Genomic DNA, 56,937 nt, shown 5'->3' on the forward strand with positions numbered 1-56,937 from the left:
GGGGGGGGGGGCGGGGGGCGGGGGCCGGCCCCGGCGCCCGGGGGGGCCCCGCCCGGGGGGGGGGGGGGGGCGGGGGGGGCGGCGGGGGGGGGGGCGCCCCCCCCCCCCCCCCCACCCCTCAGGAACGTGCGATCAGGCCTTCAGCCAGCTCATCATCGGCCGCAGCTGAGCGCCCGTCTTCTCGATCGGGTGCTCGGCCAGCTCCTCGCGGTGCCGGGTGAACTCCTTCTGGCCGCTCTCGAACTCCTCGACCAGCTGCCGCGCGAAGGTGCCGTTCTGGATCTCTTCGAGGATGCGCTTCATCTCCTTCTTGGTCTCCTCGGTCACCACGCGCGAGCCGCGGGTGTAGCCGCCGTACTCGGCGGTGTCGGAGACCGACCAGTACATCTTGGAGATGCCGCCCTCATACATGAGGTCGACGATCAGCTTCATCTCGTGCAGGCACTCGAAGTAGGCCACCTCGGGCTGGTAGCCGGCCTCGATGAGCGTCTCGAAGCCCGCCTTGATCAGCTCGGAGACGCCGCCGCACAGCACGGCCTGCTCGCCGAACAGGTCGGTCTCGGTCTCCTCGGTGAAGGTGGTCTTCAGGGCGCCCGCGCGCGTGCCGCCGATGCCCTTGGCGTACGACAGGGCGAGGTCGAAGGCCTTGCCGGAGGCGTCCTTCTCGACCGCGACGAGACACGGCACGCCGCGCCCGGCCTGGTACTGGCGGCGCACGAGGTGGCCGGGGCCCTTCGGGGCGACCATGGCGACGTCGACGCCCTCGGGCGCCTCGATGAGGCCGTAGCGGATGTTGAGGCCGTGGCCGAAGAAGAGCGCGTCGCCCTCCTGCAGGTTCGGCTGGATGTCGTTCTCGTAGATGCCGCGCTGCAGGTGGTCCGGCGCGAGGATCATGATGAGGTCGGCCTCGGCCGCGGCCTCGGCCGGCGTGACGACGCGCAGGCCCTCGGCCTGGGCCAGCTCACGGCTCTTGGAGGTCTCGGGCAGCCCGACGCGAACGTCCACGCCGGAGTCGCGCAGGGACAGGGCGTGCGCGTGGCCCTGGGAGCCGTACCCGATGACGGCCACGACCCTGCCCTGGATGATGGACAGATCGGCGTGGTCGTCGTAGAAGATCTCGGTCACTTGCTGAAAACCTTTCAGGCGGTACGGTCCAGTGCCCTGAGGGACCGGTCGGTGATGGAACGGGCGCCGCGGCCGATGGCCACCATGCCCGACTGAACGAGCTCTTTGATGCCGAACGGCTCAAGCACCTTCACGAAGGCCTCAAGCTTGTCCGGCGTGCCGGTGACCTCGATGGTCACCGCGTCGGCCGCCACGTCGACGCAGCGGGCGCGGAAGAGCTGGACGAGTTCGAGCACGTGCGAGCGGCTGTCGGCGTCGGCCTTGACCTTGATGAGCATGAGCTCGCGCTGCACGGACAGCGAGGTGTCCAGCTCGACGATCTTCAGGACGTTCACCAGCTTGTTGAGCTGCTTGGTGACCTGCTCCAGCGGGAGTTCTTCCACGCTGACCACGATCGTCATACGGGAGATGTCGTCGTGCTCGGTGGGCCCGACGGCAAGTGAGTCGATGTTGAAGCCTCGCCTGCTGAACAGCGAGGAGACGCGTGCCAGCACGCCGGGCTTGTTCTCCACCAGCACGGAGAGCGTGTGTCTGCTCATCAGTCCTCGCTGTCCCAGACCGGGGCCATGTCCCGGGCGATCTTGATGTCGTCGTTGCTGGTGCCCGCGGCCACCATCGGCCAGACCATCGCGTCCTGGTGGACCACGAAGTCGACGACGACGGGCACGTCGTTGATCTCCATGGCCTTCTTGATGGTCGCGTCCACGTCCTCGGGGCGCTCGCACCGCAGGCCGACACAACCATAGGCCTCGGCGAGCTTCACGAAGTCGGGGATGCGGCGGGTGGTCTGCAGGTCGGTGTTGGAGTAACGCTTGTCGTAGAACAGGGTCTGCCACTGGCGGACCATGCCGAGGTTACCGTTGTTGATGACCGCGATCTTGATCGGCACACCCTCGATGGCGCAGGTGGCCAGCTCCTGGTTGGTCATCTGGAAGCAGCCGTCGCCGTCGATCGCCCACACGGTCGCCTCGGGCCGGCCCATCTTGGCGCCCATCGCGGCCGGGACGGCGAAGCCCATCGTGCCGAGCCCGCCGGAGTTGATGAACGTGCCCGGGTTCTCGTAGTCGATGAACTGCGACGCCCACATCTGGTGCTGCCCGACCCCGGCCACGTAGTACGTCTCCGGCCCGGCGATGGCGCTGAGCCGCTTCATCACGTACTGCGGGGCCAGCGAGCCGTCCTCGAACTCGTCGTAGCCCAGCGGATAGGTCTGCTTGTAGCCGTTGAGCAGCGTCCACCATTCGGCGTAGTCGCCCTTGCCCGCGGTCCCGACGGCGCCGATGAGGTCGGTGATGACCTCCTTGCAGTCGCCCACGATCGGGACGTCCGCGTGGCGGTTCTTGGAGATCTCGGCCGGGTCGATGTCCGCGTGCACGATCTTGGCGTACGGCGCGAACGTGGACAGCTGGCCGGTCACCCGGTCGTCGAAGCGGACGCCGAGGCCGACGATCAGGTCGGCTTTCTGCAGGGCGCCGACCGCGGAGACGCTGCCGTGCATGCCGGGCATGCCCATGTGCTGGGGATGGCCGTCGGGGAACGTGCCGCGCGCCATCAGCGTGGTGATGACCGGGATCTCGGTCAGCTCGGCCAGCTGCAGCAGCTCGGCGGAGGCGCCCGCCTTGTGCACGCCGCCGCCCACGTAGAGGACGGGGCGCCGCGCCTCGGCGATGAGCTTGGCGGCCTCGCGGATCTGCTTGGAGTGCGGCCGCGTCACCGGGCGGTAGCCCGGCAGCTGCATCGTCGGCGGCCAGTGGAACTCGGTCTGGGCCTGCAGCGCGTCCTTGGAGATGTCCACCAGGACCGGACCGGGACGGCCGGTGGAGGCGATGTGGAAGGCCTCCATGATCGTGCGCGGGATCTCCGCGGGATCGGTCACCAGGAAGTTGTGCTTGGTGATCGGCATGGTGATGCCGGAGATGTCGGCTTCCTGGAAGGCGTCCGTGCCGATGGCCGCGCTCGCCACCTGGCCGGTGATGGCCACGATCGGCACCGAGTCCATGTACGCGTCGGCGATCGGGGTCACCAGGTTGGTCGCGCCGGGGCCGCTGGTGGCCATGCACACGCCGACCTTGCCGGTCGCCTGCGCGTATCCCTCGGCCGCGTGGCCGGCGCCCTGCTCGTGGCGTACGAGCACGTGCCGGACCTTGACCGAGTCGTAGAGGGGATCGTAGGCGGGGAGGATCGCTCCGCCGGGAATCCCGAACACGGTGTCGACTCCCACGTGCTCCAAGGCCCTGACCAGGGCCTGTGCACCTGTCATCCGTTCGGTCATCGGCTCGTTCCTTAAAGGCCAGACACTTAAGGACATAAAAAAGGCCCCTCCCCACCGGGGGTGGGACTGGGGCGGCGCGCAGGTCGAAGTGCTTCGCTATCGGCCCGCGCGCCGGCGAAGTACTACGAGAATCTCACTGCGAAGCATGCTGCCACCTTAGCCGCTCAATGGCCCACAGTGTCAACTTGCTGGACAGCTATCTCATTATTTGGGATCAGAGGGCGGACTGGAGGCTGGTGCGCATCAGGGTGTCGACGCCCCGCGCCGCCATCGGCCGCGCCACCAGGAAGCCCTGGCCGCGCGTGCAGCCCATCTCCCGCAGCTTCTCCAGCTGCTCGGGACGCTCGATGCCCTCGGCCACCACGATCAGGCCCAGGTCGTGCCCCAGGCGGACGATCGTCCTGGTCAGCAGCGTCAGCGTCTCGTCGCGGCCCAGGCCGGAGACGAAGCTGGGGTCGATCTTGATCATGTCGACCGGGAGCTGCCGCAGGAACGCCAGTGAGGCGTAGCCGGTGCCGAAGTCGTCGATGGCCAGCCGTACCCCCAGAGCGCGCAGCTCCGACAGCCGGGAGATCGTCTCCTCGGCGTCCTCCACCAGCATCTCCTCGATCACCTCAAGGGTCAGCGCGGAGGCCGGCAGGCCGCTCTCCTCCAGGGCCTGCGAGACCGTCTCGACGAAGCGCGGCGCGGTGATCTGCCGGGCCGAGAGGTTGAGCGACAGGCCGATGTCCCAGGAGGACGCCCGCCAGGCTGCCACCTCGCGGCAGGCCTCGCGCAGGATCCACTCGCTCAGCGGCACGATCAGCCCGGTGTCCTCGGCGGGGCCGAGGAACTGCTCGGGCGGCACGAACGTCGAGCCGCGCCACCAGCGCACCAGCGCCTCCACCGCGGTCACCCGCGAGGTCGCCAGGTCCACCACGGGCTGGTACTCGATGGCGAACTGGTTCTCGATCAGCGCGCGCTGCAGGTCGGCGGCGAGTTCGAGGCGGCGCACGGCGTCGGCGTGCATCTGCGCGGCGAACACCTCCACCCGCCGTCCGCCCAGGTCCTTGGCCCTGGCCATGGCCACGTCGGCGTTGCGCAGCAGGTCGCCCGCGGGCATCTCCTCCTCGGCGAAGGCCACGCCCACGGACGCGGTCAGCGCCACGTCGCGGTCGGCCACGCGGAAGGGCTCCTGGGAGACCGCGCGCAGCAGGCGCTCGGCCACGTCCACGGCGAGCTGGGCCTCGCCACCGGTCTCCACCAGCACCGCGAACTCGTCGCCGCCCCAGCGGGCGAGCGTGTCCTCGGGGCGTACGACGCCGCGCAGCCGCCTGGCCGCCTGGCCGAGCAGGGTGTCGCCGCTGGCGTGGCCCACCGAGTCGTTGACCGAGGTGAAGCCGTCGAGGTCGAGGAAGATCGCGGCCTGTCCGTAGACGCGCCCCGCCACCACCTCGCGGGTGCGCTCCTCGAAGTAGGAGCGGTTGGGCAGCCCGGTCACGCCGTCGTGGAAGGTCAGGTGGACGACCTGGTTGCGCAGGGCCTCTTCGTCGCTGATGTCGCGGGTGGTGATCAGCAACACGTCCTCGCCGCCCACGTGGCGGGTGGCCACCGACTCGGTGGGCCGCCAGGTGCCGTCGGCGGCGCGTACCCGGCAGGCGATCAGGCAGGCGCCGGGTTCCGCCGTGTCCTCGTCGAGGCCCATGGCGCGCAGCGCGATCTGGATGCCGGGCAGGTCCTCGGGGTGGATGTAGTCGAAGATCGAGCCGCCGACGATCTCGTCGGGGCGGTAGCCGTACGTGACCTCGACGCCCGCGCCGATCTCGCGCACGGTGCCGTCGTAGTCGCACAGCAGCACCACGTCGCCCGAGCTCTCGGCCAGCTCGCGCAACTGCCGGTCGCCGAGCGCGACCAGCCCGCGCAGGCGGGCGTGCGAGGTGGCCAGCACGAACAGGCGCAGCACGAGGATCAGCACCACCGAGGCGGCGACCACCACCACGCCCGTGACCGGACGGTCGCGGCTGCCTGCCAGGTGGACGGCGAGCACGACGACCGAGACGGCCACCAGGGCGAGCGGGACCAGCGCGAGCAGGTCGGCCACGGCGGGACCGCTCGCGGGCCGCTCGTCGCCGCCACGGCGCACGCCCCAGGGCGCCGCCGCCAGCAGCAGGAACGCCACCGGCGCCAGCACGAGGCTCCAGGTGGGCGGGGCGCCCTCGCCGAGCCTGGCCACGGCGGAGGCGGTCTCGGCGATCGTGGTCGTGGCCAGGACGCCGATCCCGGCCAGGCCCAGCGGCAGGCCGGAGACGGTCCCCTTGACCACGACGGGAATGGTGGCGCAGGTCACCAGCAGGCAGACCATGGCCGGCAACAGCATGAAGGTGAAGCCGGGCGAGCTTTCCGCGTAGACCTGGCGCAGAGCGACGACCCAGCCGATGAGGAAGAGCGCGGCCGTGCACAGGTAGGCGTCGATCAGGTAGCGCAGCGCCGCCTTGGCGGTGGTCCTGCGCCCCGAGGCGATGATCGCGCCGCCCGCCATGAGGACGGCGCCGACCAGCACGAGCAGGTCGGCGAAGCTGAGGATGAAGCCGGAGGCGATCGGGCGCACGCCGACGCCGGCCGACCACACCACCGCGCCGGCGCCCAGCCAGCGCGCCCCGGCCGCGTGCCGTGGGTCGCCCGACCTGAACGCGCTCACCAGCAGCGAGACCGCCGCCAGCAGCGCCGCCGTCAGTCCCGCGATCGCACCGGTCGCCAGCGCGGGCCCGCCCACCGCCAGCGCCATGGCGAAACCGGCCGCGCCTATGGCGGCGGCGGCCGTAATCGGCGCCCGTGGGTCACGCCAGCGGATCACAGTCCTTGCCCTCACATCGACAGTGTGTGCGGTGCCGGGTACGCGAGTGGTGACAACGCCGATGTCGTCACCGATCTGATAACCACACAGACCGAATAGCTCCCGAGCCCTCCTTGACTGGGAGTCAAGGGGCCCCAGTAGACGACAACCGTACGCACCGAAGGTCACGGACCAGCCACGTTCCGGATTCCTCTCAATACGTGTCGGAAATGACGTTGTTCAGCGGCTCGCCCGCCAGATAGCGCAGCAGTTGCGAGCGCACCAGGCGCAGCATGCGCCGGCCGGAGGCGGGGGTGCTGCCCGCGACGTGCGGGGTGATGAGCAGGCCGGGAGCCGACCAGAGCGGGTGCCCATCGGGCAGCGGCTCGGGTGCGGTGACGTCCAAGGCCGCCTTGAGCCGGCCGGACTTCAGCTCGGCCACCAGCGCGTCGGTGTCGACCACGCCGCCTCTGGCCGCGTTGACGAGCAGCGCGCCGTCCTTCATCCGGGCCAGGAACGCCGTGTCGACCATGCCCACGGTGTCGGCGGTGGCCGGCACGAGCAGCACGACCACGTCGGCCCGCGGCAGCAGTCCGGGCAGTTCGTCCATGCCGTGCACGCCCTCGCGCGCGGTGCGTGCCACGCGGACGACGTCCACCTCGAACCCGTCGAGCCGCCGCTCCAGCGCGCCGCCGATGGACCCGTAGCCGACGATCAGCACCGTGGAGTCGGCCAGCACCCCGGTGTGGTGGTAGGTCCAGGCGCCCCTGCGCTGCGCGTCCACGAACTCGGGGAACTCGCGCAGCACCGCGATCATCGCGCCGACCGCCCACTCGGCGGTGCCCGCGTCGTGCACGCCGCGCGCGTTGCAGAGCATCGCGCCCTCGGGCATGTTCGGCCGGTACGGTTCCACGCCCGCGGTGACCGTCTGCACGAGGCGCAGCGAGGGCATCTTGGCCAGCGTCCCCTTGACGTCGGGCGGCGTGATCAGCGGCGGCACCCAGACCTCGACGTCCTCGATCCCGTCCGGCAAAGCCTCCTTTCCGTCATAGACCACGCATTGAACGCGAGGCAGGTCGGAAAGGACGTCAATCATGGCTTCTGACGGCACCCAGATCTTCATGCCGAGAACCTTACGACCCGGGGGTCAGTATGGAAGGCATGAGGAAGCTCTGGTTGATCGTCCTGCTCGCGCTGGCCGGGTGTTCCACCGGCGGCGCGGTGACGCCCGCGGCCAACGTGCCCGCCGCCCCGCCGCCGGACGAGCCGCGGGTCGTGGCCTCCGGCCTGAGCGTGCCGTGGGGCATCGCGTTCCTGCCCGGCGGGGACGCCCTGGTCACCGAGCGCGACAGCGCGCGGCTGCTGCGCGTGACGCGGCAGGGCAAGGTCACCGAGGTGGCGAAGATCTCCGAGGTCAGCCCCGGCGGCGAGGGCGGGCTCATGGGCGTCGCGGTCAAGGACGTCTTCGTCTTCCTGTACTACACCGCGGCCGAGGACAACAGGATCGTCCGCTACCGCCTGAACGGTGACACGCTCGCCGAGCCGAAGGTCCTGGTCGAGGGCATCCCCAAGGCCGGCATCCACAACGGCGGCCGGCTCGCGTTCGGCCCGGACGGCTTCCTGTACGCCTCGACCGGCGAGGCGGGAGAGCGCCCCCTGGCCCAGGACCCGGACTCACTGGGCGGCAAGATCCTGCGCGTGGGCGTGGACGGCGACGCCCGGATCTACACACTCGGACACCGCAACGTCCAGGGCTTGGCCTGGGACGAAGCGGGCCGCATGTACGCCTCCGAGTTCGGCGCCAGCTCCTTCGACGAGGTCAACCAGATCGTCGAGGGCCGCAACTACGGCTGGCCGCGGGAGGAGGGCCAGGGCGAGGACTCCGCCTTCGCCGACCCGATCGTCACCTGGGACACGGGCGAGGCCTCGCCGTCCGGCATGGCCTACGCGGAGGGCTCCCTGTGGGTGGGCGCGCTGCGCGGCGCCCGGCTGTGGCAGGTCCCGCTGGACGCCGAGGGCCGGCCGGGCAAGCCGGTCGCGCACTTCGCGGAGACCTACGGCCGGCTGCGCGCGGTAGCCGTGGCCCCCGACGGCACGCTGTGGGTGGGCACGAGCAACAAGGACGGCAGAGGCTCGCCCGCCCAGGACGACGACAGGATCCTCGCCGTCACTCCACGTCGTTCCTAGCGGCGCAGGTGACCTGGGCCTGCGGGCGGTACTCGGTGGTCATCTTCTTGTCCCGCTTGACTTCCTTGCCGTTGTCGTAGAAGACGCGGGTGACGTCTACGGTGAAACCCTGCTGGCCGACGGTCGGCAGGCAGCCTGCCTCGCTGCTGCTCTGGCGGCGGAACGGGGTGACCTCGCGGCGGTCGGACACGACGGCCTCGACCTTGTCGTAGCGCCGGGTGCTCCACAGCGTGACCGTGACCGAGGTGGGTGAGGAGGCGGTCTTGATCAGCACGCCGTACTGGGAGTTGTTGACCCAGGTGAAGTCGCGGCGGGGGTAGAGGACGGCCACGTCGCGGCCCTCGGGGTAGCGGGGGGCGTGGTAGTCCATGGGCGTGTGCTCGCCGTTCTCGAAGCCGCCGAGGAAGACCGCGTTGTAGAGCGTGGTGGCGAACTGCGAGCCGCCGCCGCCCACGACGTTCACCATCCGGCCGCCGACGACCTGCGGGGCTTCGAGATAGCCGGCCTCCGCGGTCGGCTGGCCCATGGCCTCGTTGAAGGAGAAGGTCTTGCGCGGCAGCACCATCGCGCCGTCGAGCTGCTGGGCCATCTTCTGGATGTTGGTCGCGCGCGCCTGGCAGCAGTCGAACAGGGTGGTGAAGGTCGCGACGTTCTCCTTGATCCCGAGGCCGCTCACGTCCGCGGTGCTGAGCCGCGGCTTGACCGCGCCGAGCGAGACCGCCAGCGTACGGCCGCCGCCCTGCGTCAGCATGCGGTTCAGGTCCTCGGCCAGCTTGCCGGCGTCCACTCCCCTGCCCTGGCGGGCCGGGACGAGCACGGGCCTGTTGTCGATGATCTGGTACGTGGCGTCCGCCGGCCGCTGGGCCAGGTCGACCAGCTCGCCCTCGATGGGCTCCAGTGCCTTCTCCGCGTCGAACTGCGGCTTCAGCTCGCCCTTGCCGTCGGGGACGAAGGTGAGGTGGGCGGCGATGGCGGCGGGGGTGAGCTCGGCCCGCTTGCCGTCCTTGGTCAGGGTGACCGGGGCGGCGACCGCCCGCTTGGCGCGGGCCGCGGCCTGCCGTACCGCTTCCTCGGTGGTTTCCGGCTTGGCCGGGACCATGTTGAGCGCGACGTCGCCCTGGGAGCGCAGGAACGCGGTGCTGATGGCGCGCACGGCGGCGTCGCGGTCGAGGAGCAGTCCGTCCTGCGGCAGTACGGCGCGCGGACGCAGGCCGGAGAAGACGACGCGGCCCTCCTTGGGCGCCTTGTCCACGGCTTCCGCGAGGCCTTCGACGGTCCTGGCGAGCTGGGCGGCGTCGATGGAGATCTTCGGCTGGAGGTCGGTGGTGCCGGTCAGGGCCCGCCAGACCTCGGCGGGAGTGGGGAAGCCGCTGGGGGCCTCGCCGATGGTGGCGACCACGTCGAGTTCGAGCCCGGCCTCGTCGGGCTGGATGCTCTCCTCGCGCCCGCCCATGCTGACGGTGACGGGCCGGTCGAGCCGCGCGGCGAGCTCGGCGCGGAGCTTGTCGGCCGCCTGGGTGACGGTCAGCCCGCCGATGTCGATGCCGGCGACGCGGGTGCCGCGCAGCACGGAGCCGGACATGACGACCGCGGGCACGAGGTAGGCCAGCAGGCCCAGGACCACGAGGACGAGCAGGAGCGTGGGCAGGATACGGCGGCGGTGCGGCTCGGGGTCGAACCCGGGCGGCCTGGGCGGCGGCTCGGCGGGCCGGAAGGAGGCGGGCGGCTGGGGCTCCTGCATCGGCCAGGGCGTGGGCGGCGGGGCCACGGGCGGCAGTCCGCCGCCGGCGGCCGGTTCCGGCTTGGGCTCGGGCTGGCCGGTGGCGCCGAAAATATCCCGTGAGACGCCAGGTGGCAGTCCTTCGACCTTCGGTGGCTTCTTGCCGGGCATGGGCAAGGGCACCGAGGCGAACGGGTCGGTCGGTGAATCGATCGGTCCGGCGCGCCGCACGCCTCTATCTCCTCCTGCTCCGCAGCCTCTCCTCAGGCAACAGTAAGGCACGGGTATCCCGGTATGTCACGGGAAATGGGTTATCTCGGGTCAACCAATCCAGCGGTAGCGGTGTTCTGGGCGGCCGGCGGTGCCGTACCTCGGACGGAGTTCCGCTTTGCCCACCGCGCACAGGTGCTCCAGGTACCTGCGGGCGGAGACCCGTGACAGGCCGGCGAGCACGGCCGCCTCGGCGGCCGACAGGTCGCCGGCCGCGGTGCGCAGCGTGTCGGCGACCAGCTCGCACGTGGCCGACGACAGGCCCTTGGGCAGCGGCGTCTTCAGCGCGCCGAACAGCCGGTCGACCTCGTCCTGGCCGACCTCCGGGCCGAGCGCGGTCAGCCGCTTCCTGCTCGCGGCGTACTGCCGCAGGCGGTCGGCCAGCGCGGCGGCGGTGAACGGCTTGATCAGGTAGTTGACCGCGCCGCTGCGCATCGCCTCCCTGACCGTGGGCAGGTCGCGGGCGGCGCTGATCATGAGCACGTCCACGTCGTTCAGCGCCTTGAGCACGTCGAGGCCGGACAGATCGGGGAGATAGATGTCGAGCAGCACCAGATCCGGGCGGAAGCGGCGGACGGCCTCCAGCGCGTCGTTGCCCGTGTGGGCCGCGGCCACGACCTCGAAGCCCGGCATCCGCGCGACGTAGCCGCTGTGGATCCTGGCCACCATGAAGTCGTCGTCGACGACCAGCACCTTGATCATGGCAGCAGCGCGGTGAAGACCGCTCCTCCCTCGTTGCGTACGTTCACCCAGCCGCCCCTCCGCAAACACGCCTGCCTGGTCAGCGCCAGCCCGAGCCCGCGCTGGCCGGCGCGCGCGGCCTTGGTGGTGAAGCCCTCCCTGAAGACCTCCTCGACCAGGCCGGGGGTGATGCCGGGGCCCGAGTCGCCGACGCGCACGTGCAGGCCGTCGGCGGTGGCCCTGACCGACACCTCGATCGTGCCGGGCGCTCCGTCGAGCGCGTCGATGGCGTTGGCCACCAGGTTGCCGACGACCAGGACGGCGTCCTGCGGGTCGCCGAGCACGCCCTCGGGCACCTCGGAATCCTCGGCGAGCTCCAGCGTCGCGCCGCGCTCGGCGGCCTCGGCCGACTTGGCCAGCAGCAGGGCGGCCAGCGTGGGGTCCTGGACGCGTTCGCGGATGCCGACGGCGTAGGTGCTGCGGGTGGTTCTGGTGATGAAGGAGACCGCCGCCTCCTGCTCGCCCAGTTCCAGCAGGCCGACCACGGTGTGCATGCGGTTGGCGAACTCGTGGGCCTGCGCCCGGAGGGCCTCGGTGGCGCTGCTGGCGTCGTCGAGATCGCGGGCCAGCCGTACCAGCTCGGTCCGGTCGCGCAGGGTGACCACCCAGCCGCGGTGCTGGCCGCGCACCGAGACCGGCGTGCGGTTGAGCACCAGCACACGCTCGCCGTGCAGGACGATGCGATCCTCGCCCGGGTCGGCGCCGCCGAGCACGTCGCGCATGCGGTCGGAGACCGGCATGGCGGTGAGGTCCTCGCCGACCTCGCCGAGCAGCTCGCGGGCGGCGTCGTTGACGAGCGTGACGCGTCCGGTGAGGTCGAGGGCGAGCACACCCTCCTTCACGCCGTGCAGCACGCCCTCGCGCTGTTCCAGCAGCGCGGCGATCTCGCGCGGCTCCAGGCCGAAGGTCTGCCGGCGTACGCGCGCGGTGATCAGGGCGGCGGCGGCGGAACCGGCGAACAGTACGGCCAGCGCCGTCCACAGCAACGGCGGCAGGGTGTCGAACAACTGCTCGCTGACCGTCGCCTCCAGCACGCCGACCGAGGTCAGGCCGATCACGGTGCCGTACTCGTCGAAGACGGGCGCCTTGCCCCTGACGGTGGTGCCGATGGTGCCGGTCTCGGTGCCGACCCAGGTGCGGCCGGTCTCGATGACGCCGCTGCCGTCGGTGGACAGCTTCCGGCCGATCAGGGTGGTGTTGGGATGCGCGTAGCGCGTCTGCTCGCGGTTGGCGATCACGACGTAGTCGGCGCCGGTGGCCTGTTGGACGCTGACGGCGAGCGGCTGCAGCACCTTTTCCGGATTTTTCGCGTTGAATGCCTCGCGGACCTGCGGCATGCCCGCCACCGACTGGGCGATGGCCAGGGCACGCTGCTGGTAGCGCGAGTTCAGCTGGGTACGCGTGTGCCCGGCCCACACGACGGCCGTACCACCGACGGCGAGCAAAACGATCACCATCTGGAGCACGAACAGCTGAGTGCCGAGCGAGGCGTTTGTGACCCTCCTCACGCGCTTCATGGAAACAGGCCCAGGTCACGGGCGGGTAGCGACCAATACGAACAAAAAGACGGCAAGTGCGTAAAGGCTCGACCGGGAGGGGTTCTCGGCTCACGATCGCAGTTCACCGAACGTGAGAACCCCCCTTGGAGTGATCATGCGCCTGCGCATATTCGCCGCGCTCGCGGCCCTTTCCGTGGCCGCCCTGTCGGCCTGCGGCAACAGCGGCGGCACGAGCGCCTCCGGCAGCGGCACGCTGAAGATCATGGCGCCCGCCAACGCCGGCGGCGGCTGGGACCAGACCTCGCGCACCGCCGAGCAGGCGATCAAGCAGGCCGACCCCTCACGCAAGGTCGAGGTCTACAACGTGCCCGGCGCCGGCGGCACCATCGGCCTGGCCCAGCTCGCCGGCGAGAAGGGCAACGGCAACCTGCTCATGACGATGGGCCTGGTCATGGTCGGCGCCATCGAGCAGAACAAGTCCAAGGTCACGCTGTCGGACACCACGCCGATCGCCAAGCTGACCGAGGAGTACGAGATCATCGTCGTACCCGCCGAGTCCAAGCTCAAGACCGTCGCCGACCTGGTCGCGGCGTGGAAGGCCGACCCGAAGACCGTCTCCATCGCGGGCGGCTCGGCCGGCGGCACCGACCACATCCTGGCCGGGCTCATGGCCAAGGCCGCGGGCGTCGACCCCAAGCAGATCAACTACGTCGCCAACTCCGGCGGCGGCGAGGCGCTCAACCTCCTGCTGGGCAACAAGGCCACGATCGGCATCTCGGGCGTCGGCGAGTTCGCCGAGCAGGTGAAGGCCGGTAAGCTGCGCGCGCTGGCCGTCAGCTCCCCGCAGCGCCTGCCCGACCTCGACGCGCCCACGATCAAGGAGGGCGGCCTCGACGTCGAGATCGCCAACTGGCGCGGCATGGTCGCCCCCGGCGGCCTGTCCGACGCCGACAAGAAGGCGCTGACCGACCTGGTCACCAAGATGCACGCCTCGCAGGCGTGGAAGGACGCGGTCGCCAAGAACGGCTGGATCGACTCCTTCCAGACCGGCGACCAGTTCGCCACGTACCTCAACTCCGAGCAGACCCGGGTCAAGTCCATCATCGCCGAGATGGGCCTCGTCTCCTGATGGACCCCTCGTCCTCGTCCTCGCCGTCGTCCTCGCCCGAACCTTCGCCTGAGGCTTCGACCGAGCCCTCGACCGAGACTTCGCCTGAGGCTTCGACCGAGACTTCGACGGGCAAGAAGCGGGGCTGGTGGCGACCCGAACTCGGGCTGGCGCTGGCCCTGCTGGCCGTCGGCGTCTACGTGATCGTCGGCACCCTGAACGTGGAGGCGGCGACGTCCGTCGTCGGACTGGGGCCGAGGTTCTTCCCCATGCTGGTCGGCGGCGCCATCACCGTCGTGGGCGTGTTCTACGTGATCGACGTCGTGCGCGGCGGCCGCGGCGACCCCGAGGAGAGCGAGGACATCGACGCCGACGCCCCCGCCGACCTCAAGCAGGTCGGGCTGGTCGGCGGCGTCTTCCTCGCGTTCACCGCGCTGCTCGACACGCTCGGCTGGGTCATCGCGGGCAGCCTGCTGTTCTTCGGGCTGTCGCTGGCCCTCGGCGCCGAGCACCGCGTCCGCGCGGCGATCATCGGCGTGGCTCTGGGCCTCGGCACCTACCTCGCCTTCGTCAGGGGCCTCGGCGTGAACCTGCCCGCGGGCCTCCTGGAAGGGGTGATCTGAACCATGGACTCCCTCCAGCTCCTGCTCGACGGCTTCGCCTCCGCGCTGACGCCGGTCAACCTGCTCTACGCGCTCGTCGGCGTCACCCTCGGCACACTCGTCGGCGTCCTGCCCGGCATCGGCCCGGCCATGACGGTCGCGCTGCTGCTGCCCGTGACGTTCACCGTGCCGCCGGCCAGCGCGTTCATCATGTTCGCCGGCATCTACTACGGCGGCATGTACGGCGGCTCCACCACCTCCATCCTGCTCAACACCCCCGGCGAGTCCTCCTCCATGATCACCGCGCTGGAGGGCAACAAGATGGCCAAGCGGGGCCGCGCCGCCCAAGCGCTGGCCACGGCGGCCATCGGCTCGTTCGTCGCGGGCACGCTGGCCACCGGCCTGCTCGTGGTGGCCGCCCCGGCCGTGGTCGCGTTCGCGATCGCGTTCGGCCCCGAGGACTACTTCGCCCTGGCCATCCTGGCCTTCACCGCGGTCTCTTCGGTGCTGTCCCGTTCGGTCGTACGCGGCCTGGCCTCGCTCGGCTTCGGCCTGGCGATCGGGCTCGTCGGCATCGACCAGCAGACCGGCCAGGCCAGGCTCACGCTGGGCATTCCGCAGCTGTTCGACGGCATCGACGTGGTGATCGTCGCGGTGGGCCTGTTCGCGCTGGGCGAGGCTCTGTACGTGGCCTCCCGGCTGCGGCACGTGCCGCCGGAGGTCATCCCCGTCGGCCGCGCGTACCTGGGCCGCGCCGACTGGGCGCGCTCCTGGAAGCCGTGGCTGCGCGGCACCGCGCTGGGCTTCCCGTTCGGCGCGCTGCCGGGCGGCGGCGCCGAGATCCCCACCTTCCTGTCGTACGCGACCGAGAAGAAGCTGGCCCGCGGCGTGGCCCGCGAGGAGTACGGCAAAGGCGCCATCGAGGGCGTGGCGGGCCCGGAGGCTGCCAACAACGCCTCGGCGGCCGGCACCCTGGTCCCCCTGCTCAGCCTGGGCCTGCCCACGTCGGCGACCGCCGCGATCCTCCTGGCCGCCTTCCAGCAGTACGGCCTGCAACCCGGGCCCCAGCTCTTCGACCACAATCCGGCCCTGGTCTGGGGCATGATCGCATCCCTGTTCGTGGGCAACGCGATGCTGCTGGTGCTCAACCTGCCGCTGGCGCCGCTCTGGGCGAAGGTGCTGCATGTGCCGCGGCCGTACCTTTATGCGGGGATCGTGATGTTCGCCGCGCTCGGCGTCTACGCCCTGAACGCCTCGGCCGTGGACCTGATCGTGCTCTTCGTCCTCGGCCTGCTGGGCTGGGCGATGCGGCGCTTCGGCCTGCCGGTGGCGCCCGCGGTGATCGGCATGATCCTGGGCCCGATGGCCGAGATCCAGCTCCGCCGCGCACTGGCCATCGGGGCGGGCGAGGTGACCGTACTGGTCAAGAGCCCGATCGCGGTGGTGCTGCTCGTGTTGTCGGCACTGGCGCTGCTGACCCCGCTCTTCAGAAAGCTGATGGCACGCAGGCGCGGCAAAGCGGTCGACGCCCCGAGTAGAGGAAGGTGAAACGGGGCATCACCCGAGTGGTTCCTGGGGAAAGACGTTGTGGCCCCGCCGACCTTGTCCACCGGCGGGGCCACAAGCACGTTCTTTCCCTGCGGCGCGCTCCGCGCGTGCGGGGTTCCAGGCGTTTCTCCAGCCGAGCTGAAGTACGCCCCTTGAAGCTCCTCCCCCGACCGGCTGCCCTCTCAGGCCCGCCAGTGGCCCGGTCATGGGAACCCGTCCCGGTCAACCGTGCTCCGCACGGTCCGCCACCCGGAGCGTGGCCCCGACCCCACGACCGATGCGTAGACGCGCTGTCGACCCTCTGCACGAGCACGCGGGAATACTGCGGCACTGGAGAACGTGGACGGCTTGCAGGACGCCCTCGGCCGCCAACCGCTCGCGGTGACCGGTCCAACCAGCTCACGGCGCGGCGGCCGTACCCCTGACTCCGCGCCCGCGCCCCGCACGCGAGTCGGAGGCGAGGTGCGAGGCACCTGGCGCGTGGGGCGGGAGTGCGGCGGGGCGGGGGGACGTGGAGGAGCCGGGCGCCTGGGTGGGCGTCCGGCTCCGGGCTCAGCAAGGGTTAGGCGGCGGTGGCCACGGCTGTCTTCTGGTGGCCCGGGGTGGTCACGCCGAAGCGGGGGGCCACCCACAGGCCTGCCAGCGCCATCACCAGCGTCGCCGCGAACACGGTCCAGTAGCCCGAGGCCGCCGCCGTGAACAGGGCGCTGGTGACCGCGACCGCCACCACCGAGAAGACCGCCTCGCCCACCTGCAGCGACGAGCTGTTGGCCCCCTGCTCGCCGGGCGAGGACAGTTCGAGCGTCAGCACCGAGAGGGTCGGGTACACCAGCCCCATCCCGAAGCCGGCGATGATCCACGACGGGTACGCCAGCCAGATCGGCACCGGCTCGAAGGTGACCGCGCCCATCAGCAGGATGCCCAGGGCGATCAGGGCGGTGCCGCCACGGAGGTTCGTCATCCGGCTGAAGACCTCGCGGCCCTGCAGCCACGAGGCGAGTGACCAGGTCAGAGCGCCTCCGGTCAGGGCGACGCCGGCGACGAAGGTCGACAGCCCGCGCTGGCTGATCAGCATCAGCGGGATGATCACTTCGGCGGCGAAGAAGGCGCCGGTGGCCAGGCCGCGCAGGGCCACGACCGAGGGCAGGCCCCTGGCGGCGCGCAGCGTGCCGGCGGGCAGCAGCCTCGGCAGGGCCAGCGCCAGGACGACCAGGCCGGCGACGAGGAGGAGGACCTGGCCCTGGCTGCCGTACTGCATGAGGCCGGCGCCGACGGCGGTCACCGCGGCCCAGCCGAGCTTGCCGAGCATGCCGGGCGCGGTGTCGGCCTGCCCGCCGGAGACCGGCTGGCCCGCCAGGCCACGGAACAGGACGAGTGCCGCGATCGCGGTCAGGATCGGTACGCCCAGGAAGACCCAGCGCCATCCGGCCGTCTCCACGACGACTCCGACGATCGCCGGTCCCACCATGGACGGCACCACCCATGCCGTCGCGAACAACGAGAAGATCTTCGGGTGCATCGCCTCGGGGTAGGTCCTGGCCACCACGACGTACAGGGCGACCTGGACCAGCGCCCCGCCGAAGCCCTGCACGAGGCGTCCGGCGATCAGCATCTCCATGCTCTGCGCGAACCCGGCCAATCCCAGACCGCCGGCGAACGCCACCGCTCCCACCCAAAGCGGCGCCAGCGGCCCGCGGAGGTCGGCCCATCGGCCGCCCAGGACGGTTCCGATCACGCCGGCGGCCATGGCACCGCTGAAGGCCAGGCCGTACAGCTCAAGTCCGCCCAGTTCGCGGGCGACGACGGGCATGGCGACCGCGACCGCCATGTACTCGAAGGCGACGAGCGACACCATCGCCACCAGGCCAACTGTCAATGCTTTGCGCTTCATGCCCATGAAAGTACGGCGGCGCCGGGGACAGCACATCGTGCCGTGGTCCTAGGTCCCCATGGGTCCATAGTCCTAGACCTTCTATATCCAGAATAACCGGAATAAAGCGCGAGCAAGGGCCCCGCCGCGACGGCGGGGCCCTAGGAACTACTCGGAGACGCCCAGCTTCTCCAGGATCAGCTGCCGGGCGCGGCCGGCGTCGGCCTTGCCTCGGCTGGCCTTCATGACGCCGCCGACCAGCGCGCCCACCGCGGCGATCTTGCCGGAGCGAACCTTGTCGGCCACATCGGCGTTGCCGGCCAGGACCTCGTCGATGATGGCCGACAGCTCGCCCTCGTCGTTGACGATCTCCAGGCCGCGCGCGGCCACGACCGCGTCGGGCGTGCCCTCGCCGGCCAGAACGCCCTCCAGCACCTGGCGGGCCAGCTTGTCGTTGAGCGAACCCGAGGCGACCAGCACGGTCACGCGGGCGATGTCGGCCGGGGTGATGGGCAGGTCGGCCAGGGCGGTGGCGCTCTCGTTGGCGCGGCGGGCCAGTTCGCCCATCCACCACTTGCGCGCGTCGGCCGCCGGGGCGCCCGCCGCGACCGTCGCCTCGACCAGGTCGATGGCGTCGGCGTTGTGCATGGCCTGCATGTCGAGGTCGGACACGCCCCACTCGGCCTGCAGCCGCTTGCGCTTGACCAGCGGCAGCTCGGGCAGCTCCGCCTTCAGCCTGGCCACCCACGCCGCGTCGGGCGCGATGGGGACCAGGTCGGGCTCGGGGAAGTAGCGGTAGTCCTGCGCCTCTTCCTTGGAACGGCCGGGCGTGGTGGTGCCGGTGTCCTCGTGGAAGTGCCTGGTCTCCTGGATGATCTTGCCACCCTCGGCCAGGATGTGGGCCTGCCGTTCGATCTCGGAACGGACCGCCCGCTCGACGCTGCGCAGCGAGTTGACGTTCTTGGTCTCGGTGCGGGTGCCCCACTCGGAGGCGCCGCGCGGCATCAGCGAGACGTTCACGTCGCAGCGCATGGAACCTTCCTCCATGCGTACGTCGGAGACGCCCAGCGACCGCATGATCTCGCGCAGCTCGGTGGCGTAGGCCTTGGCCACCTCGGGCGCCATCCGGTCGGTGCCCGGGATCGGCTTGGTGACGATCTCGACCAGCGGGATGCCGGCGCGGTTGTAGTCGACGATCGAGTAGTCGGCGCCCTGGATGCGGCCGGTGGCGCCGCCCACGTGGGTGGACTTGCCGGTGTCCTCCTCCAGGTGCACGCGCTCGATCTCGACGCGCACGGTCGCGCCGTCGACCTCGACGTCGAGGTAGCCGTCGAAGCAGAGCGGCTCGTCGTACTGCGAGATCTGGTAGTTCTTCGGCATGTCCGGATAGAAGTAGTTCTTCCGGGCGAAGCGGCACCACTCGGCGATGGAGCAGTTGAGCGCCAGGCCGATGCGGATCGTGGACTCGATCGCCGCCTCGTTGGCCACCGGCAGCGCGCCGGGGAAGGCCAGGCAGGTCGGGCAGACCTGCGTGTTCGGCGCGGCGCCGAACGTCGTCTTGCAGCCGCAGAACATCTTGGAGGCGGTGCCGAGCTCGACATGGGTCTCAAGGCCGAGAACGGGCTCGAACCGGCCCAGCGCCTCGTCAAAAGCCATCACGGTCATAGCGCGGGCGCCTCCTTCAGCAGCGGGCCGCCCCAGCGGCTCTCCAGGGCCTTCTCGACCGCGGCGGCGACCCGGTAGCAGCGGTCGTCGCCCAGCACCGGGGCCATGATCTGCAGGCCGACCGGCAGGTCGTCCTCGTCGGCCAGGCCGCACGGCACCGAGATGGCCGCGTTGCCCGTCAGGTTCGACGGGATCGTGCACAGGTCGGCGAGGTACATCGCCATCGGGTCGCCGGTGCGCTCGCCGAGCTTGAACGCCGTGGTCGGCGTGGTCGGCGAGATCAGCACGTCCACCTGCTGGTAGGCGGCCTCGAAGTCGCGAGAGATCAGCGTGCGGACCTTCTGGGCCTGGCCGTAGTAGGCGTCGTAGTAGCCGCTCGACAGGGCGTAGGTGCCGAGCATGATGCGCCGCTTGACCTCGGGGCCGAAGCCGGCGGCCCTGGTCAGCGCCATGACCTCCTCGGCGCTTCTGGTGCCGTCGTCGCCGACGCGCAGGCCGTACCGCATGGCGTCGAAGCGCGCCAGGTTGGACGAGCACTCCGACGGCGCGATGAGGTAGTAGGCGGGCAGCGCGGTGGTGAAGGTCGGGCAGGAGACCTCGACGACCTTGGCGCCGAGCGACTCCAGCAGCTCGACGGCGTCGTGGAAGCGGTTGAGCACGCCCTGCTGGTAGCCCTCGCCGCCGAACTCCTTGACGACGCCGATGCGCATGCCCTGGACGTCGCCGTGGCGCGCGGCCTCGACGACGGCGGGCACCGGGGCGTCGATGGAGGTGGAGTCCATCGGGTCGTGCCCGGAGAAGACCTCGTGCAGCAGCGCCGTGTCGAGCACGTTGCGGGCGAACGGGCCCGGCGTGTCGAGCGAACTGGCGAAGGCGATGACGCCGTAGCGGGAGGAGCCACCGTAGGTGGGCTTCATGCCGACGATGCCGGTGACCGAGGCGGGCTGGCGGATGGAGCCGCCGGTGTCGGTGCCGGTGGACAGCGGCGCCTCGTAGGCCGCGACCGCCGCCGACGAGCCGCCGGAGGAGCCGCCCGGGGTGCGGGTGAGGTCCCACGGGTTGTGCGAGTCGCCGTAGGCGGAGTTCTCCGTGGAGGAGCCCATCGCGAACTCGTCGAGGTTGGTCTTGCCGAGGATGACCAGACCGGCCGCGCGCAGCCGCGCGGTCACGGTCGCGTCGTACGGCGGCCGCCACCCCTCCAGGATCTTGGACGCGGCGGTCGTCGGCATGTCATGCGTGGAGAAGATGTCCTTGTGCGCGATCGGCACGCCCGCCAGCGGCCCGAGCTTCTCCCCCGCGGCCAGCCGGGCGTCGACCGCCCGCGCCTGGGCCAGCGTGACCTCGCGGTCGACGTGGAGGAAGGCGTTGACCTTGGGCTCGACCTCGGCCATCCGGTCGAGGTGCGCCTCGGCCACCTCGGCGGAGGAGGTCTCGCCGGACGCGATGAGCGCGCCGAGCTCGGCGGCCGTCTTACGGATCAGACTCATGCTTCCTCCCCCAGGATGCGCGGAACCCGGAAGCGGTCGTCCTCGACGGCCGGCGCCCCGGCCAGGGCTTGCTCGGGCGTCAGGGACTGTCGCACCTCGTCGGCGCGGAAGACGTTGGTCAGCGGAAGCGCGTGCGACGAAGGCGGCACGTCCTCGGCGGCGACCTCGGCGACCTTCGCGACAGCTTCGATGATCGCATCGAGCTGCGTGGCGTAGTGGTCGAGCTCGTCGTCGGACAGCGCCATCCTGGACAGCCGGGCCAGGTGGGCGACCTCGTCGCGGGTTATGGCGGACATGAGTCGTTGAACCCGTTTCTGGATGGAGTTTGGACACTGTCATCCTAGGGGGCTCGGGCAACCGGGGCCGAACGGATAACGGGGCCCGCGGTTCATCCGTTTCCGCTGCGTAACTCCCCGGCGGCCGACGAGGAGCGGCACGCCTGGGTCCTGGACCTGCACGCCGCCGGTCCTGAAGGGCTGGGACGGCTCAGGCGGTTCTGGTGACCTCGGCGGGGCGGTAGCCGTAACCGAGCGCGGGTTCCGCGTCGAGGTGGTCGCGCAGCCAGAGGGTGGCGTCGGCGGCGACCATCGGCTCGCAGAACAGCCAGCCCTGGCCCACGTCGCACCCCATCTCGGCCAGCCGGTGCGCGGCCTCGTCCGACTCGACGCCCTCGGCCACCGAGCGCAGCCCGAGCGAGCGGACGAGGTCGACGATGGAGCGGACGATCCGCTCGTCGTCCTCGGACTCGGTGATCCGCCGCACGAACGACGAGTCGATCTTGACCTCGGCGACCGCGAGGCGCTGGAGGCGGATGAGCGAGGAGTAGCCGGTGCCGAAGTCGTCCAGGGAAAGGGGGACGCCGAGCGTGGCCAGCGCCTTGATCGTGTCGTGCGTGTACGCCTGGTCGCCCATGAGGATGCGCTCGGTGACCTCCAGCTGGATGGCGTCCGGCGGCAGGCTGTAGCGGGCCAGCCCGACCTCCAGTTGCTCGGGCAGCGCCGAGTCGAGCAGGTCACGGGCCGAGACGTTGACCGAGATCTGCACTTTGAGCCCCATGTGCCACCACCGGGCGGCCTGTTCCAGCGCCTCCTCGATGACGTACTCGGTGAGCTGCCGCATCAGGTACGACTGCTCGGCCAGCGGGATGAACTCGGCCGGAGGGATCGTCCCGTGCACCGGGTGCCGCCAGCGCACCAGCGCCTCCACCCCGTGGACGGCGCCGGTGGTGAGGCCGACCTTGGGCTGGTAGTGCAGGCGCAGCTCACGGTTGTCGACCGCGCGGCGCAGGTCGCCGAGCAGGTGGAGGCGCTCGGGCGAGTTGCGGTCCTTGTCCGGCTGGTAGAGCTCGACGCCGGTACGCGCCTCCTTGGCCATGTACATGGCGACGTCGGCGCGCTGCATGAGGAGCTCGAAGTCGGGCGCGTGGTCGGGGAAGAGCGCGATGCCGACCGATCCGTCGAGGTCGAACGTCATGCCTTCGAGCCGCACCGGCTCGGTGAGGGCGGCGCGCAGCCTGGCCGCCACCTCGCGGGCGGCGTGGGCGTCGCGGATGGACGGCAGCAGCACGGCGAACTCGTCGCCGCCGAGCCTGGCCACGACGTCGCCGGGCCGTACCGAATGGAGGAGGCGGTGGGCCACCATCTGCAGCAGGCGGTCGCCCACCGGGTGGCCCATGGTGTCGTTGACCTCTTTGAACCGGTCGAGGTCGAGGAGGAACAGGCCCACGCGCTCGCCTTCACGCGCCTCGGCCAGCGCCTCCTCGGTGCTGACGATGAGCATCTTGCGGTTGGGCAGGCCGGTGAGCTCGTCGTGCAGCGCCTGGTGGTCGCGGCGCATCGAGAGCGTGGCGGTGAAGTACACGGCCGCCAGCGGGGCGACGAAGAGCGGCACGAGGCCGGGCGAGTGGCTCATGACGACCACGACCAGGGGGGCCAGGCCCAGCAGCGCGGTGTAGACGAGGGCCTGCGGTCCGGCGGTGCCGCGCAGGACGCGGATCACCGAGCGGCGCTCGTGCAGGGCGACGGCGCCGCAGACGAGCGTGGCGCGGGTGATGAAGTAGGCGATGCCGGACAGCGCGATCGGCACGAGGTCGGCCCCGCTCGGCACCCAGGGCACCGCGGGGGTGGGCACGATCCCGAAGACGCCGAGCACGACGGCGGCGGCGGTGAGGGCGAGTGTGGACTGGCCCACGTTGAACACGACCCGGTGCCAGGCCTTGCGGGTGACGACCCCGTTCATGACGACGCCGACGACCTGCATGAGCACGGCCGTGGGCAGCCCGAAGTGCAGCAGCACCGCGAAGGTGAACATCGTCGAGGGGTAGGTGCCGCCCACGGAGGCCGCGGACGAGACCATGACGGGCCTGAGCTCGCCCAGCACGACCAGCACCGCGAGCACCCAGAACAGCGGGGTCCTGGCGAGCTCCGCCAGGCCGACGGGGTCGAGCCTGAGGAGGGCCGCGACCAGCGCGGTGCCGCCGATCGCGGAGATGGCCGCGAGGAAGGCCCACAGCGGAGTGCCCATGCGCGGGCCGGTGTCGCGGGTGTCGGTTGGGTCAGTCATGAGTAACAGAACCCCCATTAGGTCACTATGGGAGGGTACGACCTTAACCCCACTTCGCGAAACCAAGCGCGTACGTTCCGTCACTTCGCCTTTCCGACATTCCTTCACATTCTGACCTGGCCAGAACCTACTTCTAGAACCCCATACGGCCCCCGACCTCGCGCGATGCCCGCCGCGACCAAGGGCTCCAGGATCTTTTACGGCTCAGGCTCGACCGCGACCGCCGCGGCCGCCTCCGGCCCCTGCTCCAGCAGCACGCCGAAGCCCCGCTCGTCCAGGACGGGCACGCCGAGCGACACCGCCTTGTCGTACTTCGACCCGGCGTTCTCCCCCACCACCACGAACGCGGTCTTCTTGGAGACCGAACCGGCCACCTTGCCGCCGCGCGACTCGATCTCCCGCGCGGCCGAGTCGCGGGTGTGGCCCTCCAGCGTTCCGGTGACCACGAGCGTCAGCCCCTCCAGCGTCTGCGGGGCGGTCGCCCGCGCGGGCTCGTCGTCCTCCATGCGCACGCCCGCCGCCCGCCACCGCTCGACGATCTCGCGGTGCCAGCCGACCTCGAACCACTCCTTGATCGTGGCGGCCATGTTGGGCCCGATGTCCTTGATCGCGGCCAGCTCGTCCACCGAGGCGTTCATGATGGCGTCGATCGAGCGCATCGCCGAGGCCAGCGCGCGCGCCGTCGGCGGCCCCACGTGCCGGATCGACAACGCCACCAGCACCCGCCACAGCTCCTTGTCCTTGGCCGCCTCCAGCTGCTCGCGCAGGCTGAGCGCGGCCATCGACGGCTCACCGTTGGCGTTGGAGAACAGTGAGACGACCTTGGGCTCGCCGGTCTTCTCGTCGATCTTGGGCACGCCGGTGTCCTGGTCGCGGACGATCGAGCGGATCGGGATCAGCTTGTCGAGCGTCAGGTCGAACAGGTCGGCCTCGGTACGCAGCACCGGCTCCTGCCCGGCCACCGGCTGGGTGAGCGCCGTCGCGGCCACGTACCCCAGGCCGCCGATGTCGAGGGCGTTGCGGCGAGCGGCGAAGAAGACTCGCTCGCGCAGCTGCGCCGGGCAGTGCTGGGCGTTCGGGCAGCGCAGGTCGGCGTCGCCCTCCTTCTCGTAGGCCAGCGCGGTGCCGCAGGCCGGGCAGTGCGCCGGCATCGTGAACTCGCGCTCGCCGCCGTCGCGCAGGGCGAGCACCGGCCCGACGATCTCGGGGATGACGTCTCCGGCCTTGCGCAGCACCACGGTGTCGCCGATGAGCACGCCCTTGGCCTTCACCACCGCCGCGTTGTGCAGCGTGGCCCGTTCCACCGTCGATCCGGCCACCACGATCGGCTCCATGACCGCGAACGGCGTGACCCGCCCGGTCCTGCCGACGCCCACGTGGATGTCGAGCAGCTTGGTGTTGACCTCCTCGGGCGGATACTTGTAGGCGATCGCCCAGCGCGGCGCCCGCGAGGTCGAGCCCAGCTCACGCTGGGTGCGGAAGGCGTCGACCTTCACCACGACGCCGTCGATCTCGTACGCCGGGTCGTGCCGGTGCACCCGGTAGTGCTCGATGAAGGCGTTGACCTCGGTGAGACCGGCCACCACCTGGTACAGGTCGGAGACCGGCAGCCCGAAGGCCCGCAGCCGGTCGTAGACGTCCGACTGCGCCTTCGGCTCCTCGGCGCCCTCCCAGACCCCGATCCCGTGCACGATCATGCGCAGCGGGCGCTGGGCGGTGACGCGCGGGTCCTTCTGCCGCAGCGTGCCCGCCGCCGCGTTGCGCGGGTTGGCGAACAGCGGCTTGCCCTCCGCGCCCAGCTGCTCGTTGAGCTGGGCGAAGTCGGCCACCGGGATGTACACCTCGCCGCGTACCTCCACCAGCGACGGAATGTCGTCGCCCCGGAGCCGGTGCGGCACCCCCTGGATCGTGCGCACGTTCGGGGTCACGTCGTCACCCGTGCGCCCGTCGCCGCGGGTCGCTCCGCGCTCCAGCTTCCCGTCCCGGTAGACCAGCGCGATCGCCAGCCCGTCGATCTTCAGCTCGCACAGGTACGGCCCCGCGTCCCCCTCGGCCAGCCGTTCCGCCCGCGCGCTCCAAGCGGCCATGTCGGCCTCGTTGAAGGCGTTGTCCAGGCTCTCCATCCGCGCGATGTGCTGCACCTTGGCGAAATCGCCCGACGGCGGCGCGCCCACCTTCTGCGTGGGCGAGTCGGGCGTGCGCAGCGTGGGGTCGATCTCCTCCAGCGAGAGCAGTTCACGAAACCACTCGTCGAACTGGGCGTCGCTCACCGTCGGATCGTCGAGCACGTAATACCGCCAGCGAGCTTCTTCGACCAGTTCGCTCACTTCCGCGTGCCTCTTACGGGCATCGCCCGGCGCTTCGGCGGTCATCCCCGTACTCCCCTCGTTCAACGTTCAGAGAGAACGCTATCCAAGGGAGCGGCGGTCAGGAAAAGACATTGGGGTCCCTGCCGCGCACCCCTGTCTCGTGCGAATTGATCCGCTCGACTTTCGCGCCCATCTCGGTGATCTTCCGGCTGGTGTTGATGACGATCGTGCCGGTGTCCGTACCGGGCCCGGGATTGTAGATCTCACGACTGCCCCGGCCGCCGCCCTCGGTCCTGTAGTAGATGGTCAGCCGCGTGTCCCACCCGGGTCCGCCGTCCTCCAGGGAGTAGCGGACGCGGTACCTCTTGAACCCTTTTCTCCTGGGGCTGATCTTGAGTGTCGCGTCGGCCCGGTGAGAAGGCGACGGAAGGGGCACCGTTCTGCTGCTGCTCTCCACCATTTCCCGCCTCTCCTAACACGTGGTCAGTGCGCAGGCCGCGATCAACGGCTGGTCGATCACATCGGCCAAATAGCGGAAATCCCATTCGACAACCCCGCTTTGGACGCTACTTGCGACCATCGCGTACGTGCCAGGCCCAAAGGCGACCCCTTCCCCGGCCCTCGACAGCGTGTGCACGCGGCGGGGTCCGGAACGGTCCCGGATGAGCCAGACGGCGACCGTCTCGTCCAGGGCGGCCGTCGCGGCGATGCGGCCGTCGGGGCTGATCGCCACCTCGTGGACCGGGCCGCCGTGCCCGCCCATCGAGCCCGCCGCGTCCAGTCGCGTGCCCCCGCTCACCTCCCACAGCACCGCCTTCCTGTCCTCGCCGCCGCTCACCACCACGTCCCCGCGTACGGCCAGCGCCCGCACGTCACCGGAGTGCCCCGCACCGGTGGCGGTACGGCGGGGCCGTACGGGATCACGCAGATCCCACAGCGCCAGCCGCCCGTCCGTCCCGCCCACGACCCCGAACCCGTCGCCCAGCGCGACCACGGCGGCGGCGCCCGTCCCGGGCAGGCGGCTCTCCAGCCCGGTCGCCGCCGACCACAGGACCACCCCGCCGGGCCCGCTCATCAGGGCCAGGCGGCCGTCGGGGCTGAGCGCGACCGAGCGCAGCCGCATCCCCGCGGCCAGCGTCAGCGATCCGGCCGGACGGCGCAGCGTCGCGCCGGACTCGCCGCCGGCCAGAGCCGTGGTCCCGTCCGCGCTCAGCGCCACCGCCGTCGCCTCCGGAAACCTCGCCACCTCGCCCCCCGGGCCCCAGAGGGTGGCGCCTTCACGGTCGTGGGTCAGCTTCATCGGCCCGCCCACCGCGATCTGGTCCGCCGTGCCGGGCAGGACCTTCCTGCCGGGCGGGTCGGCGTAGCGCCAGAGGATGGCGCTGGTGTCGCCGCCGCCCGTGAGCAGCCGCCCGCCGGGTCCGAACCCGACCGCGGTCACCTCGGCGGTGTGCCCGGCCAGCCGGGTCCTGATCTGCGGGAAGCGCGGGTCGGCCAGGTCCCAGACGATGACCGAGTAGTCGTCGCCGGCGGTGGCCAGCATGGTGCCGTCCGGCGCGAAGGCCACGTCGCCGACGAAGCCCTCGTGCCCGGTCAGGTAGCCGACCAGCTCGGGCCGGCCGCGTACGTCCCAGACCCGCTCGCCCACCACGGCCAGGTCACCGTCCGCGCGCAACGCGACGCCGAGGCTCGGGTTGCTCTCCGTCTCCGGCACGGGCAGCGGCTCCGAGGTTCCGGTGCCCAGGCGCCAGACGCGCCCCGCGCCGGACCCGTCGGACGCCACCAGCACCTCACCGGCCACGGCCAGGTCGGTGACCGGAGGGCCGAAGTGGGAGAGCATCTCCGGCGTGCCGCGCACGTCCCACAACTGCACGCCCCGGTCCGTGGCCACGGCCACCCGGTCGCCGCCCGCGTAGAACTCCGCGTGGTGGCCGGGATCGCCCAGAACCGCCTCCAGCCGGGGCGACGGGCCGGTCAGGTCCCAGATCTCCGGCGCCGTCTCACGCCAGGACACCACCGCCCGGCCGTCCGGGCCGAAGCGGGCCGCGTAGACCGAGCCCTTGCCGGTGGCGGGCAGGGTGGCGAGCCTGGTGCGTTTGTCCAGGTCCCAGAGATGGAGTGCGCCCTGGAAGTCGCCGGTCAGGGCCCTGGCGCCGTCCGGGCTGACGGCGACCGCGTTGACCGAGGCGGTGAACCCGGTCAGGCGGGCGCGGTAGGCCATGCTGAGCGCGTCGGCGGCGAGGGCGGACTCCGTCACGGTTCCGGCGTCGGTTCTGACCGCCTCGATGCCGAGGCGGAGGGCGGCGGGTGGGTCGGCCTGCCGTACGACGTCGGCCTGGAAGACCTTCGCGCGCGCGGCCGCCGTGCGGCGCTCGCGCTCGGCGTCCTGATATTTGAGTACGGCCGCCGCGGAAGCGATCAGCGACACCACGAGCAGCCCGCTCAGCACGGACACCAGCGCCACCCGCAGCCGGGCCCGCCGCCTGGCCAGCGCCTGCGAGGCGGCCAGGAACCGGGCCACCAGCGGTCCGGGCCGCCGCCCCGCCGCCCATTCGCGGGCCAGCTCCAGCCGCGAGCCCCGATACAGTCCCGCCGCGTCGCCCTCCCACGCGCGGGCCGCCTCGACCAGGCGCTGCTCGACCAGGAGCGCGGCCCGGTCGTTCTCGATCCAGTCGCGCAGCGCCGGCCAGGCGGTCAGCAGCGCCTCGTGGGTGATCGTGACGTGCTCGCCGTCCAGCGTGAGCAGGCGGGCGTCGTCGGCGGCGAACGCGGCGATCGCCTCCTCGGCGGGCAGCTCAGCGGCGGGCAGTTCCAGGGCGAGCTGGTCGCGGGTGAGGCGGCGGCGGGTGTCGTCGGTGCCGTCGCCGACGTGCACCAGCCGCAGGAACAGCGCCTTCGCGCGGCCGGGGTCGGGCAGCGAGGCCAGCACGTCGTCGGCGGTGGCGGCGAGCGCGCCGTGGATGCCGCCGGTCTGGCGGTATCCGGCCACGGTCAGGACGGTTCTGCGCCGCTGCTGCCAGGTGGTCAGCAGCGCGTGGGAGAGCAGCGGCAGCCGTCCCGGCTCCTGGCCGAGGTCGCGCAGCAGCAGCTCGGCCAGACCCGGCTCCAACGTCAGCCCGGCCGCCGCGGCGGGGCGTTCGACGGCGGCGCGTAACTCGTCCTCGGTCATCGCGCCGACCACGACCTGGCCGCGTTCCAGCGCGGTGCGCAGGGCCGGGTGCTCGGCGCAGCGGCCGAGGAAGTCGGCGCGGACCGCCAGCACGGTCAGGCCGGGACGGGCGCAGACGCGCGCGGCGGCGTCCAGGTCCTCCTCGAACTGGTCGACGATCAGCACGTCCACGTCGCCCGGCAGGGGGTCGCCCGGCCTGATCACCGCGGCGGAGCGCGGGCCGCCCATCGCGCCCTGGCGCAGCGCCGGGACCAGGCCCGCGCGCAGCAGCGAGGACTTGCCCGACCCCGACGGCCCGGTGACGATCAGCGGCGCCGGGTCGGCCTCGCGTTCGGCCAGCCGCCTGACCAACTCGGCGACCAGGCGGTCCCGGCCGAAGAACAGCGCCGCGTCCGTCTCGCCGAACGCGGCCAGGCCCTTGTAGGGCGCGCCCTCCGGCAGGCTGGACGGCGACAGCCGTACACCGTCGGGAGAAAGCCCGTGGGCGGGGTTGCGGGCGAGCGCGAGCTCGCCCACGCGGCCGGTGGAGCGGGCGCGCGGGCGCGGAAACCCGGCCGCGGGCAGCGTGCGGCTCAGATGCCGGTGGACGTGCTGCAGCGTCAGGTACGGCGGGCCGCCCGGATCCCCCTCCCGCAGCAGGCGCAGCAAGGCCCCGGAGAAGGCCGTGTACCTGGCGCCCTCCGGGGCGAAGGAGGGCTCGCTGCGCCCGGCCGAGGTCAGCACGTACGCGCCGGTGATCTCGGTGAGCCCGGCCACCTCGTCGAGCGCGGACATGCCCTCGATGGCCCGGCCGGAGAAGCAGCAGTCGAGGACCACCGCGACCGGCGCGTCCACGTTGTCGAGGAGGTAGCGCCGCACGGTGTCATACGGCAGAGCCGTGTGTTCCAGGTGGAGCGGCCCGGAACGGGTGACACCGGCGGCCAGATGAAGCGAGCCACGACGGCTGACAAGGCCGTGGCCCACGTAATACACGATCAGCGGGCCGCCCGCGGCGGCCGCCGCCTGGGAGACGGCGGCGCCCAGCTCCAGCGGACTCGCCAGATCGAGCCCGACCCGGACGTCGGCCAGCCCGCACGTCTCCAGCAACACCGCACGCAGGTCGTGGAGGGTACGAGCGACCGCGGGGAGGTCCGGCAGGTCGGATTCTGGACGATGCGTGCCCGTGCCGATCAGCAGCGCGCTGGCGCCCGCGAAGTCACCGGCTCTCACGCATCGAGTTCAGCACAATCTCGCGATCGCGCCATGGGTAGGGCCCTACTCAGCCACCTGGGGTCTCAGCCTTGGGCCCCAGACTGGACATTGGGCCCCAGACTGGGCCCCGGGCCTCAGCCGCCTTGGGCCCAGACGCCGTCCCAGCCGGAGCACTTTCCGGTGATCTTGGTGGCGGTGCCGCGGCAGACCTTGCCCTCGATGGAGAGCATGTAGCCGGTGCTCAGGGAGAACGCCAGCGGCTTGGTGCCCGAGCAGTTCCTGTAGGTCTTCTTGCCCTGGCCGCCGCTCTCCTTGGTCCAGCGGAACTTCAGCCAGGAACATCCCTTCTTGCCGGGGAAGTCGTAGAGCTTGCCGGAGACGGTGAAGCCGGGCCGGTCGAGGACGACCTTGCCCTTGGCCTTGCCCGCGCGGTCAGCGGAATAGATGGAGCCCCAGCTCCAGGTCTCGGGGTTGGCCGAGGCCATGGCTGGCGCCGCCAGCGTCGCCGACGCGAAGAGGAGGGTCGCGCCGACGGCCATGGTGCGAAAAATCATGATTCCGAGGCTAGTCAGGCGCCTTGCATCCCGCTTGCAGGATCATCCCGCAGCACCTCCGCCGCCTTGTGGCAGGCACGCAGCGCCGCCCGCGCGTACCGGGGAGAAGCCCCGGCCAGCCCGCACGCGGGCGTGAGCGTGACCCGGTCGGCCAGATCACCCGGCGCGAACCCGAGCCGCCGCCACATCTCCACCGCCGGACCGGCCACCGCACCGACGTCCGGCAGCGGCGCGTCCGTGCCCGGCACCACGCCCAGCAGGAACACCAGCCCGGCCTCGACGGCCTCGCCGATCGCGTCGTCGTCGCGCCGCCGCAGCAGCGAGGCGTCCATGGAGACCCCGCGCACCCCGGCCCGCCGCAGCAGGCCGAAGGGCACACCGGGCGCGCAACAGTGCACCAGCGGCGCCTCGAACCCCTTCAGCGACTCCTCCACCCGCCACTCCTCGATCGCGGCCAGCCGCCCGAACCCCGAGGCCGTCGGCACCGTGCCCCTCAGCACGCCGGGCAGTCCGGGCTCGTCGAGCTGGAGCACCACCTCGCTCACCCCGGGCAGCCGCTTCCTGACCTCGGCCAGATGCTCCTGAACTCCCTGGGCGAGAGAAGCGGTCAGATCCCGCACCGCCCCGGCATCGGACAACATCTTGTCGCCGTGGCGCAGCTCGATCGTGGCGGCCAGCGTCCACGGCCCGCACACCTGTACCTTGAACGGCCCCTCGAACCCCTGCCCCAGCTCTTCCAGCCCGTCGAGGTCACGGCGCAGGTGGTCGGCCGCGCGGTGGTGATCACGTCCGGGCCGGTCCGTCAGCCGCCAGCCCGACGGCTGCACCTCGACCGCCAGATCGACGAGCATCGAGGCCGTCCGCCCGACCATGTCCGCGCCCACGCCCCTGCCCGGAAGCTCCGGCAGATAAGGCAACCCGGGCACCTCACCGAACACCACACGCAGCGCCTCCAGATGATCTTCACCCGGATGCGAACCAACCCCGGTAGCCTCCCACGCAGTCATGGCCCCCAGCCTAGTTATCGTGGGGACCATGGAGCTCACCAAGTACGGACACGCGTGCGTGCGGCTGGAGAAGGACGGAAAGGTCCTGATCATCGACCCGGGCGTCTTCACCGAGGACCCGGTCCTGGACGACGCCGACGCCGTCCTCATCACCCACGCCCACTTCGACCATCTCGACACCGAGCGCCTGAAGGCCGCCTCCCCCGACATCGAGGTCTGGACCTGCGCGGAAGTGGCCGCCGCCCTGACCGACGCGCCCATGAAGATCCAGACGGTGAAGCACGGCGACACCTTCACCACCGCCGGATTCACCGTGAGCGCCCACGGCGAATGGCACGCCGCCAACCACCCCGACATGCCGATCGCCAACAACGTCGGTTTCCTGGTGGACGAAGAGCTCTTCTACCCCGGGGACGCGCTGACGGTGCCCGAGGCGCGGGTGGGAACACTGCTGGTGCCTACCGGGGCGCCATGGTTGAAGCTGTCGGAGATGGTGGAGTACCTGCGCACGATCCGCCCGGCGCGCGCGTACTCGACGCACGACGCGCTGTACAGCGAGGTGGGCCTGACCTTGGTCGACAACTGGCTCAAAATGGAAGCCGACCGCCAGGGCGCCGACATCCGCCGCCTCCCCCTCCGCTCCCCAACGACCCTCTCCTGACCCGTCCCTGCCCGTCGCGTTGCCTTCTTACGGGCGCCTGCCCGTCGCGTTGCCTTCTCAAGGGCGCCTATCCGTCGCGTTGCCTTCTTAAGGGCGCCTATCCGTTACGGCAAGCCGCCCCACCGCCACCCGCCGTCGTGGGCTGACGCAGGTCGGGGGGATCGCTTCTCACGTCGGACGTGGTCCCCACCGCAACGGCCCCCTTGACCAGCTCCCGTGGTCAATCACCGGCTCGAAGGCACGCTTCCGGGGGCCCACCCCTCCTCACCCACACGATGGCCACGCGGCTGGGAGCGCAGACCGACGCGTACGTGAGCGGGGCAGGGTGAGGTGCGCGCCCGAATGCGCAGGGCGGAGGCGTGTGTTTGGGGTGAGGCGGGGGTGGGGTTAGGAGGAGGAGGTGATGGTGGCGGAGCCTATGACCGTGTCGCCCGTGTACAGGACGGCGGCCTGGCCGGCGGCCACGCCCGTGGCCGGGCGGGCCAGCGTGATGTGGAGGTCGTCGCCGGTCTGCTCGTAGTGGCAGTCGTAGACCTCGCCGTGGGCGCGTAGCTGGACCGTGACCGGGCCGGTGGCGGCGGGGCCGTTCCAGAGAGGCCGGACGCAGTGGATCCTCGTGACCTCGAGCGCCGCGCGCGGGCCCACCGTCACGGTGTTGGAGACCGGCTCGATCGACAACACGTAGCGGGGGCGGCCATCGGGGGCGGGGCGGTCGATGTGCAGGCCCTTGCGCTGACCGACCGTGAACCCGTGCGCCCCTTGGTGGGCGCCCACCACCTCGCCGTCCTGGTCGAGGATGCGGCCAGGCTCGGAGCCGAGGCGCTTGGCCAGGAAGCCGCGGGTGTCGCCGTCGGCGATGAAGCAGATGTCGTGGCTGTCGGGCTTGTCGGCCACGGTCAGGCCGCGGCGGGCGGCCTCCTCGCGTACCTGCGCCTTGGTGGAGTCGCCGAGCGGGAAGATCGCGTGGCTGAGCTGCTCGCGGGTGAGCACGCCGAGCACGTACGACTGGTCCTTGGCCATGTCCGGGCTCCTGGACAGCACCCCGTCGGCCAGCTTCGCGTGATGCCCGGTGGCCACCGCGTCGAACCCCAGCGCCAGCGCCCGATCCAGCACCGCCTCGAACTTGATCTTCTCGTTGCACCGCAGGCACGGGTTCGGCGTGCGTCCCGCGGCGTACTCGGCCACGAAGTCCTCGACCACGTCCCGCTGGAAACGCTCGGCCATGTCCCAGATGTAGAACGGAATCCCGATCACGTCCGCGGCCCGGCGGGCGTCGCGGGAGTCCTCGACCGTGCAACACCCACGCGCGCCGGTACGGTGCGATTGAGGGTTGGCCGACAGAGCCAGATGCACACCGGTGACATCATGACCGGCCTCGGCGATCCGGGCAGCGGCCACGGCAGAGTCGACGCCGCCCGACATGGCGGCAAGCACACGAAGTCCCATGACCCAACCAGCGTACCCGCTCAACCACGCCACCCTTTTCCCACCACCGGCCAAGATCCGGCAGACAGACGAGCCACCAGCCGGCCACTGCCGGTCAGTGGCTGGCGAGGCTGGTGCCGGCGGTGGCTTTGGGCGCCGGGACAGAGGACGGCGGGGTGCTTGGTGGTGGGTGTCGGCGCCTTGGCAGATGGCCAGGCCCTGTGCGTGGCTGGTCAAGGAGGGCCGTAGCGGTGGGGACCACGTCCGACGTGAGAAGCGATCCCCACGATCGGCGCCCGCGCACGACGGCGGGTGGCGGTGGGGCGGCTTGCCGTAACGGAAAGGCGGCCCTAACGGAAAGGCGGCCGTAACGGGAAGCGCGCCGTGAGAAGGGCACCGCGGAACGCGCCGTGAGAGGGGCGGACGCTGCCACGAAGAGAGAAGAGACGGAGGAAGGGGTGCGGGGGCTCTGAGAGAATGACGGGTTATGCGACTGTTCGGGCGCAAGGACGACGAGGACCAGGAGCCGGTCATGCCCGGTGATCTCATTGCCGACTTCTGGGTGTGGTGGGAGCGGACGCGGCCACAGCTGGACGGCATGGTGGCGGCCGAGGAGCCGGAGCGGCTGGCCGAGGCGCTGGAGCCGGCCGTCGCGGCGGTGCATCCGGGGCTCGTGTACGAGATCGCGCCGGGCCGGGGTGCGGCCCACGCGCTGGTCGTGACCGCTGCTGGGGACGCCGAGCTGCGGTCGCTGGCGCACCGGTGGGCCAAGGCGGCGCCGCCGGCGGATCTGCTGTGGGAGTTCCATCCGTCGCGGCAGGCCAATCCGCTGGCGCTGGAGCTGACGCTGGATGTGGGCGGCAAGGAGTTCGCGCTGGAGGAGCTGATGCTGGGGCTGCGCGTGCCGCGCGGATCGGCGCGGATCGACGTGGCCGCCTACCACCCGGTGTTCAGCGATCTTGACGACGAGACGCGCATGGAGGCGGCGCTGCTGGCGCTCGACTGGCTGCTCGGCGAGGACGATGTGGCCCGCTGGATCGGTGAGATCACCGCGGCGACGTTCGAGCCGATCGACGCCGTCTCGGCGGCTCATCTGCGGGCCGTCGTCGACGACGTGGCCTCGGGGTATGACGAGGAGCAGTGGGCGCTGCTGGAGGGGCAGACGGCGGGTGGCGCGCCGCTGGTCGCCACGACGCGGTATCCGCTGCGGCCCGTCGACCATCCGATGTTCGACCAGCACATCCAGATCACGCTCCCCTACTCCCACCGCGACGAGAACGGCCTGCCGGTCGGCGACTCGCTCATCGCGCTGCGCGACTTCGAGGAACGGCTGGCCGCCCGCCTGACCAAGCTCCACGCCGACGCGATCCTGGCGGCGCACCTGAGCGCCGAGGGTCACCGGGTGATCCACCTGTACGCGGACCCGACGGGCGAGGCGGCCATCCACGCCAAGGAGCTCATCGTCAGCTGGCAGGAGGGTGATCCGGTGGTGGACGTCGACTCCGATCCCGCCTGGGTGTCGGTGGCGCCGTTCCTGTCCTGAGCGGCAGGGTGACGGTGAAGACGGTGCCCTCTCCCGGGGCGCCGGCGGCCGTCACCGTGCCGCCGTGGGCGGTGACGATGCTGCGGACGATGGCCAGGCCGAGTCCGCTGCCGCCGCCCTTTCTGCTGCGGGAGCGGTCGGCCCGCCAGAAGCGGTCGAAGACGTGGGGCAGATCTTCGGGGGCGATGCCGGTGCCGGTGTCGGCCACCTCGATCGCCATCTGATCGCCGAGCGGGCGGCCGGTCAGCGCGATGTGGCCGCCGGGCGGGGTGTGGCGGATGGCGTTGGTGACCAGGTTGCCCACGGCTTGGCGCAGCCGTACCGGGTCGGCTTCGAGGGTGAGGCCGGGGGCGGCGGTGACGGTCAGGGTGAGGCCGGGCGCGGGGTGGGCGGCGGCCACCTGGTCGAGCAGGTCGCGCAGGTCGGCGGGCTCGGGGTGGAGGCGGAGCCTGCCCGCGTCGGCGATCGACAGGTCCTGCAGGTCGTCGATGATGTGTTGCAGCAGGAGCGACTCCTTGAGCAGGCGCCGCGTGTCCAGGGGGGCGACGCCGTCTTCCACCGCCTCCAGCCAGCCGCGGATGTTGCTGAGCGGGGTGCGCAGTTCGTGGGCGACGTCGCTGACCATGTCCTTGCGCAGCGCCTCCAGGCGGAGCCGGTGCTCGGCCATCTCGTTGAAGGCCGCGGCGAGGTCGCCGAGTTCGCCGCCCGCCGACACGCTGACCTTGGCGGCGCCGTCCTCGCGCATGCGGTGGACGGCGGCGGTCAGGGCGCGTAGCGGGTGGATGACGCGGGTGGCCAGGTAGAAGCTGATGGCGGCGCTCAGCACCAGGATGGCGGCGGCCACGGCGGCGATGCGGGCGGTGTTCCCCGGCGAGAGGTTCAGGGCGGGGGCGGTGGGCGCCGACTCGATGAACAGCCAGGCCGCGGGGGCCACGTGGGAGCGCAGTTGCTCGCGGCGGCTGGTGTCGAGGCAGCCGTTGACGCCTTCGGCGACGGGGCCGCCGACGACCGCGGGGCGGGTCCAGGTCCAGGTGAGGTCGCGGGAGAGCTTGACGGGGTCGCGGCCTTCGCGGTTCAGGCAGGCGTTGACCAGGGAGTTGAGCTGGCGCAGGGCCTTGGCCTCGGTGCGGGTGGAGCGGGTGAGCTCGTACTTGGTGCACGCGTCCCGGACCGGGGTGGGTTCTGTGCCTTCCACCTGGACGTCAGGACGGCCGGACGGGCTGGTCACCGCCTTGGCGTCGAACCCGGTGCGGCGCAGGCACTCCACGCGCAGCTGGGCGAGCCGGCGCAGCGCGCGTACCTCGGCGGTGCGCAGGGTGAACGGGCCGGTGGCTCTGGGGTCGATGCGGTCGGGGCCGGCCGAGGGCAGCAGCGCGGTGTCCACCGCCAGCGGGTCGACCACGGCGGAAGGGGTCGCGGGCGGGGTGCCGGGGGCGGAGGCGGCGATCGGGCGGCGGTCGTGGGTGGTCAGCGTGATCTTGCGGCCGGTCTTGGCGGCGAGGTCGGCGACGACCCGGTCCACGCCGTTCCACGCGGGGTGGCGGGCGGCGTAGGCGAGGAGGGTGTCGTAGACGCGGGTGTCCTCGGCGAGTGCCTGGCCGCGCTGCTGCTGGATGGCGCCCGAGGTCAGGGTGCTGACGACCCAGGCGGTCGCGGCGACGGAGCAGACGGCCACGAGGACGGAGGCGGCGAGCAGCTTGACCCGCAGCCCGCTACGGCGCCGCATCGACGAGCTTGTAGCCGACGCCGTAGACGGTCAGCAGGGTGACGGGGCGGCGGGGGTCGGGCTCGAGCTTCTTACGGAGGTTCATCACGTGCATGTCGACCGTGCGCTCGGTGATGTAGCGGTCGAATCCGTGGATGTGCTCCAGGAGCTGGCGGCGGGTGAAGACCCGTTCCGGTTCCGCCGCCATGGCCGCCAGGAGCTGGAACTCGCCGGGGGTGCACTCGACGGGCCGGCCGCCCTGCCGTACCTGGTGGCGGAGGGGGTCGATGAGCAGGTCTCCGATGGCGTGCACCGGGGAGGCGGCGCGCACGCGGCGGCGCAGGAGGGCGCGGGCGCGCGCCATCAGCTCACGCGGGCTGAACGGCTTGGTCATGTAGTCGTCGGCGCCCAGGTCGAGGCCGAGCAGCAGGTCGTCCTCGGTGCTGCGGGCGGTCAGCATGAGCAGGGGCACGTCGGACTCGGCGCGCAGCACGCGGCAGACGTCAAGGCCGTCCACCCGGGGCAGCATGAGGTCGAGGATGACCAGGTCGGGCTCGGCGGCGCGGGCGGCGTCGATGGCGGCGCGGCCGTCGTGCACGGCGGTGACCCGGTGGCCCTCGTGTTCGAGGTAGCGGCGGATCAGCTCGGCCTGGCCCTCGTCATCCTCGGCGATCAAGACATGTGCCCCCATGCGCTTCACGGTATGTGACAAGACAGGTTTCCCATGTCGTCCTGACAAGTCCCTTAAAAGCGGGCGGCAGGGTGAGGCCCATGAAGCTCACCCAAGCACTCGCCATCGCCGGTCTCACCGCCGTCACGCTGGGCGGCGGCATGGTCGCGGCGCACGCCGCGACCCCCAGCCCGGCGCCCGCTCCCGCCAAGAGCCCCGCACCCGCGCCTGTCGCGGACAAAGCGGAGAAGGGCGTACGGCTCCCGCTCGACTACACCGAGTCCCGGCTTCTGCGCCTGAGGGAGGTCTACAACCGCTGCCTCAAGGCGCAGGGCGTGAAGTTCACCTCGGCCCCGGCGGTCGTGGGGCCGGGCGGCATCGGCGTCCCGGCCAAGGGCCAGGAGGCCAAGGTGAAGCGCTGCGCGGACAAGCGGGTGCTGATGCCCAAGGCGATGGACCCCAGGTACAACCGGAACTACGACGCCGACTTCCGTGAGTGGGTACGCCTGCTCAACGCCGCCGGGGTCAAGGTGAAGGCCGTGAAGGGCGGCTGGGAGTACACCGAGACCCCGAAGATGGGCAAGGCGGAACGCCTGGAGATCGAGCGGCGCACCCGCGTCGAGGCCTTCTCCTAGCCGGCCCTGGCCAGCTCGCGCTCCTCGCCCCGCTCCGGCATCCTCACAGGGGCGAGCAGGCGCGGGCGCGGCAGGAAGCGGGCGGCCAGCGCGATCAGCAGGCCGAGCACCACGGCCAGACCCAGCGCGGTGCGCAGTGAGGTCACGTCGGACAGGAACCCGATCACCACGGGACCGAGCAGCAGTCCGGCGTACCCCATCGCGCCCGCCTGGGCGATCGCGCGCCCGGGGGTGTCCGTGGCGGTTCCCGCCATGGACATCGTCACCGGTGCGATCGTGGCGACGCCGAGGCCGACGAAGAACATCGCGGCCAAGGCCATGATCGGCGTCGCCGCGGTCAGCACGATGGCGAAGAAGGCGGCCGTGGCCAGCCCGGAGGCGGTCATCAGGCCCTTCACCCCGAAGCGGGAACGCAGGCGGTCACCGGTGAGCCTGGCCAGCAGCATGCCGGCCTCGAAGATCGGGTAGCCGAGCGCGGCCAGCGCCTCGGGGGCGCCGAGCGAGTCGCGCATGAACAGGCCGTTCCAGTCGGCCACGGTGCCCTCGACCATGAAGGCGAAGAACATGATGGCGCCGAGCAGGTAGACGACCGGGGGCAGGCGCTTCTTGCCGGTCTCGGCCGTGGAGCCCGCGACGGGCTTGTCGGCCAGGTATGAACGGCTCACCCACACCATGACGGGCAGCGAGACGAGGGCGATGAGCGCCAGGTTGGCGGTCAGCGACAGCCCCGAAGCGATCGACAGGGAGCCGATCACACCCGCGCCGATGGCGCCGACGCACCAGCCCGCGTGCATGCTGTTCATGAGCGGCCGGCCGTACGCCTGCTCGACCGCCGAGCCCTGGGCGTTCATGGCGATGTCGACCGCGCCGAACGCCATGCCGAACAGCACCGCGGTCACCAGCAGCAACGGCAGGTTGGGCGCGAAGGCGAGTCCGAGCAGGGAGAGCGCGGTCAGGGGACCGCCGACCCGCAGGACCGCCCCGCTGCCCGCGCGGCTCATGATGCCGCGCATCGCCTGCATGCTGACGAGCGCGCCGAGACCCCAGGCGAGCAGTACGCCGCCCACCTCCGCCGCGGACAGACCGAGTTTGTCGGTCAGCGCGGGGATGCGCACGGTCATGGTGCCCACCATCAAGCCAGCAAGGACAAAGGTGAGGATTGCCCCGAAACGGGCAGTCCTCAGGTCGCGGGTCATCACAGGTTCCTTTCACACACACGAAGAAGAGGGGCACGGCCGCCGGGCCGTACCCCTTGTCAGGAAGGGTTTCGCTCAGAGGAGCGCGAGCAGTCGCCGCTCAAGCGCGGCGAGCTCCTCCTCCGAATGCAGGCTCGGGTCGTGGCTGGCTACGTCCCACAGGCCCTCACAGGCCAGGCGGACGATCTGGGCGGCGACCGGGTCGGGCTCGTCCCTGATGCCCTCGGAATGCCAGCGGCTCATGGCCTCACGCAGCGGCGTGAGCAGGAACATGTTCCCGGAGGCTCCGGTCACCACGGCCCATCGTCGGAGCCGGCCGGAGCGGATCGCCGCCATCGTGGCGCCCAGGTAGCGTTTGGTATAGGTGTCGTACGGCTGCGCCGCCATCAGCTCGTCGAAGTCGCCGATGAGGCGTTCGGCCATCGCTTTGATCAGCGCTTCCTTGGTGCTGAAGTGATAGAGCAGCCCGCCCTTGCTCACTCCCGCACGGTCGGCCACGGCGGCCAGCGTGAGCGCGTCGGAGCCATGGTCACAGAGGAGTCCCTCCGCGGCATCCAGCAACTCGTCTCTACGCATACCTGACACTGTACCGTCCGGACGGTACAGTAGCAAGCGAGATACCCTGGACGGGTGACCAGACCGTCGGCCTACCTTGATCACGCGGCGACCACCCCCATGCTCCCCGAGGCGATCGAGGCCATGACGGAGCAACTCGGCCGCGTGGGCAACGCCTCCTCCCTGCACGCCGCCGGCCGCCAGACGCGCCGGATCGTCGAGGAGTCACGCGAGTCCATCGCCGAAGCCCTCGGCGCCCGCCCCAGCGAGGTCGTCTTCACCTCCGGCGGCACCGAAGCCGACAACCTCGCCATCAAGGGCCTGTACTGGTCGCGCCGCCCCGCCGACCGCATCCTCATCAGCTCCGTCGAGCACCACGCCGCCCTCGACCCGGCCCAGTGGCTCGAACGCAGCCAGGGCGCCCGCGTCACCCTCCTGCCCGTCGACCCGGCGGGCCGCGTCGACCCGGCGGAGCTGCGCGCGGCGATCGCCGAGGACCCGTCCGGCGTGGCCGTGGTCAGCGTCATGTGGGCCAACAACGAGGTCGGCACCGTCCAGCCCGTGCGCGAACTGGCCGGCGTCGCCCACGAGCACGGCATCCCCTTCCACACCGACGCCGTGCAGGCCATCGGCCAGCTGCCGGTCTCCTTCGCCGCGTCCACGGCCGACGCGCTCACGCTGACCGGGCACAAGATCGGCGGCCCGATGGGCGTCGGCGTCCTGCTGCTGGCCAGGGGGCTGACCCCGGTCTCCGTCCTCCACGGCGGCGGCCAGGAGCGCGACGTACGCTCCGGCACCCTCGACGCCCCCGCCATCGCCGGGCTCGCCGCCGCGGTGCGCGTGGCCGTACGCGATCAGGAACACGAGCACGCCCGCCTGACCGCCCTGCGCGACACCCTCATCCAGCGGGTACGGCAGGCCGTCCCCGACGTCGTGCTCAACGGCGACCCCGTCGACCGGCTGCCCGGCAACGCCCACTTCTCCTTCCCCGGCTGCGAGGGCGACGCCCTGCTCATGCTCCTGGACGCCAAGGGCGTGGAGTGCTCGACCGGCTCCGCCTGCTCGGCGGGGGTCGCCCAGCCCTCCCACGTCCTGCTGGCCATGGGCGCCGACGCGGCCGCCGCGCGCGGTTCGCTCCGCTTCACGCTGGGCCACACCTCCACCCCGGAGGACGTCGACCGCCTGGTGGACGTCCTCCCCGCCGCCGTCGAACGCGCCCGCCGGGCGGGCCTGTCGTGACCGGCAAGGTCCCCTTCGACGTCGCCGCCTACCACGAACGCGTCCAGGGCAACCCGTGCTTCATCTGCGCGATCGTGGCCGGTGACCCCGCCTACGACGTGGAGAAGGTCTTCTACGAGGACGAGCGCCACCTGGCCTTCCTCGCCCGCTACGCGACCCTGCCCGGGGCAACTCCCACCTGCGCTGGCACGTGGCGGCGCTGCCGCCGGGCGGTCCGTACGAGCGGCAGCAGTACCACGCGCTGATGGCCGAGAACGGTGTCCTGGAGTGGAGTCCCGAGGAGGGCGAACTCCTGGCCGCACGCCTCAGGCGGGCGCTCGGGTGAAAGCGGACGGCGCCGGAGCCCGCGAGGGGTCCGGCGCCGCCCGTGTGCCTACTTGCGCTTGTTGACCTCTTCGGTCAGCTGCGGCACGACCTGGTGGAGGTCGCCCACCACGCCGTAGTCCGCGAGCTCGAAGATCGGCGCCTCGGGGTCCTTGTTGATCGCGACGATGGTCTTCGCGGTCTGCATGCCGGCCCGGTGCTGAATGGCGCCGGAGATGCCCGCCGCCACGTACAGCTGCGGCGAGACCGTCTTGCCGGTCTGGCCCACCTGGAACTGGTGGGGGTACCAGCCGGCGTCCGTCGCGGCGCGCGAGGCGCCCACGGCGGCGCCGAGCGCGTCGGCCAGGCCCTCGATGACCGAGAAGTTCTCGGCCGAGCCCACACCTCGGCCGCCGGAGACCACGATGGCGGCCTCGGTCAGCTCGGGGCGCGCGCCCTTCTCCTGCTTGACCCGGTCGACCACCTTGGCCGCGCGGGCGGCGTCGGACAGCGCGACCGCGACCTCCTCGACGGCGCCGGCGCCGGCCGCGGCCACGGGGGCCGTGGAGTTGGGGCGTACGGCGACGATCGGGGTGCCCTTGGCCACCTTCGACTTGACGTTGACGCCACCGCCGAAGATCGACTGGTCGGCCACGAAGCCGTCGCCGAGGCCGACGGCGTCGGTGATGACGCCGGAGTCGGTCTTGACGGCCAGGCGGCCGGCGATCTCCTTGCCCTCGGCCGTGGCGGCGACCAGGACGGCGGCGGGCGCGGCCGCGGAGACCAGCTGCGCGAGCAGCTCGGCCTTCGGGGCCACGACATAGTCCACGATCTCCTGGGCGGAGGCGTTGTAGACCTTGTCGGCGCCGTACTCGGCGAGCTTGGCCGTGGCGGCGTCGCTCAGGCCGGGACCCGCCCAGACGGCCGACGGGGAGCCGAGGGACTTGGCCAGGGTCAGCAGCTCAAGCGTGACCTTCTTGACCTCGCCGTCGACGTGTTCGACCAGAACGAGAATTTCCGACATATCAGCAAAACCCCCGTTCTCAGATGAACTTCTTGGACGCGAGGAAGTCGGCGGCCTTCGCGCCACCGTCGCCCTCGTCCTTGACGATCGTGCCGGCCGCGCGGGGCGGTGCCGCGGCGAAGTCCACGACCTCCGACCAGGCGGCGCCGAGGCCGACCTGACCCGCGTCGGCGGAGATGTCGGCCACGCCGAGCGTCTCGACCGGCTTCTTCTTGGCCGCCATGATGCCCTTGAAGGACGGGTAACGCGGCTCGTTGATCTTCTCGACGACGGAGACGACGGCCGGCAGCGTGGCCTCGACCTTGTCGTAGCCGTAGTCGGTCAGGCGCTGGATCGTGATCGAGGAGCCCTCGACGTCGACCTTGTTGGCCAGCGTGAGCTGCGGCGCGCCCAGACGCTCCGCCAGCATCGCGGGCAGCACGCCGGTACGCGCGTCGGTGGACTCGGAGCCGAGGATGACCAGGTCGAACCCGATCTTCTTCAGCGCCTGGGCCATCGCGTAGGAGGTCGAGAGCGCGTCCGAGCCTCGCAGGGCGTCGTCGGTCAGGTGGACCGCCTTGTCGGCGCCCATGGCCAGGGCCTTGCGGATGGTCTCGGTGGCCTTGCCGGGGCCCATGGTGAGGACGGTGACCTCACCGCCATGGGCCTCCTTGAGTTTCAGCGCCTCCTCGACCGCATACTCGTCAAGCTCGTTCACCACGCCGTCGACGGCGTCACGGTCGAGCGTCTTGTCATCGGACCGCAGCTTGCGCTCGGTCGCCGTGTCGGGAACCTGCTTCACGCAGACGACGATGTTCATGGCCGGTGGCCGACCTCCCGTTTTCGCCGGATAGCTCGGTAGAAAGCTCGTGCGGTGTCCAGAGTGCCAGGTGCCAGGGGTGGACCGCGTCGGCGGGTCACCCCTCGTCCCTGGCTCGCTATGTTACCCATGAGTAGCTTGAGGGCAAACTCGCAGGTGGCCCCAGCTTACCGAACTTTGTTCCAGAGTTGGGGTGTGATCAGGCCGACATGAGGAAGACCACACCGGCCACCAGCGCGGTCCCGGCGAACAGCGCCAGAGTGATCGGGCTGAAGAACGTGCTCAGCCCGAACCACAGCGCCCCCGTCCCCGCGAACGTCGCCAGGTCGGCCACGATCCTGCGGTTCCTGAACGGCCGCCGCGAGGCCAGCGCCACTCCCGCGTCGGCCACGATCGCCAGCGCGAAGGCCGACAGCAGGAACAGCGACACCTCGGGCAGCGGCTCGCGTGCCGCCGCGGCCAGCAGCGACACGAACAGCCCCGACCCGATCACCCACCGCCTGCGCACCTTCTCCCGGTGCAGCGCGCGCTCCAGATCCACGTCCCGCCGGGCGCCGGGCCGCCATTCGCGGGTGGGCTCGGCGTGCGGATCGGCCACCAGGACCGGCGGCTGTGCCGTACCGGGGGAAGGTCCGCGGCTGTGGCCGCCGCGCGGGGCCGGTGTGGCGCCCAGCACCGCGCAGACCCGCGCGGCCGTCGGCCGCGCGGCGGGCTCACGCGCCAGGCACTCGCGCAGGAGCGGGGCCAGCCACTCCGGCACGCCGTCGAGGTCGGGCTCGTGATGGACCACCCGGTAGGCGACCGCGGAGGCGGGCCCCTTCCCGTACGGCTCCCGCCCCGTGGCGGCATAGGCCATGGTGGCGCCGAAGGAGAACACATCGGCCTCCATCCCCGCCTCCCGCCCCTCCAGCAGTTCCGGCGCGAGATAGCCGGGCGTCCCGATCACCGCGCCCGAGGCGGTCACCGACAGGGAGTCGAGCGCGAGCGCGATCCCGAAGTCGATCACCACCGGCTCGCCGTCGGCCATCATCACGTTGGCCGGTTTGAGGTCTCGATGGGTCACGCCCGCCTCGTGCATCGCCGACAGCGCCTCGGCCAGCCCGGAAGCCAGCAGCCGCAGATCGGCGACCGGCACCGTGACGGCGGAGAGCGGCTTGCCCTGCACATACCTGGTCACCAGGTAGGGCCGTTCGCCGTCCAAGGAGGCGTCCAGCACCTCGGCCACCCGCGCCCCGCGCACCCGGCGCATCGTCTCGACCTCACGCGCCAGCCTGGTCAGAGCGGCATCGTCGGCGGCCACGTGCGGATGCAGAATCTTGACCGCCACCGTCCGGCCCTCGGCGTCGAGCGCGAGATGCACCTCGCCGAACCCGCCCGCGCCGAGCCGGGACAGCAACCGGTACGGCCCCAGCTGCTCGCTCATACCCATCCTTTCCCCCGGTGGCAGGGACGGGACACTCAGGACCAGGGTGACAAGAATCCCAGCCCGGACTTCTTGAGCAGGTCGTCGGCCAGGCCGGTGAGGAGGCTGACGGCGCCGTCCTGGGCTTGGGCGGTCAGGCGGTCGATGACTTCGGAGGGAGGCTCCCAGGGGGTCCAGACGGTCTTCTGGCTGAAGGCGAACAACACCGCCAGCAGGGTCAGGGTGCCGACGGCCACCGTGGCGACCAGGGCGGCGCCCGGCGTACGCAGCACGCTCGTCAGGCTGCGGGTCACGGCCTTGCGCGGAGCGCCGCCGCCGGGCAGGACGAACAGGCCGAGCGTGAAGGCCCCGGCGGCGTAGGCGGCGGCCCCGTTGATGCTCATGCCGCCGCCCCAGCGCAGGATGCCCCAGACGATCGCGCCGAAGGCCAGGGCGAGCGGCACGTGCACGAGGGTCATCAGGGCGGCCTTCACCAGCGCCCACGGGGTGCCGACGATCGCCAGCAACGCGTCGGCCGAGCTGCCTCCCCCGCGCGCCCGTCGCCGGTTCACCATCTCGCCGAACAGGTACTCGCCGACGCGCAGCACGACCGCGAGCGCGATGGCGACCGCGCCGACGGTGACCGGGACCATGACCGTCATCGCGGTCAGCCCCACGAGCAGCAGGAACCCGACGAGCTGGCTGCCGACGACGAAGCGCTTGCGCTCCCCCGGCGGCGTGTACGGCCTGGCCTGCGTCTGCGGCGCGGGCGGCGGCGTATAGGGACGCACCTGAGGCGGCGCCGGGTATCCGGCCACCCGCTGGTCGGTGCGCGGCAGCGGCGCGGGCACGTACGGCGGCGGCGTGGGGTTGCGCGGCGCGGGCGGCGGCTTCTCCACCCGCTGCTTCTCCACCCTCGGCGGCTTGGAGTACTCGACCGGCGGCAGCAGGTCGGAGTAGTTGTCGCCGGCCGGCAGCACACGCGTGCCCGACGAGGGCGGCGGCGTGGTGGGCACCTCGTGGAAGGCGGTCCTGGTCGGGTCGAGCTGCCTGGCCATCCGCAGGAGTTCCTGGGCGCCGGGCCGCGAGCGGGCGTCGACCTGGAGGGCACGGCTCAGCCAGCCGCGCAGCCACATCGGCGCCTTGTCGAGCTGGGCCCGGCCTTCCATGATGTTGAAGCAGACCGCCTCGAACGTGCCCGTGCCGAACGGCGGCGCGCCCGTGGCGGCGAAGAAGACGGTGGAGGCCAGCGCGTGCACGTCGGCCGCCTGGGTGATCTCCGAGTCGCGGATGATCTCGGGCGCCAGATAGCCCGGCGTGCCGACGAACATCCCGGTCTGGGTCAGCCGCGTGGCGTTGACCAGGTGCGCGATGCCGAAGTCGATGACCAGCGGCTCCCCGCCCACGAGCATGACGTTGGAGGGCTTGAAGTCGCGGTGGATCACGTCGGCGGCGTGGATGGCCACGAGCGCCTGGCAGAGCCCGCGCGCCAGCCGTACCAGCTCGTAGTCACGCAGCGCCCCGTCGGCGAGGACGGTGTCCTCCAGCGTGCGGCCCGGCGCGAACCGGGTCACGACGTACGGCTGACCGCCCACGAGCTCGGCGTCGAGCACCTCGGCCACGTGCGAACTGCGCACGCGCCGCATGGTCTCGACCTCGCGGGTGAGCCGGTCGCGCGCCTTGAGGTCGGCGGCGACATGCGGGTGCAGGACCTTGACGGCCACCTGGCCGCCGTCGGCGTCCATGCCCAGGTGGACCACGCCCATGCCACCCTCGCCGATCTTCCTGACCAGCCGGTACGGCCCGAGCCGCTCTGGAACCTGCGTGTTCATCGCCTGGCTCCCTGCATCATCCCCCCGACTTCGACAGTTTCCCGAGCTGATCTTCCAGCTGCGAGACGTTCACTGGTGTCCATACTGCGCGCAAATTCGGCGACGTGCCGAACGTACCGATGGCGAGCACCAGTGAAAGCGCGGCGCCCGCCGCGAGCACCCCGGCCATCACCATGGCCGCTGTCCTTGAGGGTACGAGGGATGAGAGGGTCCTGCGCATCTGGCGGCCAGGTCCCTCGACGCCGGGACCGGCGCAAATGGTCCAGATGGCGACGGCCGCGCCCCAGGCCAGAGCGTTCGCCGGCACACTCCTGCCCAGCACTGTGAGCAGGAGGGTGACCGGCAGCCCGAGGATGGCGGCGTACAGGACCAGCGCCAGCGTGATCCCCGCCGACTTGACCAGCGCCTTCGGGTGGCTGAAGACGCGCAGCACGTCGAGCGCGGCGGCGCCGGTGGAGCGGCGCGCGCTCAGCTCGGGCTGGGCCAGGTCCGCGGCGCGCAGGAGCAGGGCGGCCGGGAGCGCCACCAGGGCCACGAGGACCGGGGCGATCGCGGCCAGGACGATCATGATGATCAGGAGCATCGCGCCGGCCACGCCGTACGCGCGGGACCGCTGCAGGAGCTGTCCCGGCCGCATTCCCGGGATGTACGGCTCGCGGCGCGTGGCCGGGTCCTGCGGGTACTGCTGCTGATGCGGCGGCGCCTGCACCGGAACGTAGGGCGGCGGCTCGGAGCGCACCCGCGTGGTCGGCACGTCGCCCTCGCGCGGAGGAGGCGGGTAGCTGTTGTGCCAGCCCTGCTGACCTGGCCACGGCACGCTGGGGGCGCCGCCGCCGTCCTGCATCTGGCGCAGCTCTTCCGGGGTGACTCTGCGGGTGGGCCACGGGTCGCCCTGGGCGGGAGTCTGCTGGTAGCCGGGCGGCCTGGCGTGCTGGTCGGAGTGCGCGGGGCCGGCCGGGGGCGCTCCGTGCTGCGGCGGCCCCTGCGCTCCCGACGCGGCGTGCGGGGGCGGCTGGCCGTGCTGGGGATGCGTGGTGACGTGCTGACCCTGGCCGCTCTGGCCCTGGCGTGGGCCCGAGGGGGACGGCGGGGCCTGGCCCTGCTGGGGACCCGAGGTGGCGGGCGGGGCCTGGCCGCCGTTCTGGGGGCCGTTGGGGAGCAGGGAGACGTACTGCTGAGGCGGCTGGGCCGGGGCCTGGGAGTCGCCGGTGCGGTCCGTGCGGGGGACGGTGGAGATCTCGTCGGGGATGGACCTGGCCGACTTGGGCAGCAGCCGCGCGGTCTGCTCCGCCAGCTCGGCCGCCTTGGGCCGCCGGGCGGGGTTGCGCTGGAAGGCCGCCTTCAGTAGCGGCTGCAGCACCGCCGGGGCCGCGCTGACGTCGGCCTTGCCCGCGGTGATGTTGTAGAAGATCATCTCCAGCGTGCCCTTGCCGAAGGGCGGCAGGCCGGTGCCGGCGAAGAGCAGCGTGCCCGCCCAGGCGTGCACGTCGACCTCCGGCCCCGCCTCCTGGCCCTCGATGATCTCGGGCGCGAGGTAGCCGGGCGTGCCGATGAACATGCCGGTCTGGGTCAGCCGGGTGGCGTCGACCGCCTGGGCGATGCCGAAGTCGATCAGCACCGGCTGGCCGTCGAGGATGAGCACGTTGCCCGGCTTGAGGTCGCGGTGGATCACGCCCACGGAGTGGACGGCGGACAGCGCGGAGGCCACGCCGTGCGCGACCGCGAGCAGCGCGGGCAGCTCCAGCGGGCCGTCGTCCCTGACGATCTCGTCGAGGGCGCGCCCGGCCACGTACCGGGTGACGATGTACGGCCGATGACCGGTGACGTCGGCGTCGACCACCTCGGCGATGTACTTGCTGCGCACCCGCCGCATCGTCTCGACCTCGCGCGAGAGCCGCCGCCTGGCGACCTCGTCGCCGGCGACCTCCGCACGCAGGACCTTGACCGCCACCTGCCGACCATGCTGATCGACAGCGAGGTGGACAACACCCATTCCGCCTTCACCGAGCCGCCTGAGCAGCCGGTAAGGGCCAAGTCGGTCATCGTTCATGGCATGAAGCACCATACCGGCTTAATCCCCGCCCACGAGATGAACCATGGGGCCACATTCCCACTCGTACAACGTCCGGATCAGCCCCATCGGTTTCCCATCCAACGGTCTCGAATACGTCTCAATGTCTAATGGTCGCGTCCGCTCTAGTGGCCAGGTCGAGAACCTCAGCCCCCTTGAGCCCGGCCAGCAGTGCCCCGGAAACGGCGAGCTTGGACCTGCGCACGCCGCTCCCGATGACGACCCTGTTATGCGATGCCACGTTCGAATCAACCAGGATAGGCCAGTCCGCCGGCAGTCCGAGCGGGGTGATGCCTCCGTACTCCATGCCGGTCAGCTCGACCGCCTCGGTCATCGGCGCGAAGCTGGACTTGCGGACGTCGAGGTGCTTGCGGATCACGCCGTTGACGTCGGCCCGCATGGTCGCCAGCACCATGCACGCCGCGTACCGCACCTCACCGCCCCGCTTTCCCGCCACGATCACGCAGTTGGCCGACTCGTCGAGTGCCACGCCGTACTTCTCACAGAACGCGGCGGTGTCGGCCAGGCCGGGGTCGATCGCGGCCACGTGGACGTCGTCGTCGGCGAGCGCGCGCACCGCCTCGGCCACCGGGCCGGCGAGGAGCTCGGTGTGTGTCGCCGCAGGCTGCCAGTGCAAAGTCTCTTCCATCCTCAGGACCTTACGCCCGCCGTCACTAGGGTGACTGCAGCACTCGTTGATGCAGCTGCGTGACGGCGTTGCGCGCGGACTCCATGGCCCCCGCCTGCCAGGCGATCAGGTGGGTGAGCCAGTCACCCGCGAAGTAGACCCTTCCGCTGGGGCGTTGCAGAAGAGTGAAGGACGAATCAAAGGCGGGCCAGCGGGCCCATCCGCCCTGGATGTGCGGCTGGCGTTCCCAGGCGACGGAGACGTCGGACAGCAGCTCCGCCCGGTACTTCTCGCCGTGGATCTTCTTGCCCTGGGTGAGTGCCCGGCGGCGGCGGTCCTCGGGGGTCAGGGCGCCGTACAGCTCGGCGTGCTCGTCGCTGGCGTAGTAGCCGACCACGAGGCCGCGCTGGGAGTGGTAGCCGTGGGAGGGGTACCAGATGTGGGTGATGTCGAGGTCGGTCTCGGTGATGCCGCCGTAGATCCGGTCGTCGATCTCCCACCAGCGCCGGCCGTACTCCAGGCCGATCTTGCCCGCCGCGACCGGGACGGGCCGCTTCAGGGCGGCCGTGACATCGGCGCCGAGGTTGTGCGTCATCTTGGCGAGGATGTGCGGCGGGAGCGTGGCCAGGCAGTAGTCGGCGGTGAGGGCGCCGCCGTTCCAGGTGACCTGGACGTCCTTCTCGCGGGTGGCGACCTCGGTGACCTGGACGCCGGTCCTGATGCGTTCGGGGCCGACGGCGGCGGTCAGGGCCTTGACGATGGCGTCCATGCCGCCGACCGGCTGGAACATGGGGGTGGCCTGTTCGTAGCCGAAGTCGTTGGTGATGGCGCGGCCGGTGGCGGCGGCGAGGACCTGGTGGAGCGAGCCGGGCGGATCGAGCCGGATGCCGTTCTGGGTGGCCGGATATTTCACGAATCCGCGGCGGGCGGAGCCGTTGTAGTCGTAGGCCGGGCCGAGGTCGCCGAAGCGGCGCAGGAACTCCAGCAGCCGTTCCTTGTCGTCCTTGGTGAGCTTGCGGTTGAGCTGGCCGACATTCGTGGCTTTGGCGAGGAGTTCGGCGATATATCCGTACATGTCGGCTCGGGCGGCCTTCGCCCGGACCGTCCGCCCGTTGGTGTGCACGAACGCGTTGGCGTTGTTGTTGATGAACGCCTCGATCGGAATGCCCAGCTCACGGCAGTAGTCCATGGTGACCATCCACGGCGCGATCCGCCCGGGTCCGGCGTTGAAGTACACGCCCTCCCCGAACCGCACGTCCTGCGCGGGCCCGCTCGTCTCGGTCAGCCGGTCGCCGCCGCGCAGCGTCAGGTTCCGCCCGCCGGCCTGCGCCCGCGCCTCCAGCAGCGTGCAATCGTAGCCGGCCTTGCCCAGCTCGTACGCGGCCGTCAGCCCCGCGACCCCCGCCCCGATGATCACCACCTTGGCCGAGGCCTTGCCGCGCAACGTGAAGTCGCCCGGAGACGGCGGTGTGAACGCCTTCTCCTGTTCGTCGGGCGCCAGCCCCAGCGCCCCCATCGCCGCGTACATCGCCCCCGCTCCCCCGGCCGCGCCGATCCCGACCAGGAGCCCGCGCCGGGTGACCGTATTCATCCGTAAGGGCCGCTTCCGCAGGCGACCTGACCGCCGATGGTCGCGAACAGCCCGAACAGCGCCATGATCTGGGTGAAGTCGTCGGTCGTGAACTCGATGTGGCGCGTCCCCGCCGCCTTCACACCCGGGATCAGCGCCACCGCCGCCGCGATGGCGGTGGAGTTCCACTCCACTCCCAGCGTGTACGGCGCCGCCACCGCATAGGGCGTGAAGTCCGCGACCCGGTTCAGCGCCCGCTCCGTCGCCTCGCGGATCCTGGCCTGGGCCACACTCGGCGGCAGCAGTTCGGCGGAGAACTTGTCGATGCCCTTCTTGACCGCGACCGTCTCGACGTCGCCGAGCAGCTCGCGGGCCTCCTCGCCGACCGCCTCGTCCCCGGCGACCAGCACGACCGGCACCCCGTGGAACCCGGCGCACGCGGCCACGATCCTGGTCTCGCCGCAGACCTCGCCGTTGAGGTAGACGTTCTGGATCTCCTTGCCCATCCACGTGTGGTTGAGCACCCCGTGCGGCACCCCGGCCATGGCGTGGTAGCCGACGAAGCAGGCGGCCTGGAAGGAGGCGTCGAGTCCCTGGGCCATCCGCTGCGACTTGCCCGGCCCTCTGATGAGCGTGGCGCGCGGGTCGAGCAGGTCGATCCGCAGGTTCTTCGTGGAGCCGTGCGCGTCGTTGACCAGCACGTTCGTCGCCCCGGCCGCGAACGCTCCCTCGATGGCCGCGTTGGCGTCGGCCGTCATGAGCTCGCAGCCGCGTTCGTAGCCGCGCTTGCCCGCGTGCATCTCCTCCGGGTCGGTCAGCCCGGTCACGCCTTCCATGTCGACCGACAGATAGACCTTCACGATCCCCATTCCTCCACGCGCCGTGCCTCGCCGGGGGTCATCAGCCCGGCGTTCTCCGCCATGAACGCACTCGCCGGCTCGCGCCACGGCTCGGGGATCTCGGCCAGGGCGGGCGGGTAGCAGCGCTCCAGCCAGCTCGTGGACTCCTCCGTGGCGTCGAAGTGGTCGAGGGCTCCGGCAAGTATGGAGCCTTCCACACGGGGGATGCGGGCCAGGCCGTACTCGATCATCTCCATGCCGCCGTAAGGCGGCTTGCGCAGCCATTTGCGCACCACGGCGCGGTCGGCGGTGAGCGGCGTGTCGAGCGGCCGCCGTTCCACGGCGGCCTGGATGATCTCCTTGTAGAAGCATTTCCCGCAGGTACGGCAGGGCCCGTCGCCGCCCTGGAGGCACCAGCGGACCTGGGCCCTGAGCGCCGAGCCGAGCGCCAGCCGCATCGTCACGGCCTCGCTGACCCCGCCGACCGGCAGCACGATGGGCACGCCCGCGGCGGCGAACAACCGGCCCCACGCCCCGTGCGGCGCCCACATCGGGTTGTCCGGCGTGAACCGCAGCAGGTACCGGTCACCGCCCAGCCATCGGGAGCCGAGTTCGTAGCCGAACGCGAGCCCGCCGAGGTCCATCCGGTCGGCGAGCAGCAGCGCGCCCGCCGCGACGGCGTGGTGCTCGGGGTATCCGGGACGCGGCTCGGCGAGCGTGAACTCCAGGTCGGAGGTGACCGTGGTCAGCTCGCGGCCGGTCTTCTTCGCCAGCTCGGCCAGCACGTCGGAGCGGTAGTGGGTCCACCGGTTGGGCACCCTCGGGTGCGGCACCCTCCTGAAGTGCACGAACGGCGCCTCGGGGAAGATCGCCGCGGCCGCGGCGGAGTCGGCGCCGCCGCTGTAGGAGATCGCCAGCGTCCGGCCCTGGCTCCTGGGCGGCCCGCCGACGGGGCCCGCCTCGATCCCCCACCCGTCGTGCAACGCCTGCGCCACCTCGGCGGAGACGGGCCGGTCGAAGGTGATCCGCCTGCGTGTCCAGGGCGCGACGACCGACCAGGCGGCCACGGCGAACAGGTCGGGGTGCGCGTCGTCCGGCACGCCGCCGAACGCGCACGAGCTGGTCCTGAGCTTGACCGGGTGCTCGTCGGCCGCCCTGCCGGTGATCTCGTCCTCGGGGTCGAGGCGGAAGGCCAGCTCGGCGCCGTCCCAGGCGACCCTCACGAGCGCTCCTTGAGCCCGTCGATCGCCTGCCAGACCAGCACCTCGTTCTGCAGGACGTGGTCGAGCGCGTCCGCCGTCTCCCTGGACAGCCGCTGCGCGTCACCGGTCCTGGAGGCGAGCTGCCTGACCTCCTCCTGGAGGGTGACGACCTCGCGCCGGAGCGTCTGGACCTCCCAGAGGGCGTCCTTGATGTCCTGGCGATGATCCGCGACCGAGATGTACCGGGAGTCGAACCAGCCACGTACCGCCCTACGCAGCCGTACAGGAACCAGGACGCGCATCATGAACCGTCACCATACCGGCATCAGCCCCCATATTCGGGTGTTCTCCCGGGCTTCTCCCAGATCACCGAATACCGGCGCAGCAGGTGGCGGCGGTACCGCGAGCCGGGCAACAGCCGCCGGGCCTTCCGCCGTACCTGCCCGTATCCCATCTGGACGGCGGCGGCGGGCATGCCCGGCGGCCCGGCGGCCCGCCGCACCTTCTTGATCAGCCATACGACGGCCAGCCCCGGGACCCTGACCAGCCAGTCCGCGAGGGTGACGTCGCGGGCCAGCCCGACCACCACCAGCCTGCCGCCGGGACGCAGCAGCTCCCGCATCCTGACCAGACCCGCCTCGAAGTCCATGTGGTGGATCGTGGACACCGAGCAGATGAAGTCGAACCCCTCCCGCGGCAGGTCGGCGGCGAGGAAGTCGCCCTCCAGGAGAACGACGTCCCGGCTTCCTCCGGTCCGCTCCCGGGCGCGCGCGATCATCTCCGGCGAGGTGTCCACGCCGGTGACCCGCCCGGCCTTCCCGGCCAGCTTCGCCACGAGCAGGCCGTCCCCGCAGCCCACGTCCAGCGCCTCAGCGCACCCTTGCGGCACCTCGCGCAGAATCCCGGGGTGGCGGGCGACATTGGTGTTCCAGTACGTCTCGTCCGGCACGGGGTGGCCGTCTCCTATCGGGGTGCGCGCAGGCCGTTCAAGGTGATGGCGACCAGGCGATGGACCGCGGCCTCCGACGGCATCCCGGCGGCCGCGGTGAGCGCGTGCAGGCAGTACGCGGCCAGCTCGTCCGGGGCGGCGTCGGCGCGGACGACGCCGGACTCGGCGGCATCGGCGATCAGGTCGCGGACCATGGTGTGGACGCGATGGTAGGCGCCGGCCACGTCCTGGTCGCGGTGCAATTGGGCGGCCAGACCGGTGTCCGGGCGATGGTGGGCCAGCTCGGCGCAGGCGGTCAGCACGGCTTCGAGGCGTTCGCCCGGATCGGTGGCCAGCGCACGGACCTGCTCCAGCCGCTGGAGATGGTGCTCGACGTGGCGCTGGTGCCACGCGTGCAGAATCGCCTCGATATCGGAGAAGTACTTGTACAGGGTGGCGCGTCCGATTCCGGCCTCGGCGGCGATGCTCGACATCGTCACCCCGGTGAGTCCTCGTTCGGCGACCAGGGTCGCCGTGGCGTCGAGGATCGTCTCGCGGGCGTCGCGGCGGTGCGCCTCGACGATCTCCTTCCACTGCGCGGCCATCCTCGTAGCGTACAGTCCGTAGACACAGTGTCTTGCCCGCAAACAACATGTCTCATAGAGTGTCGCGCATGCCGAAACTTCAGGTGCCCGGCGCCGTGCTCTCGTACACGGCGACAGGGGCCGGGCAGACTCTGCTGCTGATACCCGGCGCGGGCGGCACCGGCCTCGCGTTCGCGCGGGTCGCGCGGCGGCTGGCGGCCGAATACACCGTGGTTCGTTACGCGCGTCGCGGGTTCTCCGGCAGCCGCGTCGCGGGGCCACCCGGCGAAGCCCTGCCGGCCGTCGACGCGGATGACGCCGCCCGGCTGATCGAACACGTCGGCGACCGGCCCGCCGCCGTGTTCGGCGAGAGCTCGGGAGCGCTGGTGGCCTTGGAACTCCTCACCCGGCATCCCGGCCACGTGGACGCCGTCGTACCGTTCGAACCACCCGCGATGCGCCTGCTGCCCGACGGGCAGCGCTGGATCGACCTGTTCCACGACGCGTACGACACCTACCGCCGGCACGGTATGCGGCCCGCGCTGAAGTTGTTCCGCGAGAACACGTTCGCCGAGCCCGACCGCAAGGCCATGAACGCCGGCAGGGGACTCCACCTGCTCATCCCACCGATACGGGCGAACGTCGCGCACTGGTTCGAGCATGAGCTCCGGCCGTATCCCGCGGGCACGCTCGATCTGACCGCCCTGGCCGCGCTGCGCACCAAGATCATCCCAGCGGTGGGGCGGGCCTCGCGCGGGTATCCCTGCTACCGGGCGACCGTGGAACTCGCCGACCGGATCGGCCTCCAGGTCGCGGAGTTCCCCGGCGGCCACCTGGCCCACCTCACCGAACCGGCGGCGTTCTGCCGAGAGCTCGGGCGACTGCTCACCAACCGGGTCGATGACCCCGGATAGCCCCTCGACGCGGTTTCACCGGTCTGGTAAGCCTGGAAAAGGACCCTGGACAAGCTGTCGAGGTGATCTTCGATGGGTCATGGGCGATTACGCGTACTGGCCGCAGGGGCGGTCGTTCTCGTTTCCGGGCTGAGTCTGTGCGCGGCTCCCGCCGACGCCGCCGGCCCCGTCGGGGGCAGTTCGCGTGAGGCGAGCGCCTTCGACTGCACGGTGAAGGCCGTGGTCAGCTGGAACAGGAACGCGAACAGGTACACCTACCGGGGCTTTGGATCCTGCGCCAAGACCCGCAAGATGCGCATCTGGTGCTTCCCTGTGCACCGCCACTGGAACGGCATCTCGGCGACCTGGCATTCGCACACCGGATACGAGATTCGTCAGGGGCCGAACGTCACGAGGCGTGTGGACACCGGCGGCTCGACGATCAGCGGCGGGAATGAGAACACCTACAAAATCAACTGCAAGCTCGAACTCGACGGCAGGTTCTGGCTGCGCGTGAAAGTGGAAACCGCGCCCTTCCACCTGTAGTTCAGGGCGAGCGCAGGGCCGCCAGGAGCGTGCGATGCAGGGCCGCGAGGTCGGCCGCCATGTCGATCTCCGGCTCCAGCAGCCACTGGATCTGCAGCCCGTCCAGGGCGGCGATCAGGATCCGCGCGGCCCACTCGCTGTCGACCCGACCGGCGCCGAGGCCGGGGTCGGGAGCGAGGACGGGGTCGGCCAGCGCGGCGGCGCCCTCGCGGCGGAAACGGGCGTAGCGCTCGGCGAAGAAGTCGTGTGCCGGATGTTCCGGCTCGGCGGCGGCCGCCGCCACATCGAGGAAGAGCTTGACCAGGCCCGGCGTGGAGACGTTGTCGGCCAGCATCTTCGCCCCGGCCGGGGGGTCGGTGAGGGCGCTGCCGTACATCTCGGCGCTGATCTCGTCCCTGGCCTCGAGTACGGCGGTCAGCAGACCCTCGCGGCTGCCGAAATGGTGCAGCACCCCGGTGTCGGTCATGCCGACCCGCTTGGCGATGTCGCGCACCGACACCTTGCGGCTGCCGGCCTCCGCGTAGATCTCCAGGGCGGCCCGCAGGATCTGCTCTCGCTTGGCCGAGGTCTTGGCGTACGGGCCCCGTGGTGCGCTCACGCGGAGGATTCTAGCGACACGAAACTATTGAGGTCCAAGGTTTTCGTGGTTACGCTGAGGCGCCACCACCCCCCACCTCCAAGGACCATCCATGCACCGTTCTCTTCCCGACGGCTTCCTCTGGGGAGCCTCCAGCTCCGCCCACCAGACCGAAGGCGGCAACACCAACAGCGACTGGTGGGCCATGGAGCACAGCTCCACCGGCACCGGCCACATCAAGGAACCCAGCGGCGACGCCTGCGACAGCTACCACCGCTGGCGCGAGGACATGGACCTGCTGGCCGGCCTCGGCTTCACCGACTACCGCTTCAGCATCGAATGGGCCCGCATCGAACCGGCACCGGGCGAATTCTCCAGGGCCGCACTCGACCACTACCGCCGCATGGTCGAC

The 56,937-nt window shown here is 71.3% G+C and carries 48 protein-coding genes (1 of these 48 cut by a window edge); 12 read left to right on the forward strand and 36 right to left on the reverse strand.

The features are described from left to right. Positions 1–132: 132 nt before the first annotated feature. From ilvC to ACIBHY_RS27880, 5 genes are all read right to left on the reverse strand, one after another. Complete coding sequence (gene ilvC, locus ACIBHY_RS27860; RefSeq protein ID WP_397308167.1) at positions 133–1,116, reverse strand: ketol-acid reductoisomerase; 984 nt, start codon at positions 1,114–1,116, stop codon at positions 133–135. Between the two features lie 23 nt (positions 1,117–1,139). Continuing rightward, entirely contained in the window at positions 1,140–1,664 is a 525-nt protein-coding gene (gene ilvN, locus ACIBHY_RS27865) for an acetolactate synthase small subunit (RefSeq protein WP_184960445.1), read from the reverse strand. After that, complete coding sequence (locus ACIBHY_RS27870) at positions 1,664–3,397, reverse strand: acetolactate synthase large subunit (protein WP_397308122.1); 1,734 nt, start codon at positions 3,395–3,397, stop codon at positions 1,664–1,666. The genes ilvN and ACIBHY_RS27870 overlap by 1 nt, the downstream gene beginning before the upstream one ends. 214 nt (positions 3,398–3,611) lie before the next feature. Further along, positions 3,612–6,245, reverse strand: a complete 2,634-nt coding sequence (locus ACIBHY_RS27875; protein WP_397308123.1) for a putative bifunctional diguanylate cyclase/phosphodiesterase — start codon at positions 6,243–6,245, stop codon at positions 3,612–3,614. 178 nt (positions 6,246–6,423) lie between these two features. Next, the gene (locus ACIBHY_RS27880) at positions 6,424–7,266 is read right to left on the reverse strand and encodes a 2-hydroxyacid dehydrogenase (RefSeq protein WP_397308124.1); all 843 of its coding nucleotides are present in this window, start codon (positions 7,264–7,266) and stop codon (positions 6,424–6,426) included. A 104-nt stretch (positions 7,267–7,370) separates the two neighbouring features. Between ACIBHY_RS27880 and ACIBHY_RS27885 the strand changes: the two genes are divergently transcribed. Continuing rightward, positions 7,371–8,396: a PQQ-dependent sugar dehydrogenase gene (locus ACIBHY_RS27885; protein ID WP_397308125.1), complete on the forward strand. Its 1,026-nt coding sequence runs from the start codon at positions 7,371–7,373 to the stop codon at positions 8,394–8,396. Here ACIBHY_RS27885 and ACIBHY_RS27890 read toward each other — a convergent pair. From ACIBHY_RS27890 to ACIBHY_RS27900, 3 genes are all read right to left on the reverse strand, one after another. After that, on the reverse strand, positions 8,377–10,347 hold the full coding sequence (locus ACIBHY_RS27890; protein WP_397245063.1) for a VanW family protein: 1,971 nt from the start codon (positions 10,345–10,347) through the stop codon (positions 8,377–8,379). The genes ACIBHY_RS27885 and ACIBHY_RS27890 overlap by 20 nt on opposite strands. A gap of 90 nt (positions 10,348–10,437) precedes the next feature. After that, positions 10,438–11,088, reverse strand: a complete 651-nt coding sequence (locus ACIBHY_RS27895) for a response regulator (protein WP_397245065.1) — start codon at positions 11,086–11,088, stop codon at positions 10,438–10,440. Next, the gene (locus ACIBHY_RS27900; RefSeq protein WP_397245067.1) at positions 11,085–12,644 is read right to left on the reverse strand and encodes an ATP-binding protein; all 1,560 of its coding nucleotides are present in this window, start codon (positions 12,642–12,644) and stop codon (positions 11,085–11,087) included. The genes ACIBHY_RS27895 and ACIBHY_RS27900 overlap by 4 nt, the downstream gene beginning before the upstream one ends. 136 nt (positions 12,645–12,780) lie before the next feature. Between ACIBHY_RS27900 and ACIBHY_RS27905 the strand changes: the two genes are divergently transcribed. From ACIBHY_RS27905 to ACIBHY_RS27915, 3 genes are read left to right on the forward strand one after another with little or no spacing between them, the layout of a single operon-like run. Beyond that, positions 12,781–13,755 carry a Bug family tripartite tricarboxylate transporter substrate binding protein gene (locus tag ACIBHY_RS27905; protein ID WP_397245069.1) on the forward strand — a complete coding sequence of 325 codons (975 nt, stop codon included), beginning with the start codon at positions 12,781–12,783 and terminating at the stop codon, positions 13,753–13,755. Next, positions 13,755–14,357 (forward strand): tripartite tricarboxylate transporter TctB family protein, encoded by a 603-nt coding sequence (locus ACIBHY_RS27910; protein ID WP_397308126.1) that lies wholly within the window; start codon positions 13,755–13,757, stop codon positions 14,355–14,357. Before ACIBHY_RS27905 ends, ACIBHY_RS27910 begins: the two co-directional genes overlap by 1 nt. 3 nt (positions 14,358–14,360) lie before the next feature. Further along, positions 14,361–15,884: a tripartite tricarboxylate transporter permease gene (locus ACIBHY_RS27915; RefSeq protein WP_397308127.1), complete on the forward strand. Its 1,524-nt coding sequence runs from the start codon at positions 14,361–14,363 to the stop codon at positions 15,882–15,884. Between the two features lie 562 nt (positions 15,885–16,446). Here ACIBHY_RS27915 and ACIBHY_RS27920 read toward each other — a convergent pair. From ACIBHY_RS27920 to ACIBHY_RS27965, 10 genes are all read right to left on the reverse strand, one after another. Further along, positions 16,447–17,775 (reverse strand): MFS transporter, encoded by a 1,329-nt coding sequence (locus tag ACIBHY_RS27920; RefSeq protein ID WP_397308128.1) that lies wholly within the window; start codon positions 17,773–17,775, stop codon positions 16,447–16,449. 147 nt (positions 17,776–17,922) lie between these two features. After that, positions 17,923–19,410 carry an Asp-tRNA(Asn)/Glu-tRNA(Gln) amidotransferase subunit GatB gene (gene gatB, locus ACIBHY_RS27925; protein WP_397245296.1) on the reverse strand — a complete coding sequence of 496 codons (1,488 nt, stop codon included), beginning with the start codon at positions 19,408–19,410 and terminating at the stop codon, positions 17,923–17,925. A gap of 5 nt (positions 19,411–19,415) precedes the next feature. Then, positions 19,416–20,906 (reverse strand): Asp-tRNA(Asn)/Glu-tRNA(Gln) amidotransferase subunit GatA, encoded by a 1,491-nt coding sequence (gene gatA, locus ACIBHY_RS27930; RefSeq protein ID WP_397245077.1) that lies wholly within the window; start codon positions 20,904–20,906, stop codon positions 19,416–19,418. Continuing rightward, entirely contained in the window at positions 20,903–21,202 is a 300-nt protein-coding gene (gene gatC, locus ACIBHY_RS27935; RefSeq protein WP_184960458.1) for an Asp-tRNA(Asn)/Glu-tRNA(Gln) amidotransferase subunit GatC, read from the reverse strand. Before gatC ends, gatA begins: the two co-directional genes overlap by 4 nt. A 190-nt stretch (positions 21,203–21,392) precedes the next feature. Beyond that, positions 21,393–23,468, reverse strand: a complete 2,076-nt coding sequence (locus tag ACIBHY_RS27940; RefSeq protein WP_397245079.1) for a putative bifunctional diguanylate cyclase/phosphodiesterase — start codon at positions 23,466–23,468, stop codon at positions 21,393–21,395. 197 nt (positions 23,469–23,665) lie between these two features. After that, on the reverse strand, positions 23,666–25,840 hold the full coding sequence (gene ligA, locus ACIBHY_RS27945) for an NAD-dependent DNA ligase LigA (RefSeq protein WP_397245081.1): 2,175 nt from the start codon (positions 25,838–25,840) through the stop codon (positions 23,666–23,668). 55 nt (positions 25,841–25,895) lie between these two features. Continuing rightward, positions 25,896–26,237 carry a hypothetical protein gene (locus ACIBHY_RS27950; RefSeq protein WP_397245083.1) on the reverse strand — a complete coding sequence of 114 codons (342 nt, stop codon included), beginning with the start codon at positions 26,235–26,237 and terminating at the stop codon, positions 25,896–25,898. 12 nt (positions 26,238–26,249) lie between these two features. Then, positions 26,250–30,155, reverse strand: a complete 3,906-nt coding sequence (locus tag ACIBHY_RS27955) for a hypothetical protein (RefSeq protein ID WP_397308129.1) — start codon at positions 30,153–30,155, stop codon at positions 26,250–26,252. Positions 30,156–30,271: 116 nt separating this feature from the next. Next, positions 30,272–30,691, reverse strand: coding sequence for a hypothetical protein (locus tag ACIBHY_RS27960; protein WP_397308130.1), 420 nt, complete (start codon positions 30,689–30,691; stop codon positions 30,272–30,274). 14 nt (positions 30,692–30,705) lie between these two features. Then, positions 30,706–31,698 (reverse strand): methionine synthase, encoded by a 993-nt coding sequence (locus ACIBHY_RS27965; RefSeq protein WP_397308131.1) that lies wholly within the window; start codon positions 31,696–31,698, stop codon positions 30,706–30,708. A 28-nt stretch (positions 31,699–31,726) separates the two neighbouring features. Between ACIBHY_RS27965 and ACIBHY_RS27970 the strand changes: the two genes are divergently transcribed. Next, on the forward strand, positions 31,727–32,359 hold the full coding sequence (locus ACIBHY_RS27970; protein WP_397308132.1) for an MBL fold metallo-hydrolase: 633 nt from the start codon (positions 31,727–31,729) through the stop codon (positions 32,357–32,359). Positions 32,360–32,746: 387 nt separating this feature from the next. Here the strand turns inward: ACIBHY_RS27970 and mnmA are convergent, their stop codons facing one another. Beyond that, the gene (gene mnmA / locus ACIBHY_RS27975) at positions 32,747–33,805 is read right to left on the reverse strand and encodes a tRNA 2-thiouridine(34) synthase MnmA (RefSeq protein ID WP_397308133.1); all 1,059 of its coding nucleotides are present in this window, start codon (positions 33,803–33,805) and stop codon (positions 32,747–32,749) included. 466 nt (positions 33,806–34,271) lie between these two features. Here mnmA and ACIBHY_RS27980 point away from each other — a divergent pair, with 466 nt between their 5' ends. Beyond that, entirely contained in the window at positions 34,272–35,327 is a 1,056-nt protein-coding gene (locus ACIBHY_RS27980; RefSeq protein WP_397245095.1) for a DUF695 domain-containing protein, read from the forward strand. On the opposite strand, the gene ACIBHY_RS27985 is transcribed toward ACIBHY_RS27980, so the two are convergent. Together ACIBHY_RS27985 and ACIBHY_RS27990 are read right to left on the reverse strand one after the other, a co-directional pair. Next, positions 35,248–37,053, reverse strand: coding sequence for a sensor histidine kinase (locus tag ACIBHY_RS27985; protein ID WP_397308134.1), 1,806 nt, complete (start codon positions 37,051–37,053; stop codon positions 35,248–35,250). The two genes, ACIBHY_RS27980 and ACIBHY_RS27985, sit on opposite strands and share 80 nt — an antisense overlap. Then, the gene (locus tag ACIBHY_RS27990) at positions 37,040–37,723 is read right to left on the reverse strand and encodes a response regulator (protein ID WP_397245099.1); all 684 of its coding nucleotides are present in this window, start codon (positions 37,721–37,723) and stop codon (positions 37,040–37,042) included. Before ACIBHY_RS27990 ends, ACIBHY_RS27985 begins: the two co-directional genes overlap by 14 nt. An 80-nt stretch (positions 37,724–37,803) precedes the next feature. Here ACIBHY_RS27990 and ACIBHY_RS27995 point away from each other — a divergent pair, with 80 nt between their 5' ends. Then, positions 37,804–38,337, forward strand: a complete 534-nt coding sequence (locus tag ACIBHY_RS27995) for a hypothetical protein (protein ID WP_397245101.1) — start codon at positions 37,804–37,806, stop codon at positions 38,335–38,337. On the opposite strand, the gene ACIBHY_RS28000 is transcribed toward ACIBHY_RS27995, so the two are convergent. Together ACIBHY_RS28000 and ACIBHY_RS28005 are read right to left on the reverse strand one after the other, a co-directional pair. After that, positions 38,334–39,458, reverse strand: coding sequence for an MFS transporter (locus ACIBHY_RS28000; RefSeq protein WP_397308135.1), 1,125 nt, complete (start codon positions 39,456–39,458; stop codon positions 38,334–38,336). The genes ACIBHY_RS27995 and ACIBHY_RS28000 overlap by 4 nt on opposite strands. 150 nt (positions 39,459–39,608) lie before the next feature. Beyond that, the gene (locus ACIBHY_RS28005) at positions 39,609–40,109 is read right to left on the reverse strand and encodes a TetR/AcrR family transcriptional regulator (protein ID WP_397103071.1); all 501 of its coding nucleotides are present in this window, start codon (positions 40,107–40,109) and stop codon (positions 39,609–39,611) included. Positions 40,110–40,163: 54 nt separating this feature from the next. Between ACIBHY_RS28005 and ACIBHY_RS28010 the strand changes: the two genes are divergently transcribed. After that, complete coding sequence (locus ACIBHY_RS28010) at positions 40,164–41,327, forward strand: cysteine desulfurase family protein (RefSeq protein WP_397308136.1); 1,164 nt, start codon at positions 40,164–40,166, stop codon at positions 41,325–41,327. Then, positions 41,324–41,572, forward strand: coding sequence for a hypothetical protein (locus ACIBHY_RS28015; protein WP_397308137.1), 249 nt, complete (start codon positions 41,324–41,326; stop codon positions 41,570–41,572). Before ACIBHY_RS28010 ends, ACIBHY_RS28015 begins: the two co-directional genes overlap by 4 nt. A 128-nt stretch (positions 41,573–41,700) precedes the next feature. Here ACIBHY_RS28015 and ACIBHY_RS28020 read toward each other — a convergent pair whose 3' ends face one another. The 12 genes from ACIBHY_RS28020 to ACIBHY_RS28075 all read right to left on the reverse strand — a co-directional run bounded on the left by ACIBHY_RS28020 (position 41,701) and on the right by ACIBHY_RS28075 (position 54,530). After that, on the reverse strand, positions 41,701–42,654 hold the full coding sequence (locus tag ACIBHY_RS28020) for an electron transfer flavoprotein subunit alpha/FixB family protein (protein WP_397245110.1): 954 nt from the start codon (positions 42,652–42,654) through the stop codon (positions 41,701–41,703). 19 nt (positions 42,655–42,673) lie between these two features. Beyond that, a complete protein-coding gene (locus ACIBHY_RS28025; protein WP_184972740.1) occupies positions 42,674–43,453 on the reverse strand; it encodes an electron transfer flavoprotein subunit beta/FixA family protein in 780 nt (259 codons plus the stop codon). Positions 43,454–43,652: 199 nt separating this feature from the next. Beyond that, positions 43,653–44,876 carry a serine/threonine-protein kinase gene (locus tag ACIBHY_RS28030; protein ID WP_397308138.1) on the reverse strand — a complete coding sequence of 408 codons (1,224 nt, stop codon included), beginning with the start codon at positions 44,874–44,876 and terminating at the stop codon, positions 43,653–43,655. A gap of 35 nt (positions 44,877–44,911) precedes the next feature. Further along, positions 44,912–46,687 (reverse strand): serine/threonine-protein kinase, encoded by a 1,776-nt coding sequence (locus tag ACIBHY_RS28035; protein ID WP_397245114.1) that lies wholly within the window; start codon positions 46,685–46,687, stop codon positions 44,912–44,914. Between the two features lie 16 nt (positions 46,688–46,703). Beyond that, positions 46,704–48,752, reverse strand: a complete 2,049-nt coding sequence (locus tag ACIBHY_RS28040; protein ID WP_397245116.1) for a protein kinase — start codon at positions 48,750–48,752, stop codon at positions 46,704–46,706. 106 nt (positions 48,753–48,858) lie between these two features. Then, positions 48,859–49,407: a YbaK/EbsC family protein gene (locus ACIBHY_RS28045; protein WP_397245118.1), complete on the reverse strand. Its 549-nt coding sequence runs from the start codon at positions 49,405–49,407 to the stop codon at positions 48,859–48,861. Between the two features lie 25 nt (positions 49,408–49,432). Then, positions 49,433–50,977 (reverse strand): flavin monoamine oxidase family protein, encoded by a 1,545-nt coding sequence (locus tag ACIBHY_RS28050; protein WP_397308139.1) that lies wholly within the window; start codon positions 50,975–50,977, stop codon positions 49,433–49,435. Continuing rightward, positions 50,974–51,825 carry a M55 family metallopeptidase gene (locus ACIBHY_RS28055; protein ID WP_397245122.1) on the reverse strand — a complete coding sequence of 284 codons (852 nt, stop codon included), beginning with the start codon at positions 51,823–51,825 and terminating at the stop codon, positions 50,974–50,976. Before ACIBHY_RS28055 ends, ACIBHY_RS28050 begins: the two co-directional genes overlap by 4 nt. Further along, positions 51,813–53,018 carry a DUF6395 domain-containing protein gene (locus ACIBHY_RS28060; protein ID WP_397245124.1) on the reverse strand — a complete coding sequence of 402 codons (1,206 nt, stop codon included), beginning with the start codon at positions 53,016–53,018 and terminating at the stop codon, positions 51,813–51,815. Before ACIBHY_RS28060 ends, ACIBHY_RS28055 begins: the two co-directional genes overlap by 13 nt. Continuing rightward, complete coding sequence (locus tag ACIBHY_RS28065) at positions 53,015–53,302, reverse strand: hypothetical protein (protein ID WP_397245126.1); 288 nt, start codon at positions 53,300–53,302, stop codon at positions 53,015–53,017. The genes ACIBHY_RS28060 and ACIBHY_RS28065 overlap by 4 nt, the downstream gene beginning before the upstream one ends. A 20-nt stretch (positions 53,303–53,322) precedes the next feature. After that, positions 53,323–53,946, reverse strand: a complete 624-nt coding sequence (locus tag ACIBHY_RS28070) for a class I SAM-dependent methyltransferase (protein ID WP_397245128.1) — start codon at positions 53,944–53,946, stop codon at positions 53,323–53,325. 14 nt (positions 53,947–53,960) lie between these two features. Beyond that, positions 53,961–54,530 carry a TetR/AcrR family transcriptional regulator gene (locus tag ACIBHY_RS28075; RefSeq protein WP_397308140.1) on the reverse strand — a complete coding sequence of 190 codons (570 nt, stop codon included), beginning with the start codon at positions 54,528–54,530 and terminating at the stop codon, positions 53,961–53,963. Positions 54,531–54,598: 68 nt separating this feature from the next. Between ACIBHY_RS28075 and ACIBHY_RS28080 the strand changes: the two genes are divergently transcribed. Then, entirely contained in the window at positions 54,599–55,423 is an 825-nt protein-coding gene (locus ACIBHY_RS28080; protein WP_397308141.1) for an alpha/beta fold hydrolase, read from the forward strand. 72 nt (positions 55,424–55,495) lie between these two features. Continuing rightward, complete coding sequence (locus ACIBHY_RS28085) at positions 55,496–55,948, forward strand: hypothetical protein (protein ID WP_397308142.1); 453 nt, start codon at positions 55,496–55,498, stop codon at positions 55,946–55,948. A gap of 1 nt (position 55,949) precedes the next feature. Here ACIBHY_RS28085 and ACIBHY_RS28090 read toward each other — a convergent pair whose 3' ends face one another. Beyond that, the gene (locus ACIBHY_RS28090) at positions 55,950–56,546 is read right to left on the reverse strand and encodes a TetR/AcrR family transcriptional regulator (protein ID WP_397245136.1); all 597 of its coding nucleotides are present in this window, start codon (positions 56,544–56,546) and stop codon (positions 55,950–55,952) included. Between the two features lie 91 nt (positions 56,547–56,637). Here ACIBHY_RS28090 and ACIBHY_RS28095 point away from each other — a divergent pair, with 91 nt between their 5' ends. Further along, a protein-coding gene (locus ACIBHY_RS28095; protein ID WP_397245139.1) for a glycoside hydrolase family 1 protein crosses the window boundary here: on the forward strand, positions 56,638–56,937 show its beginning. It continues 900 nt past the right edge of the window; 300 of the gene's 1,200 nt are visible here — the first part of the coding sequence; the start codon lies at positions 56,638–56,640; its stop codon lies beyond the right edge, outside the window.

Origin of the sequence: Nonomuraea sp. NPDC050547, from assembly GCF_044457345.1 — a bacterium.
Lineage (GTDB): Bacteria > Actinomycetota > Actinomycetes > Streptosporangiales > Streptosporangiaceae > Nonomuraea.

Excerpts from the sequence above, each read along its gene's own strand:
- ilvN (WP_184960445.1), bottom strand. The coding sequence starts at position 1,664 with ATGAGCAGACACACGCTCTCCGTGCTGGTGGAGAACAAGCCCGGCGTG.
- ACIBHY_RS27870 (WP_397308122.1), bottom strand. The coding sequence starts at position 3,397 with ATGACCGAACGGATGACAGGTGCACAGGCCCTGGTCAGGGCCTTGGAG.
- ACIBHY_RS27885 (WP_397308125.1), top strand. The coding sequence starts at position 7,371 with ATGAGGAAGCTCTGGTTGATCGTCCTGCTCGCGCTGGCCGGGTGTTCC.
- ACIBHY_RS27895 (WP_397245065.1), bottom strand. The coding sequence starts at position 11,088 with ATGATCAAGGTGCTGGTCGTCGACGACGACTTCATGGTGGCCAGGATC.
- ACIBHY_RS27900 (WP_397245067.1), bottom strand. The coding sequence starts at position 12,644 with ATGAAGCGCGTGAGGAGGGTCACAAACGCCTCGCTCGGCACTCAGCTG.
- ACIBHY_RS27905 (WP_397245069.1), top strand. The coding sequence starts at position 12,781 with ATGCGCCTGCGCATATTCGCCGCGCTCGCGGCCCTTTCCGTGGCCGCC.
- ACIBHY_RS27910 (WP_397308126.1), top strand. The coding sequence starts at position 13,755 with ATGGACCCCTCGTCCTCGTCCTCGCCGTCGTCCTCGCCCGAACCTTCG.
- ACIBHY_RS27915 (WP_397308127.1), top strand. The coding sequence starts at position 14,361 with ATGGACTCCCTCCAGCTCCTGCTCGACGGCTTCGCCTCCGCGCTGACG.
- ACIBHY_RS27920 (WP_397308128.1), bottom strand. The coding sequence starts at position 17,775 with ATGAAGCGCAAAGCATTGACAGTTGGCCTGGTGGCGATGGTGTCGCTC.
- gatB (WP_397245296.1), bottom strand. The coding sequence starts at position 19,410 with ATGGCTTTTGACGAGGCGCTGGGCCGGTTCGAGCCCGTTCTCGGCCTT.
- gatA (WP_397245077.1), bottom strand. The coding sequence starts at position 20,906 with ATGAGTCTGATCCGTAAGACGGCCGCCGAGCTCGGCGCGCTCATCGCG.
- gatC (WP_184960458.1), bottom strand. The coding sequence starts at position 21,202 with ATGTCCGCCATAACCCGCGACGAGGTCGCCCACCTGGCCCGGCTGTCC.
- ACIBHY_RS27940 (WP_397245079.1), bottom strand. The coding sequence starts at position 23,468 with ATGACTGACCCAACCGACACCCGCGACACCGGCCCGCGCATGGGCACT.
- ligA (WP_397245081.1), bottom strand. The coding sequence starts at position 25,840 with ATGACCGCCGAAGCGCCGGGCGATGCCCGTAAGAGGCACGCGGAAGTG.
- ACIBHY_RS27950 (WP_397245083.1), bottom strand. The coding sequence starts at position 26,237 with ATGGTGGAGAGCAGCAGCAGAACGGTGCCCCTTCCGTCGCCTTCTCAC.
- ACIBHY_RS27960 (WP_397308130.1), bottom strand. The coding sequence starts at position 30,691 with ATGATTTTTCGCACCATGGCCGTCGGCGCGACCCTCCTCTTCGCGTCG.
- ACIBHY_RS27965 (WP_397308131.1), bottom strand. The coding sequence starts at position 31,698 with ATGACTGCGTGGGAGGCTACCGGGGTTGGTTCGCATCCGGGTGAAGAT.
- ACIBHY_RS27970 (WP_397308132.1), top strand. The coding sequence starts at position 31,727 with ATGGAGCTCACCAAGTACGGACACGCGTGCGTGCGGCTGGAGAAGGAC.
- mnmA (WP_397308133.1), bottom strand. The coding sequence starts at position 33,805 with ATGGGACTTCGTGTGCTTGCCGCCATGTCGGGCGGCGTCGACTCTGCC.
- ACIBHY_RS27980 (WP_397245095.1), top strand. The coding sequence starts at position 34,272 with ATGCGACTGTTCGGGCGCAAGGACGACGAGGACCAGGAGCCGGTCATG.
- ACIBHY_RS27985 (WP_397308134.1), bottom strand. The coding sequence starts at position 37,053 with ATGCGGCGCCGTAGCGGGCTGCGGGTCAAGCTGCTCGCCGCCTCCGTC.
- ACIBHY_RS27990 (WP_397245099.1), bottom strand. The coding sequence starts at position 37,723 with ATGGGGGCACATGTCTTGATCGCCGAGGATGACGAGGGCCAGGCCGAG.
- ACIBHY_RS27995 (WP_397245101.1), top strand. The coding sequence starts at position 37,804 with ATGAAGCTCACCCAAGCACTCGCCATCGCCGGTCTCACCGCCGTCACG.
- ACIBHY_RS28000 (WP_397308135.1), bottom strand. The coding sequence starts at position 39,458 with ATGACCGTGCGCATCCCCGCGCTGACCGACAAACTCGGTCTGTCCGCG.
- ACIBHY_RS28005 (WP_397103071.1), bottom strand. The coding sequence starts at position 40,109 with ATGCGTAGAGACGAGTTGCTGGATGCCGCGGAGGGACTCCTCTGTGAC.
- ACIBHY_RS28020 (WP_397245110.1), bottom strand. The coding sequence starts at position 42,654 with ATGTCGGAAATTCTCGTTCTGGTCGAACACGTCGACGGCGAGGTCAAG.
- ACIBHY_RS28025 (WP_184972740.1), bottom strand. The coding sequence starts at position 43,453 with ATGAACATCGTCGTCTGCGTGAAGCAGGTTCCCGACACGGCGACCGAG.
- ACIBHY_RS28030 (WP_397308138.1), bottom strand. The coding sequence starts at position 44,876 with ATGAGCGAGCAGCTGGGGCCGTACCGGTTGCTGTCCCGGCTCGGCGCG.
- ACIBHY_RS28035 (WP_397245114.1), bottom strand. The coding sequence starts at position 46,687 with ATGAACACGCAGGTTCCAGAGCGGCTCGGGCCGTACCGGCTGGTCAGG.
- ACIBHY_RS28040 (WP_397245116.1), bottom strand. The coding sequence starts at position 48,752 with ATGGTGCTTCATGCCATGAACGATGACCGACTTGGCCCTTACCGGCTG.
- ACIBHY_RS28045 (WP_397245118.1), bottom strand. The coding sequence starts at position 49,407 with ATGGAAGAGACTTTGCACTGGCAGCCTGCGGCGACACACACCGAGCTC.
- ACIBHY_RS28050 (WP_397308139.1), bottom strand. The coding sequence starts at position 50,977 with ATGAATACGGTCACCCGGCGCGGGCTCCTGGTCGGGATCGGCGCGGCC.
- ACIBHY_RS28055 (WP_397245122.1), bottom strand. The coding sequence starts at position 51,825 with ATGGGGATCGTGAAGGTCTATCTGTCGGTCGACATGGAAGGCGTGACC.
- ACIBHY_RS28065 (WP_397245126.1), bottom strand. The coding sequence starts at position 53,302 with ATGATGCGCGTCCTGGTTCCTGTACGGCTGCGTAGGGCGGTACGTGGC.
- ACIBHY_RS28075 (WP_397308140.1), bottom strand. The coding sequence starts at position 54,530 with ATGGCCGCGCAGTGGAAGGAGATCGTCGAGGCGCACCGCCGCGACGCC.
- ACIBHY_RS28080 (WP_397308141.1), top strand. The coding sequence starts at position 54,599 with ATGCCGAAACTTCAGGTGCCCGGCGCCGTGCTCTCGTACACGGCGACA.
- ACIBHY_RS28085 (WP_397308142.1), top strand. The coding sequence starts at position 55,496 with ATGGGTCATGGGCGATTACGCGTACTGGCCGCAGGGGCGGTCGTTCTC.